This window comes from Polynucleobacter sp. SHI8 (assembly GCF_027944005.1).
GTDB lineage: Bacteria > Pseudomonadota > Gammaproteobacteria > Burkholderiales > Burkholderiaceae > Polynucleobacter.
In genome coordinates this window covers 1672477-1728539 of the sequence record NZ_AP027204.1, presented here as the reverse complement: position 1 = coordinate 1728539, position 56063 = coordinate 1672477, and the positions used below count along the sequence as shown (strand labels likewise).

General features: G+C 41.3%; 62 protein-coding genes, 1 tRNA gene and 1 pseudogene (2 of these 64 only partly in view). 47 read left to right on the top strand and 17 right to left on the bottom strand.

Translation table 11 applies throughout. From position 1 onward, the window contains the following. The 9 genes in view from QMN06_RS08680 to QMN06_RS08640 are tightly spaced (at most 25 nt apart) and all read left to right on the top strand, a layout consistent with a single transcriptional unit that may run on beyond the window. Positions 1-352 carry the 3' end of a tripartite tricarboxylate transporter substrate binding protein gene (locus QMN06_RS08680; RefSeq protein WP_281969727.1) on the top strand. It extends 608 nt beyond the left edge of the window, so the window shows 352 of its 960 coding nt (coding positions 609-960); the start codon falls outside the window, past its left edge; its stop codon occupies positions 350-352. 25 nt (positions 353-377) lie between these two features. Beyond that, on the top strand, positions 378-1175 hold the full coding sequence (locus tag QMN06_RS08675; protein WP_281969726.1) for an aspartate/glutamate racemase family protein: 798 nt from the start codon (positions 378-380) through the stop codon (positions 1173-1175). A gap of 2 nt (positions 1176-1177) precedes the next feature. Then, positions 1178-2056 carry a CoA ester lyase gene (locus QMN06_RS08670; RefSeq protein ID WP_281969725.1) on the top strand — a complete coding sequence of 293 codons (879 nt, stop codon included), beginning with the start codon at positions 1178-1180 and terminating at the stop codon, positions 2054-2056. A gap of 11 nt (positions 2057-2067) precedes the next feature. Beyond that, a complete protein-coding gene (locus tag QMN06_RS08665; RefSeq protein WP_281969724.1) occupies positions 2068-3210 on the top strand; it encodes an acyl-CoA dehydrogenase family protein in 1143 nt (380 codons plus the stop codon). Between the two features lie 5 nt (positions 3211-3215). After that, entirely contained in the window at positions 3216-4415 is a 1200-nt protein-coding gene (locus QMN06_RS08660) for a CoA transferase (RefSeq protein ID WP_281969723.1), read from the top strand. Positions 4416-4426: 11 nt separating this feature from the next. Continuing rightward, complete coding sequence (locus QMN06_RS08655; protein ID WP_281969722.1) at positions 4427-4876, top strand: MaoC/PaaZ C-terminal domain-containing protein; 450 nt, start codon at positions 4427-4429, stop codon at positions 4874-4876. 4 nt (positions 4877-4880) lie between these two features. After that, on the top strand, positions 4881-5762 hold the full coding sequence (locus QMN06_RS08650; RefSeq protein WP_281969721.1) for an NAD(P)-dependent oxidoreductase: 882 nt from the start codon (positions 4881-4883) through the stop codon (positions 5760-5762). Further along, a complete protein-coding gene (locus QMN06_RS08645) occupies positions 5762-6526 on the top strand; it encodes an SDR family oxidoreductase (protein WP_281969720.1) in 765 nt (254 codons plus the stop codon). The genes QMN06_RS08650 and QMN06_RS08645 overlap by 1 nt, the downstream gene beginning before the upstream one ends. A 25-nt stretch (positions 6527-6551) precedes the next feature. Then, on the top strand, positions 6552-7016 hold the full coding sequence (locus QMN06_RS08640; RefSeq protein ID WP_281969719.1) for a cupin domain-containing protein: 465 nt from the start codon (positions 6552-6554) through the stop codon (positions 7014-7016). Between the two features lie 98 nt (positions 7017-7114). Here QMN06_RS08640 and QMN06_RS08635 read toward each other — a convergent pair whose 3' ends face one another. The 3 genes from QMN06_RS08635 to QMN06_RS08625 all read right to left on the bottom strand — a co-directional run bounded on the left by QMN06_RS08635 (position 7115) and on the right by QMN06_RS08625 (position 9356). Beyond that, positions 7115-8092 (bottom strand): tripartite tricarboxylate transporter substrate binding protein, encoded by a 978-nt coding sequence (locus QMN06_RS08635; RefSeq protein ID WP_281969718.1) that lies wholly within the window; start codon positions 8090-8092, stop codon positions 7115-7117. A gap of 112 nt (positions 8093-8204) precedes the next feature. Next, positions 8205-8765, bottom strand: a complete 561-nt coding sequence (locus tag QMN06_RS08630; RefSeq protein ID WP_281969717.1) for a lipid-binding SYLF domain-containing protein — start codon at positions 8763-8765, stop codon at positions 8205-8207. Between the two features lie 105 nt (positions 8766-8870). Further along, on the bottom strand, positions 8871-9356 hold the full coding sequence (locus tag QMN06_RS08625) for a MarR family transcriptional regulator (protein WP_281969716.1): 486 nt from the start codon (positions 9354-9356) through the stop codon (positions 8871-8873). 85 nt (positions 9357-9441) lie between these two features. Between QMN06_RS08625 and QMN06_RS08620 the strand changes: the two genes are divergently transcribed. The 3 genes from QMN06_RS08620 to maiA are packed head-to-tail and all read left to right on the top strand — an operon-like array spanning position 9442 to position 12372. Next, on the top strand, positions 9442-10653 hold the full coding sequence (locus QMN06_RS08620) for a 3-hydroxybenzoate 6-monooxygenase (protein ID WP_281969715.1): 1212 nt from the start codon (positions 9442-9444) through the stop codon (positions 10651-10653). Between the two features lie 19 nt (positions 10654-10672). Continuing rightward, positions 10673-11713, top strand: a complete 1041-nt coding sequence (locus QMN06_RS08615; RefSeq protein ID WP_281969714.1) for a cupin domain-containing protein — start codon at positions 10673-10675, stop codon at positions 11711-11713. Positions 11714-11733: 20 nt separating this feature from the next. Next, entirely contained in the window at positions 11734-12372 is a 639-nt protein-coding gene (gene maiA, locus QMN06_RS08610; RefSeq protein WP_281971757.1) for a maleylacetoacetate isomerase, read from the top strand. 4 nt (positions 12373-12376) lie between these two features. On the opposite strand, the gene QMN06_RS08605 is transcribed toward maiA, so the two are convergent. Further along, positions 12377-13159 carry a 3-hydroxybutyrate dehydrogenase gene (locus QMN06_RS08605; RefSeq protein ID WP_281969713.1) on the bottom strand — a complete coding sequence of 261 codons (783 nt, stop codon included), beginning with the start codon at positions 13157-13159 and terminating at the stop codon, positions 12377-12379. Between the two features lie 156 nt (positions 13160-13315). On the opposite strand from QMN06_RS08605, the gene ppk2 reads away from it, so the two are divergent. The 24 genes and pseudogenes from ppk2 to rarD all read left to right on the top strand — a co-directional run bounded on the left by ppk2 (position 13316) and on the right by rarD (position 36753). Then, positions 13316-14218, top strand: a complete 903-nt coding sequence (gene ppk2 / locus QMN06_RS08600) for a polyphosphate kinase 2 (RefSeq protein WP_281969712.1) — start codon at positions 13316-13318, stop codon at positions 14216-14218. 149 nt (positions 14219-14367) lie between these two features. Continuing rightward, a complete protein-coding gene (locus tag QMN06_RS08595; RefSeq protein ID WP_281969711.1) occupies positions 14368-15357 on the top strand; it encodes a VOC family protein in 990 nt (329 codons plus the stop codon). A gap of 25 nt (positions 15358-15382) precedes the next feature. Beyond that, entirely contained in the window at positions 15383-16597 is a 1215-nt protein-coding gene (locus QMN06_RS08590; protein WP_281969710.1) for an amino acid ABC transporter substrate-binding protein, read from the top strand. 13 nt (positions 16598-16610) lie between these two features. Next, entirely contained in the window at positions 16611-17462 is an 852-nt protein-coding gene (locus QMN06_RS08585; protein ID WP_281969709.1) for a branched-chain amino acid ABC transporter permease, read from the top strand. Further along, positions 17462-19201 carry a branched-chain amino acid ABC transporter ATP-binding protein/permease gene (locus tag QMN06_RS08580; protein WP_281969708.1) on the top strand — a complete coding sequence of 580 codons (1740 nt, stop codon included), beginning with the start codon at positions 17462-17464 and terminating at the stop codon, positions 19199-19201. The genes QMN06_RS08585 and QMN06_RS08580 overlap by 1 nt, the downstream gene beginning before the upstream one ends. Then, positions 19201-19911 (top strand): ABC transporter ATP-binding protein, encoded by a 711-nt coding sequence (locus QMN06_RS08575; RefSeq protein WP_281969707.1) that lies wholly within the window; start codon positions 19201-19203, stop codon positions 19909-19911. Before QMN06_RS08580 ends, QMN06_RS08575 begins: the two co-directional genes overlap by 1 nt. A 23-nt stretch (positions 19912-19934) precedes the next feature. After that, positions 19935-20237, top strand: a complete 303-nt coding sequence (locus tag QMN06_RS08570; RefSeq protein ID WP_281969706.1) for a YciI family protein — start codon at positions 19935-19937, stop codon at positions 20235-20237. Positions 20238-20294: 57 nt separating this feature from the next. Then, positions 20295-21413, top strand: coding sequence for an amidohydrolase family protein (locus QMN06_RS08565; RefSeq protein WP_281969705.1), 1119 nt, complete (start codon positions 20295-20297; stop codon positions 21411-21413). A 36-nt stretch (positions 21414-21449) separates the two neighbouring features. Next, on the top strand, positions 21450-22307 hold the full coding sequence (locus QMN06_RS08560) for a fumarylacetoacetate hydrolase family protein (protein ID WP_281969704.1): 858 nt from the start codon (positions 21450-21452) through the stop codon (positions 22305-22307). A gap of 46 nt (positions 22308-22353) precedes the next feature. Further along, positions 22354-23223 (top strand): fumarylacetoacetate hydrolase family protein, encoded by an 870-nt coding sequence (locus QMN06_RS08555; RefSeq protein ID WP_281969703.1) that lies wholly within the window; start codon positions 22354-22356, stop codon positions 23221-23223. A 69-nt stretch (positions 23224-23292) separates the two neighbouring features. After that, a complete protein-coding gene (locus QMN06_RS08550) occupies positions 23293-23976 on the top strand; it encodes a haloacid dehalogenase type II (protein WP_281969702.1) in 684 nt (227 codons plus the stop codon). Between the two features lie 22 nt (positions 23977-23998). Continuing rightward, a complete protein-coding gene (locus QMN06_RS08545; RefSeq protein WP_281969701.1) occupies positions 23999-24685 on the top strand; it encodes a glutathione S-transferase family protein in 687 nt (228 codons plus the stop codon). 37 nt (positions 24686-24722) lie between these two features. After that, positions 24723-25454, top strand: a complete 732-nt coding sequence (locus tag QMN06_RS08540; RefSeq protein ID WP_281969700.1) for a glutathione binding-like protein — start codon at positions 24723-24725, stop codon at positions 25452-25454. Positions 25455-25503: 49 nt separating this feature from the next. Continuing rightward, entirely contained in the window at positions 25504-26640 is a 1137-nt protein-coding gene (locus QMN06_RS08535) for a PatB family C-S lyase (protein WP_281969699.1), read from the top strand. A 17-nt stretch (positions 26641-26657) separates the two neighbouring features. Then, positions 26658-27554: an alpha/beta hydrolase gene (locus QMN06_RS08530; protein ID WP_281969698.1), complete on the top strand. Its 897-nt coding sequence runs from the start codon at positions 26658-26660 to the stop codon at positions 27552-27554. Positions 27555-27638: 84 nt separating this feature from the next. Beyond that, positions 27639-28271, top strand: a pseudogene (locus QMN06_RS08525) (SDR family oxidoreductase); the annotation flags it as partial. Between the two features lie 13 nt (positions 28272-28284). Then, entirely contained in the window at positions 28285-28398 is a 114-nt protein-coding gene (locus QMN06_RS12510; RefSeq protein ID WP_348649146.1) for an SDR family oxidoreductase, read from the top strand. A gap of 108 nt (positions 28399-28506) precedes the next feature. After that, a complete protein-coding gene (locus QMN06_RS08520) occupies positions 28507-30861 on the top strand; it encodes a DUF3141 domain-containing protein (RefSeq protein WP_281969697.1) in 2355 nt (784 codons plus the stop codon). Positions 30862-30878: 17 nt separating this feature from the next. Beyond that, complete coding sequence (locus tag QMN06_RS08515; RefSeq protein ID WP_281969696.1) at positions 30879-32294, top strand: bifunctional enoyl-CoA hydratase/phosphate acetyltransferase; 1416 nt, start codon at positions 30879-30881, stop codon at positions 32292-32294. Positions 32295-32319: 25 nt separating this feature from the next. After that, the gene (locus tag QMN06_RS08510) at positions 32320-33528 is read left to right on the top strand and encodes an acetate/propionate family kinase (RefSeq protein WP_281969695.1); all 1209 of its coding nucleotides are present in this window, start codon (positions 32320-32322) and stop codon (positions 33526-33528) included. Then, on the top strand, positions 33528-34187 hold the full coding sequence (locus tag QMN06_RS08505; RefSeq protein ID WP_281969694.1) for a 3-oxoacid CoA-transferase subunit A: 660 nt from the start codon (positions 33528-33530) through the stop codon (positions 34185-34187). The genes QMN06_RS08510 and QMN06_RS08505 overlap by 1 nt, the downstream gene beginning before the upstream one ends. 15 nt (positions 34188-34202) lie before the next feature. After that, on the top strand, positions 34203-34868 hold the full coding sequence (locus tag QMN06_RS08500) for a 3-oxoacid CoA-transferase subunit B (RefSeq protein WP_281969693.1): 666 nt from the start codon (positions 34203-34205) through the stop codon (positions 34866-34868). Positions 34869-34877: 9 nt separating this feature from the next. Further along, entirely contained in the window at positions 34878-35726 is an 849-nt protein-coding gene (locus QMN06_RS08495; protein ID WP_281971756.1) for a 3-hydroxybutyryl-CoA dehydrogenase, read from the top strand. A gap of 118 nt (positions 35727-35844) precedes the next feature. After that, positions 35845-36753, top strand: coding sequence for an EamA family transporter RarD (rarD, locus tag QMN06_RS08490; protein WP_281969692.1), 909 nt, complete (start codon positions 35845-35847; stop codon positions 36751-36753). On the opposite strand, the gene QMN06_RS08485 is transcribed toward rarD, so the two are convergent. From QMN06_RS08485 to rph, 4 genes are read right to left on the bottom strand one after another with little or no spacing between them, the layout of a single operon-like run. After that, complete coding sequence (locus tag QMN06_RS08485) at positions 36722-37684, bottom strand: 2-dehydropantoate 2-reductase (protein ID WP_281969691.1); 963 nt, start codon at positions 37682-37684, stop codon at positions 36722-36724. The genes rarD and QMN06_RS08485 overlap by 32 nt on opposite strands. Further along, positions 37685-38917 (bottom strand): radical SAM family heme chaperone HemW, encoded by a 1233-nt coding sequence (hemW, locus tag QMN06_RS08480; protein ID WP_281969690.1) that lies wholly within the window; start codon positions 38915-38917, stop codon positions 37685-37687. Then, entirely contained in the window at positions 38910-39509 is a 600-nt protein-coding gene (gene rdgB, locus QMN06_RS08475; protein ID WP_281969689.1) for an RdgB/HAM1 family non-canonical purine NTP pyrophosphatase, read from the bottom strand. Before rdgB ends, hemW begins: the two co-directional genes overlap by 8 nt. Continuing rightward, entirely contained in the window at positions 39506-40234 is a 729-nt protein-coding gene (gene rph, locus QMN06_RS08470; protein WP_281969688.1) for a ribonuclease PH, read from the bottom strand. The genes rdgB and rph overlap by 4 nt, the downstream gene beginning before the upstream one ends. 90 nt (positions 40235-40324) lie before the next feature. Between rph and QMN06_RS08465 the strand changes: the two genes are divergently transcribed. From QMN06_RS08465 to QMN06_RS08450, 4 genes are all read left to right on the top strand, one after another. Beyond that, positions 40325-41257, top strand: a complete 933-nt coding sequence (locus tag QMN06_RS08465; protein WP_281969687.1) for a YicC/YloC family endoribonuclease — start codon at positions 40325-40327, stop codon at positions 41255-41257. A 15-nt stretch (positions 41258-41272) separates the two neighbouring features. Beyond that, the gene (gene gmk / locus QMN06_RS08460) at positions 41273-41899 is read left to right on the top strand and encodes a guanylate kinase (RefSeq protein WP_281969686.1); all 627 of its coding nucleotides are present in this window, start codon (positions 41273-41275) and stop codon (positions 41897-41899) included. A 75-nt stretch (positions 41900-41974) separates the two neighbouring features. Further along, positions 41975-42178, top strand: a complete 204-nt coding sequence (rpoZ, locus tag QMN06_RS08455) for a DNA-directed RNA polymerase subunit omega (protein ID WP_281969685.1) — start codon at positions 41975-41977, stop codon at positions 42176-42178. A gap of 86 nt (positions 42179-42264) precedes the next feature. Further along, positions 42265-44514 (top strand): bifunctional (p)ppGpp synthetase/guanosine-3',5'-bis(diphosphate) 3'-pyrophosphohydrolase, encoded by a 2250-nt coding sequence (locus tag QMN06_RS08450; protein WP_281971755.1) that lies wholly within the window; start codon positions 42265-42267, stop codon positions 44512-44514. 1 nt (position 44515) lies between these two features. On the opposite strand, the gene greB is transcribed toward QMN06_RS08450, so the two are convergent. Then, the gene (gene greB / locus QMN06_RS08445) at positions 44516-44998 is read right to left on the bottom strand and encodes a transcription elongation factor GreB (RefSeq protein ID WP_281969684.1); all 483 of its coding nucleotides are present in this window, start codon (positions 44996-44998) and stop codon (positions 44516-44518) included. A gap of 22 nt (positions 44999-45020) precedes the next feature. On the opposite strand from greB, the gene QMN06_RS08440 reads away from it, so the two are divergent. The 4 genes from QMN06_RS08440 (at position 45021) to QMN06_RS08425 (ending at position 47362) form a co-directional block, all read left to right on the top strand. After that, positions 45021-45097: transfer RNA gene (locus tag QMN06_RS08440), tRNA-Arg, on the top strand. Positions 45098-45246: 149 nt separating this feature from the next. Further along, a complete protein-coding gene (locus QMN06_RS08435; protein WP_281969683.1) occupies positions 45247-46221 on the top strand; it encodes a tripartite tricarboxylate transporter substrate binding protein in 975 nt (324 codons plus the stop codon). Then, positions 46179-46979 (top strand): hypothetical protein, encoded by an 801-nt coding sequence (locus QMN06_RS08430; RefSeq protein WP_281969682.1) that lies wholly within the window; start codon positions 46179-46181, stop codon positions 46977-46979. Before QMN06_RS08435 ends, QMN06_RS08430 begins: the two co-directional genes overlap by 43 nt. Before the next feature lie 107 nt (positions 46980-47086). After that, positions 47087-47362 (top strand): hypothetical protein, encoded by a 276-nt coding sequence (locus tag QMN06_RS08425; protein ID WP_281969681.1) that lies wholly within the window; start codon positions 47087-47089, stop codon positions 47360-47362. 5 nt (positions 47363-47367) lie between these two features. Here the strand turns inward: QMN06_RS08425 and QMN06_RS08420 are convergent, their stop codons facing one another. Further along, a complete protein-coding gene (locus QMN06_RS08420) occupies positions 47368-48633 on the bottom strand; it encodes an MFS transporter (protein ID WP_281969680.1) in 1266 nt (421 codons plus the stop codon). Positions 48634-48747: 114 nt separating this feature from the next. On the opposite strand from QMN06_RS08420, the gene QMN06_RS08415 reads away from it, so the two are divergent. Further along, positions 48748-49779, top strand: a complete 1032-nt coding sequence (locus tag QMN06_RS08415) for a DUF3298 domain-containing protein (RefSeq protein ID WP_281969679.1) — start codon at positions 48748-48750, stop codon at positions 49777-49779. On the opposite strand, the gene QMN06_RS08410 is transcribed toward QMN06_RS08415, so the two are convergent. The 4 genes from QMN06_RS08410 to QMN06_RS08395 are packed head-to-tail and all read right to left on the bottom strand — an operon-like array spanning position 49776 to position 53080. Next, entirely contained in the window at positions 49776-50996 is a 1221-nt protein-coding gene (locus tag QMN06_RS08410) for an MFS transporter (RefSeq protein ID WP_281969678.1), read from the bottom strand. The two genes, QMN06_RS08415 and QMN06_RS08410, sit on opposite strands and share 4 nt — an antisense overlap. 5 nt (positions 50997-51001) lie before the next feature. Next, a complete protein-coding gene (locus QMN06_RS08405) occupies positions 51002-51961 on the bottom strand; it encodes a tripartite tricarboxylate transporter substrate binding protein (protein ID WP_281969677.1) in 960 nt (319 codons plus the stop codon). A gap of 55 nt (positions 51962-52016) precedes the next feature. After that, positions 52017-52520, bottom strand: a complete 504-nt coding sequence (locus QMN06_RS08400) for a DUF2878 domain-containing protein (protein ID WP_281969676.1) — start codon at positions 52518-52520, stop codon at positions 52017-52019. Beyond that, positions 52520-53080, bottom strand: a complete 561-nt coding sequence (locus QMN06_RS08395) for a DUF3833 domain-containing protein (RefSeq protein ID WP_281969675.1) — start codon at positions 53078-53080, stop codon at positions 52520-52522. Before QMN06_RS08395 ends, QMN06_RS08400 begins: the two co-directional genes overlap by 1 nt. Positions 53081-53223: 143 nt before the next feature. On the opposite strand from QMN06_RS08395, the gene QMN06_RS08390 reads away from it, so the two are divergent. Then, complete coding sequence (locus tag QMN06_RS08390) at positions 53224-53502, top strand: HigA family addiction module antitoxin (protein WP_281969674.1); 279 nt, start codon at positions 53224-53226, stop codon at positions 53500-53502. Here the strand turns inward: QMN06_RS08390 and yegQ are convergent. Continuing rightward, a complete protein-coding gene (gene yegQ / locus QMN06_RS08385; RefSeq protein ID WP_281969673.1) occupies positions 53479-54777 on the bottom strand; it encodes a tRNA 5-hydroxyuridine modification protein YegQ in 1299 nt (432 codons plus the stop codon). The two genes, QMN06_RS08390 and yegQ, sit on opposite strands and share 24 nt — an antisense overlap. Positions 54778-54822: 45 nt before the next feature. After that, on the bottom strand, positions 54823-55116 hold the full coding sequence (locus tag QMN06_RS08380) for a non-heme iron oxygenase ferredoxin subunit (protein ID WP_281971754.1): 294 nt from the start codon (positions 55114-55116) through the stop codon (positions 54823-54825). 159 nt (positions 55117-55275) lie between these two features. Between QMN06_RS08380 and QMN06_RS08375 the strand changes: the two genes are divergently transcribed. Beyond that, positions 55276-55836, top strand: coding sequence for a YaeQ family protein (locus QMN06_RS08375; RefSeq protein ID WP_281969672.1), 561 nt, complete (start codon positions 55276-55278; stop codon positions 55834-55836). Here QMN06_RS08375 and QMN06_RS08370 read toward each other — a convergent pair. Next, on the bottom strand, positions 55814-56063 hold the 3' portion of the coding sequence (locus tag QMN06_RS08370) for a SemiSWEET transporter (protein ID WP_281969671.1). Its footprint extends 20 nt past the window's final position; the window shows 250 of its 270 coding nt (coding positions 21-270); its start codon lies beyond the right edge, outside the window; it ends in the stop codon at positions 55814-55816. The two genes, QMN06_RS08375 and QMN06_RS08370, sit on opposite strands and share 23 nt — an antisense overlap.

Here is a 56063-nt window from a genome sequence, read left to right as displayed (position 1 = left end):
ATCTGTAATTGCGCAAATTCAGGGAGGTCAAGTTCGTGCCCTTGCTCAAACTGGAGAAAAGAAATGGCCAGAATTGCAACAAGTGCCAACACTCGCAGAACTTGGTATTAAGGATGCTGTGTCAAATACCTTCCAAGCGATATTTGCGCCAGCGGGCACACCCCCAGATATCATTTCATTCCTATCCAATCAATGTGTACAAGCACTAAAAGAGCCGGATGTCATTGAAAAATTAAAACAAGCTGGACTTGCTACAACCGCACTAGATTCTGCAGGGCTTCGTGCAAGAGTTGCAAAAGAGGTACCTTATTGGAAAGAGGTGATAGATAAGGGCGGCATAAAGGGCGATTAAATTTCAAAAAATAAGAGGAGATATCATGAAAATATGGTGGCAGAGTAGTACAGCAATTCATCGATTAGATGATTACAGAAATACCTTAACGAAAAATTTAAATGAACTAAAGCGTCCAGATGTTGAGGTACACGTCAATGGTGTGGATGATGGTTCGATGGATTTGCACTACAACTCGATTGTAGCTATGAATAGTTATGGCGTTGGCGGTGTTCTCAATAAATTAATGCAAGCGGATGAACAAGGTTACGATGCTATTGCGATTGGTTGCTTTTTAGATCCCGCCATGCAAGAGGCTCGTGAAATCGTCAAAATTCCGGTACTTGGTTTAGGTGAATGCACCATGTTGATGGCATGCATGTATGGATATAAGTTTTCAGGAATTGCTTTTCATAAAAAGCAATCGCAATATTATGATCGTAAAGCCTTTGAATATGGACTTTCTTCAAGACATATCCCATTTGGCGACTTAGGAATTGACTTTACAGAAGTACAAAAAGCATTTACTAATCCTGGTCAAATGACAGAAAATTTCTTAAAAGAATCAAGGCGCTTGGCTGCAGAGGGGGCCGAAGTCATCTTAGCAGCATGTGCCACCGTGAATGCGATTATTCGTCGGGAAAACATTACAGAGGTAGATGGTGCATTGATTATGGATTGCAATGCCGTTTTATTGAAAACAACAGAAGCAATGGCTGATTTAAGTAAAACTGTTGGCCTGAATTCAAGTCGTCGTTTAATGTATCAATCACCTGATCAATCCGCTCTTGAAAAGTGGAAGCAGATTTATGGCTTCCGTTCCGCTCCTCAATTAAAGAAATAAATATGCGACTGATTCGAACTGCATTATTTGCACCAGGTATTAATGCCAAAGTCATGGCAAAAGCCCTTGCATCAAAAGTTGATGCGGTGATTCTTGATTTAGAAGATTCAGTACCACTTGCTTCGAAGGGTGAAGCGCGCAAGATGGTGCGAGAAACGATTGAGCAAGCGTATCAATCCAAGAATGACGATCAACCTTATATTATGGTGCGGGTTAATGCAGCAGATACAGGGTTACTGGCAGATGATATTGCGCAAATTTGTGTCAATGGCTTAGGTATGGTCTTTATTCCTAAAGCTGAATATGTAAAAGATATTCAGCAAGCGGCAGCGCAGATTGAGGCAATTGAAAAAGCCAATGGTATTGATCCGATTGCGATTGGTTTGCAAATTGAATCTGCTTTGGGTGTTTACCATTGTTATGACTTAATTAAAGCATCTCCAAAAGTACAGTTAAGTAGTTTAGGGACAGCGCAAGATGGTGACTTACAAAATAGTTTAGGATGTGGTTGGTCAGTTGACGGCCCAGAAATGCTCTATGCAAGATCTAAAGTATTACTAGATTCTAAAGCTGCTGGCAATGTCACTCCCATAGATGGGGTATTTGCGGACTTAAATGATGAGGCAGGATTACTTGCCGAGTCGAGCCTTTCAGCCAAGTTGGGATATGTTGGAAGAACCATCATTCATCCTAAGCAAATTGATATTGTTGAGCAAGCATATGGTTTATCTCCCGCATTAAAAGCGTATTACCAAAAACTTGTTCATGAATTTGAGCAGGCTGAAAAAAGTGGAGTTGCTGCGATAACTATTGAAGGTAAGTTAGTCGATTATGCGATGTACCGCCAAGCGAAACGAATTTTAGATAACGTAAAACAGTAAAGACTTTTCTTATGAACTTTGAACTCTCCCAAGATCAAATTAATATTCGTGATCATTTAAATGAATTATTAAAAGACGTATGTACCCCAAAATATGCTGCAGAGTGTGATGAGCAACAAAGACCACCGAGAGAAGCATTTGATGCCTTGGCGAAAAATGGTTGGTTAGGTCTCATTGGTCCAGAGGAATATGGTGGTGCTGGCGGAAGTCCACTGGATTTGGCAGTGATGTTAGATGTGCTTGGGTATCATTTTGAAGAATTAGGTTTATGGGTTTTTAGAAACCTGACCTATGGTTGTCATGCCATCATGAAGCATGGCACACAAGCCCAGAAAGATTTGATCGTGCCAAAAGTCATTAAAGGTGAGCTGTCAGTTTGCTTTGGACTTACAGAGCCTGACTCCGGGTCAGATGCAAGTGCGCTTACTACAAAGGCAATTCAAGATGGGGATGACTACATCATTAATGGTCGAAAGGTTTATACCTCTGGGATGGATATCAGTGATTACTGTATCTTAGTGACGAGAACGAAAAACCTAGAAAAAAAACAGCAAGGGATTACTAATTTTTTCATTGATACAAAATTACCTGGCATTAAAGTGAAGAAACTCGCCACTTTAGGGCAACGGGCGATTGGTACAACAGAAGTGTTTTATAACGAAGTAAGAACGCCCGCAAGCTCCATTCTTGGAGAGCTTGATCAAGGTTGGAGGGGGGCAGATAATTATCTTTGCTACGAGCGTCTATGTTTGTCAGCTGCAAGAACTGGAGCAGCCAGGGCCGCTTATGAATTTGCACTAGAGCATGCTAAAACTCGCATTCAGTTTGGCAAACCCATTGGTAAGTTTCAGGCAGTTTCTCATAAATTAGCGGAGATGCGCATGATGTTAGATATTGCGCAAACTATGGTTTATCGGTACGCATGGTTAGTTGAAAACGGTAAAGATACGCGACAAGATGCAGCAGTACTTAAGTTATATACCAGTGAGTCGTATAAATCGATAGCGGATATGAGTCTACAAATTTTAGGTGGATATGGATATTGTATGGAGTATCCACTGCAACGTTTCTTCAGAGATTCAAGGTTAGCAACAATTGGCGGTGGAACTTCTGAAATTCAAAAAAACATCATTGCGTCCAGTCTAGGTTTATAGGATTTATGGTCAGAAATTCCCTCAGTGACATACGTATTATTGAATTAGGTCAAATTATTGCTGGGACCTACGGTGGTCAGATTTTGTCGGATATGGGGGCGCAGGTGATTAAAGTTGAGTCCCCAAAAGGTGATTTAGGCCGTAACCCATCCGTTGCACCCTATAAAGGAGAAAGTGGCTTATTTCTGACCTTTAATCGTAACAAAAAAAGTATGGTGATTGATCTTAAAAACCCTGAAGGTCGACAACTTTTTTTAGATCTTGTCAAAGAGTCTGACGTCGTGGTAGATAATTTTCGGTCAGGGGTGATGAAGCGCTTAGGGATTGATTATCCTGAGTTACAAAAAGTCAATCCTAAGATTATTCACTGCTCTATCACAGGCTTTGGTTCTGAAGGTGAATACAAAGACTACCCAGCATTAGATATTATTATTCAAGCGATTAGTGGACATATGGCCATTACTGGGGAAAAGGGGCGTCCACCCGCGAGATTGGGTATTCCACTGGCTGATTTAAGTGGTGGACTATTTTCCAGTCAGGGGATTTTGGCCGCCTTATATGAACGAGAAAAAACCGGTAAAGGTCAGCATATAGAACTTGCGATGTTTGATGCTATGTTGAGCCTGTTGACCTATTTAGGGACGATGTGGTTAAACAATGCAGAACTTCCAAGTCCACCAGGATCATCCCATGAGTACACCGTACCATGGCAAGCATTTCAGACAAAAGATTCCTATGTGGTAGTTGCTGCGAGAGAAGAGGTACATTGGAAAAGTTTTTGTCGGGCCATAGGTTTAGAAGAAATCTCAGCTGATCCGCGTTTTGCGAATAATTTTTTACGCGTAGAAAATCGTCAGATCTTAGTACCGATACTTGAGAGCCGTATGCTCGAAAATGAAACTCATCATTGGATGGAAATCTTTCGCAGAGAAGACGTTCCAGCAAGTCCTGTGAATCATTTTGATACTGCATTTGCTGAGCCGCCTGTATTGCAAAATCAAGCTATTGTTGAATACGATCATCCTAAAGTTGGGACAGTTCGTTTTCCAGCTTATCCAGTGAAGATGGGGAATGGCGCAGAAATAATTTCAACACCTGCGCCTGACTTAGGGGAACATACCCAAGAGGTTTTGAAAGATATTTTGTTATGTAGTAAAGAGCGTATCGATCACTTGGTTCAATCCGGTGTCGTGGTTTGTAAATAAGGAGATAAAAAATGGTTGGATTGTATTGGGAAGAGTGGGAAGTTGGTAAGAGTTATGAGACTGCGGCGCGCACAGTCACTGAAACCGACGTGGTGAACTTTGCAGGGATTTCAGGGGATTACAACCCACTTCATATCAATGAAGAGTATTGTAAGAAAACACAGTTTGGTACACGCATTGCCCATGGTCCGCTTGTGTATGCCATTGCTGCAGGTTTGTTGTTTCAATTACATTTGTATGACGATACCTTGATTGCATTTTTAGGCTTTGAGAGTCTTAAATTTACTAAGCCCGTCAAAATTGGTGACACCATTTATGCCAAAGTGACTGTTACTGAGGTGACTGAAACGTCTAAGCCTGATCGAGGCGTGATGAAGCGTCAACTACAAGTGATTAATCAGCATGGTGAAATCGTTCAAGACGCTATTCAAGCATTCCTAATGAAGCGCAAGCCTGTTTAAATCAATGAAACATACGATTGGGTTTGTTGGTTTAGGTTTAATGGGTGGGTGGCTAGTAAAGCATCTACTCAAAGATGGCTATAGTGTTCATGTATATGATGTAGAACCAAAAAAAATAGAAGGGCTTGTGCCACATGGAGCGATTGCGGTCTCAGAATTAAAGCAGTTACCACAATTAGTTGATGTCATTATTTTGTCTTTACCGAATTCGAATATCGTCGCGCAGGTCATTCAGGACATGAACTTATATGATGCCCCAGTTCCTGGACTTGTGATACTGGATACATCCACCGCTGATCCAAGTATGTCGACAGAGTTAGCGGCATCCCTTGATACATTAGGTATGTATTTCATGGATGCTACAGTCAGTGGGACAAGTGAGATGTGTGCGGCAAAAGATACCATTTTCATGGTTGGTGGACCTGAAGAGGTTTATCAGCGCTGTGCCCCCATTTTTTTAGGGATGGGACGTGAGTCAGTTTATATGGGTAAGAGTGGCACAGGCGCAGCCATTAAACTCGTTGTAAACCTAGTACTTGCGGTCAATCGGGTAGGGCTTGCAGAAGGGTTAACGCTTGCCAAAAAAGCAGGGATTGATCAGTTGTTAGCTCTAGAAGTATTGAAAAAATCAGCGGCATTTTCTAAGGCTATGGACCAAAAAGGTTATCGCATGGTGCATCGTGATTTTTATCCACCGATTGGTCATATGACAACTCACTATAAAGATGTTCAACTCATGGTGTCCTATGCAAGCAAGTTGCAATGTCCCGTGCCTGTGATCAGTTTTACAGCGCAGGCATTAGCCTCAGAGATGGCCAAGCGCCCTGGGGATCGAGATAGTTCCGCCATCATTTGTTTTTATGACGATCTCATTAAAAAAGAGTAATGATGTCTTTAGAAAAAAGCCTCTTAGGAAAACTTGCTATTGTCGTAGGAGGTAGTCAAGGCATCGGTTCAAATGTTGCAATGCAATTAGCCGAACAAGGAGCTCATGTTTGTGTCTTAGCCAGAAATAAAGACGCATTAGACCATCTTGTACAAGCCATCCAACAAATAGGAAGTCAAGCAACTGCTTACGCTGTAGATGCGACATCAAGTGCAGCTCTAGAAAGCACATTTACAAATATCCATGAGAAATTTGGCAAGGTAGATATTTTTGTACATTTAGTTGGAGGGTTTACGGAGTTTATTCCTTTTGAAAAAATCACTGAAGAAGAATGGAATCAAGTCTTACAACTTAATTTAACCTCAGCCATGCTCGCCACTCAAAAAATAGAGCCATTTCTCAATGATGGCGCCAGAATCGTCTATACCGGATCGATCGCAGGCCTGGGACCAAGTCCTTCGGCAAAATCATATATGCCTTATGGGGTAGCAAAAGCAGGCCTCATGACCATGGTGAAGTATGTGGCAAAAGAGTTTGGTCCTCGAAAAATTACGGTTAACAGTGTGTCTCCGGGTTCAACTGCCACTGAGCGAGTTAGAAAAATTAGAGGAGATGCTGGCTTGCTAGAGGTGGCAAAAGGTAATCCTTTAAATCATGTACTGCAACCAGAAGATTCAGCAGCAGTAATTTTGTTTTTGGTATCACCCCAAGCAAAAGGTATCACGGGCACTAATTTAAATGTTAACGCCGGCAGTGTGATGTAATTTCCACTAAAAAGAAAGGATGTATATGGAACTGAAAGCGACACTACAAGTCCTCAATCAAGCAGATTATCCAGGTAAAAGAGGGGTCACAGATGGACAGACATATCAACGACTCATTGGTTGGCCTGAGGTCAATACAACTGACCGAGTCCGCTTAGGGCGTGCTACTTATGCACCTGGAACGTATGAACAACTGCATTGGCATCCTATCGAGGCTTGTTACTATGTTATTGCAGGAAGTGCGACCGTCCGCAATGTTGAGGGTAAAGAATTTGAAGTGGGGCCTGGATCAATGATCTACGCTCCTCCAGGAATCGCCGGTGCGCATGAATGGGAAGTAAAAGAACATTTAGAGATTTTGGATATTCGTGCATGTAATGAAACGAATCGCAAAATGCAATATACCGTTGATAAAACGACGATGCGCTCTTATATTGATTTAGAGGACATTCATTATCGTGATGCGATTAGCTTTAAATCGCATTATTAATGGTTGGTAGGATGCACTGTGAGAGCTATAAACAATAGTGCTGTTTTGCTCTCACAGCTTGCGCCGCCATGCCGCTGTAAAAAATCATTCAGTACAGATTAATCTGCTTTGATTTTATTTTCAGTAACTAATTTGGAATACTTGGTATTTTCAGCGCTTATAAAAGATTTGAATTCCTCCATACTTGTTGCTTGCGCTTGAACGCCTAAACTCGCAAATCTTTCTTTGATTTCTGGATCACCCATGATCTTCACCAAAGCGGCATGATATTTATCTTGAATATCCTTTGGTGTACCCGTTGGTAGATAAATTCCCCACCAAGACAAAGCAGCAAATCCAGGTAAACCTGCCTCAGAAAAAGTCGGCACCCCAGGAACTAGAGGTGTTCTAGCGGTACTTGTTATGGCTAAAGGGCGAATTTTTCCTGATTTAATATGTTCTGCTGCAGGAAGTGCATCAGATACGATAAAGTCAATTTGTCCTGCCATTAAATCAATCAAGGCTAAACCACCGCCCTTATAAGGCACATGCGTCATCTTAATATTAGCTTCACGCATGATCATCTCTGTGGCGATATGCGACATACTGCCAGATCCACTAGTGCCAAAATTTAAAGTATTTGGTTTGGCTTTGGCCGCATTGAGTAAATCTTGAACTGTTTTATATGGTGAATTAGCAGGAACAACCAGAACATTTGGTCCCGAGGATACTAGCGCAATCGGAATAAAATCTTTTTCCATATTGTAGGTAACTTTACTAATTAATGGATTAATTAATGCAGGTCCAATATTGCCCAACACAAAAGCATAACCATCAGCAGGTTGACGAGCAGCGAATTCCATACCAATAGAGCCAGCTGCCCCGCCCTTATTTTCAACAATAATTGGTTGACCCCAAAGATCATTTAATTTCTTAGCCATTAGGCGTCCCATTAAATCGGAGCTGCCGCCAGCTGGGTAAGTAACAATGAAGCGGATTGGTTTAGTTGGAAAAGTTTGCGCAAAAACATTGAAAGAACAACACGCAAAAAGAACGCAAAAGAATTTAATAAAATTGAGTTGATACTTTTTCGTCATGCGAAATCTCCTAATATAATTTTTTTATTATTGAACTAACTTGAATAAATATCAAGTTTTTTCATATTTTGATTATATATCGCACTCAGAACTCATTTTCGCATGAAAAAAATCAGTTCTTGAGCCTAGTGATTTTATTCCCTTGGATTCCAAGTCCTGCCATTAGACCTTTTTGATTAAAGATAAAAGCATAAATATCTTCTTGTAGATTAATTGAACTATTTGTTTTAGCAAACCCTTCATCAACAACAACTACGCTAGGACCAACTCCTACCTCAAATCCATCGGTTGAGTCGAGAGCTGTAATCGCACTTTGCTTCATAAAAAACATGGCGTAGCCATACTCTTGAGCACCAATTTGCATGCCATAAGAAACACCCGTGGTGTTGTAATACGCAATTGCTTTACCTTTACTGAGTAGAACGCCATCCCCGTATTGACCACCAATCATGATGCCTGCTTTAGTAATCGATGGAAAGACAAGAACTGCAACCGCTTTATTATTTAATACTCGGGCATCAGCATTTGATTTGAGCAATTGATTTAAAGCATTTTGAGCTTGTTGTGTAATGGTGGTTCTATTTTGAGCATGAATTGGTGAGCTGTTTAGGATACCTAACGCTAAAAAAAATACACAGCTTACTTTTAACAAAGAAAAAATAATTTTATTCATACTTTTCAAAGCCTTTAAATATTTAAATTAAAAAACAGTTTAAAGCAGTTTTACTACATTCGAAAAACCCCTTCACCACAAATTTTCTTGAAGTGTTTACGTGAGTCAATTTTCTAGCGGTTTCATGAAACTAGGCGCTCGACTCGCATCATTGTTACCATTTACCAAAATATCTAGCATTTGGATCAATTCCCCATGTTGAGATTTTTTTAGTGGCGATAAAATGCGATCTTGGGCTTGCAAAACATGAGGATTAATTTTTTCTAGTAAGTTTTTTCCCTCAGATGTCAGAGTTAACACATGAACACGGCGATCTTTATTTGAGGGGTTTCTTAAAACGAAACCGCGTGATTCTAAGCGATCAATCACGCCACCTATCGTGGATGTGTCTAAACCAATCGTATTTGCTAGTGTTTTTTGATCAATTTGCGGAAATTCTTCTAAGGCAGATAGAGCAGCAAATTGCACAGGGGTAATACCAAATCCTTCGGTCTCTTGTAAAAATATGGCTACCGAAATTTGTTGAAGTCTTCTGATGTAGTGTCCAGGTAAAGCATCAAATGAAATAAGTTTAGATCGTTTATTTGGCATGTTGGGTTGTTGCTAATCAAAGATTTTTACTTTAGCATATAATTTAATAAGTATACTTACTATTAGTGAAATTAAGGAAATTCTCATGAATCAACCCAAGCACTCTTTCCCCATTATTGTTGCAGGTGGTGGTATCGGTGGTTTAGCTGCTGCTTTGGCTTTAACTCGTCAAGGATTTCGAGTCAAGGTATTAGAAAAATCTCCAGAGCTCGGAGAAATTGGAGCGGGAGTGCAATTTGGTCCCAACGCCTTTGCTGCTCTCGATGCTTTAGGTGTAGGAGAAAAGGGCCGCGCTCGAGCCGTATATACCGATGATATGGTGATGCATGACTGTATTGATGAAAGTATCGTGGGTAAGATCGAAACGGGCCAAGAATTTTTAGAGTACTTTGGCAATCCTTATGCAGTGTGTCATCGTGCTGATGTGCACATGTCATTGCTTGAGGGGGCAAGAGAAACTGATCGAATTGAAGTTCTGACAGCAACCGAAGTGGTGCGAGTAGAGCAGGATGATAAGGGTGTGACAGTTTTTGATCAGCATGGTCAGGGGCATATGGGTTTAGCTCTTATTGGCGCAGATGGAGTGAAGTCTTCTGTTCGAGAGCAATATGTGGGAGATGAGGCTCGTATTTCAGGGCATGTGGTCTACCGTGCTGTGGTCGATAAAGAAGACTTTCCACAAAATCTAGCATGGAATTCTGCAAGTATTTGGGTTGGTCCGAATCATCACTTAGTTCATTATCCTCTTCGAGGTGGGAAGCAATTTAACGTCGTTGTGACTTTTCATAGTCGTGAAAAAGAGGCGTGGAGTGTTACCGAAGGAAGCAAGTCTGAAGTGGAGACCTATTTCCAAGGTATATCGCCCAAAGCCCGACAACTCATAGATTTACCAAAAAGTTGGAAGCGTTGGGCTACAGTGGACCGTGAGCCTATTGGACAGTGGAGCTTTGGTCGTGTGACACTCTTGGGAGATGCAGCCCATGTGACCTTACAGTATTTGGCGCAAGGTGCTTGTATGGCGATTGAGGATGCGGTGACATTGGGTGAAGCAATTAAAAAATGTGGCACCATAGATAATCTAGATTTTGAAAAAGCATTTGATTTATATCAACGCTCTAGAATTACAAGAACCGCTAGAATTGTTTTGTCATCTAGAGAGATGGGCAGAATTTATCATGCACAAGGTGTTGAGCGTTTGGTGCGAAATGATTTATGGAAAAACAAAACCCAAGCAGAATTCTATCGCTCGATTGAGTGGTTATATGGTTGGAAAGTAGATAATTGCCTCGCAGAATAAAGGAATATAGGAGATCAATATGAGTGAACTCGGAAAATTAGAAGATTTGCCACAAGAATATCGAGATGCTTTAACCAAACTCAATCTGGTCCCCTTGTGGCCAAGTTTGCGCGGTGTGATGCCAGCCAATAAACCTCGTCCCCATACAGTCCCAACGCTTTGGAAATATCAAGATATCAAACCCCTGCTGTTGCAAGCTGGAGAATTAACACCGATTGAAAAAGCAGAGCGTCGTGTCTTGGTCTTAGCTAATCCAGGCCATACTTTAGAGAAAATGCAAGCAAGTCCTGCCATGTATTTGGGTATGCAATTGTTATTGCCAGGTGAATGGGCAGCCTCACATCGACACACCCCAAACGCTATTCGGATGATTGTAGAGGGTGAGGGTGCTTATACCACCGTTGAAGGTGAAAAGTGTTACATGAGTCGTGGTGATTTGATATTGACACCAACCGGATTATGGCATGAGCATGGTCACGACGGTAAAGATCCGGTTGTTTGGTTAGATGTACTGGATTTACCCCTTGCATATTACCTAGAAGTCTCTTATCACAACGATGGCGTGAAGCAAGACAATGTCAACGAATCCACAGAAACTTTTTATACAACGGGCGGTGTTGTACCTTCACCGATGTTTGAGCGTTCTAAAAAACAATATCCGATGTATCGTTATCCATGGACGCATGTGCGTAAAACATTAGAAAATATGGCTCAAGTTCAGCCCCAAGTTGAAATGGTTTCGGTCACGTATGTCAATCCAGAGACTGGTGATGATGCGGAAAATATTTTAGGCTTTTACGCCATGATGTTACGTCCTAACCAAACGATTCAATTACCAGTCAGATCACCCTCGATTGTGTTTCATGTGATTGAAGGAGCATGTGATATTCAAGTAGAAGCAACAAACTATCCTCTGCAACAAGCTGATACATGCTGTGCGCCGGGTTATACCCCTGTGACATTAAAAAACACTTTAAATCAGCCAACATTTTTATTTATGACTGACGAAACGCCACTGCATCGTAAATTAGGTGTTTTTGAGAATCGCTCTAAAAAATAACACAAGAGATTTTGAACATGATGAAACTTTATAGTTTTTTTCGCAGTGGTACATCTCATCGACTGCGTATTGCCCTTAATTTAAAAGGCGTTCAGGCAGAATATATTCCAGTTGATCTGCGTACGGAAGAGCATTTAGGTGAAGTCTTTAAGGCAATTAATCCACAGGGCTTTGTGCCCGCATTAGTTGATGATCAGCTTGTACTTACCCAATCACCAGCAATCATAGAGTGGTTAGAGGAAGCTTATCCTGAGCCAGCCTTACTGCCGGCAGATCTTAACCATCGAGCATATGTTCGTGCTTTAGCGGCTATCGTTGGTTGTGATATGCACCCTCTCAATAATCGCCGGGTTCTTGAACGACTACGTCTCGAGATGGGGCAGGATCAAGAGGCAATTCAAACATGGTGTACGACTTGGCTCAAAGATGGTTTTGATGCCTTTGAAGCGCTTTTAAAAGGTCGTCAACTGTCCGGAACTTTCTGTTACGGTGATCAGCCTTCAATTGCTGATGTTTATCTGGTTGCCCAAATAGAAGGTGCCAGACGATTTAAGGTTGATATTTCAGCTTGGCCAATCATTGCCAAGATTGAGCAGAGCTGTATGGCTCTCGAAGCCTTTAAAAAAGCAGCACCGATGCAACAAATCGATGCTGCTTAATTAATTACTGCGCTGTCCAACCACCATCGATAGGAATGATAGCTCCTGTAATGGATGCCGCATCTTCTGAGGCTAAGAAATGAGCTAAAGCTGCGACTTGTTCGATCGTCACAAATTTCTTAGTGGGTTGCGATTGCAGTAATACATCATTAATCACTTGTTCTTCAGTAATACCACGGGCTTTTGCAGTGTCAGGGATTTGTTTTTCGACGAGCGGAGTCCAAACATAGCCTGGGCAAATCGCATTCATCGTGATACCACATGTTGCCGTCTCTAAAGCAACCGTTTTTGTTAAACCGGCGATTCCATGCTTGGCAGCAACATAGGCTGACTTAAAAGGAGATGCTACTAAAGCGTGGGCAGAAGCTATATTAATGATGCGACCCCAGCCTTTTTCTTTCATCTTTGGCAAAGCAGCACGTATGGTGTGGAAACTGCCAGATAGGTTAATGGCAAGAATAGCATTCCATTTTTCAATCGGGAATTCTTCAATTGGAGTTACGTGCTGAATACCGGCGTTATTGACCAAGATATCAATCGCACCAAACTCGCTTTCAATACTTTGAATCATGGCAGATATTTCATCTGCTTTTGACATGTCAGCACCGTTATAGCGGACTTCAACACCATGTTCTTTCGCCATTGTTGCACGAATTTCTTCAATGGCTGCAGCGTCGCCGAAGCCATTCAAAACGATATTCATGCCTTTAGAGGCAAAATTCTTGGCAATTCCAAGACCAATTCCACTGGTAGAGCCAGTGACTAAAGCTACTTTGTTTGCTGACATAAGGACTCCCTTTTTAAAAAATATGTGTTTTTCTAATGTATCTAGTTATTAAGTAAAGTTCATGAAATTCCTAATTAAGAATTAATATGAATATTCATTTAAATGTAACAAATTACTGAGAAACTACAAATCCGATTCTTTTAAAGGTTATTTCCCATGGAAAATTCAGATTACAGTTACCGTATTCATCAAGAAATGCTTGATAGTTTTGATGAAGAACTCGAGTTAGAGATTGATGATGATCGTCTAGATGGATCTCCAGAAAGTGACGAGAAAAAAGCCGCGCGTCAGAAATACTTTAAAGAACTCTTAAGACTCCAGGGGGAACTTGTTAAATTACAAGACTGGGTTGTCGAGAAAAAGCTCAAAGTCCTCGTCATTTTCGAAGGTCGCGATTCAGCAGGTAAGGGTGGTGCTATTAAACGTATCATGCAACGTTTAAACCCACGTGTTTGCAGAACTGTTGCTTTGCCAGCACCTAATGAGCGTGAAAGAACACAATGGTATTTCCAACGTTATATTAATCACTTGCCAGCGGGTGGAGAGATTGTCTTATTTGACCGCAGTTGGTATAACCGTGCCGGCGTCGAAAAAGTCATGGGATTTTGTACAGATGATCAGTATGAACAGTTCTTTGAGGACGTTCCAGAATTTGAAAATATGATTATCCGTTCAGGCATTATTTTGGTGAAATACTGGTTCTCCATTACGGATGATGAGCAACATTTACGTTTTATGATGCGTATCAACGATCCTTTAAAGCAATGGAAGCTATCCCCTATGGACCTTCAGTCTCGTGCAAGATGGGAAATGTACACCAAAGCTAAAGAGTATATGCTTGAAAAAACCCATACAAAGACATCACCATGGTGGATTATTGATGGTAATGACAAGAAAAAAGCCCGTATTAACTGTATTTCTCACTTTTTATCTCAAATTCCTTATCAAGAAGTTGAGCATGCTCATATCGAATTACCTGAGCGTGTCCACAACCCTGACTACATTCGTGGCCCAATTCCGGCGGAAATGTACGTACCAAACGTCTTTGATAAGTCTTAAAAAAAACCGCTTCGGCGGTTTTTTTATTTCCTTAGCCTTATCTACTTTACTTTGTTCAATCAATTGAACAAAGTTCCGATATTAATGTACTAAAATATAAAAACAAAATTATTTATTAATTAATTTAAGAAGAAATATAAGGAGATTCAATGAATAAACCCTTAACCATGGCGCAAACAAAACGTCAGGGCACATTAGCCGTTCATTCGATTGATGAATTTGTCTTTACTGTTCCTGATTTAGCCGTTGCTGAAGAGTTCTATACTTTGTTTGGTTTAGAAGTGAAACATGCCGGTGATGAGCTAGAAATTTATGCCTTTGGAAATCCACACCGTTACTTTAGAGTTCAAAAAGGTCCTAAAAAGCGTTTGCAGTGGATGACTTACGGGATTTATGCTGAGGATTTTGATGCGTTTAAAGCTCATCTTGCGACTTTAGCCATTCCAACGATTGCCTCACCTGATCCAACAGCGAAAGATGGTGTTTGGATTATGAGCCCAGACGGCTTTCCGATTCAAGTTCGCGTTGCCGAAAAAACCTCACCTTCCGCACCACCTCCAAGAGTATTTACTCCTGAATCAAATGGAGCTGGGAGATCGCCAAATAAATCTAAAGTGCATAAAGTGCATCCTCAATATTTGTCACATGTTTTGATCTTTACCAAAAATGTAGATCGTTCATTAGAGTTTTATGAAAAAGTCCTAGGCCTTCGATTATCTGATTCTGCAGGTGAGGACTTAATTGCCTTTGTTCATAGCCCTCATGGTAGTGACCACCATTTACTCGCTATGCTGAAATCAGATGATTATGGTTATCACCATACAAGTTGGGCAGTCGAATCGATCGATGATGTCGGTTTTGGTTCAATGCAAATGCGTGATGCCGGTTATACAGAAGGATGGGGTGTTGGACGTCACGTTTTAGGATCGAATTATTTCCGGTATGTGCAAGACCCTTGGGGTGGTTTTGCTGAGTACTCTTATGACATTGATTTTGTGCCACACGATTTAGATTGGCCAGCCAAAAACCATCCACCAGATGATTCTTTATATGCATGGGGTCCTGATGTGAAACCTGACTTTGGCCATAACTATGAAGCGGCTGGTGAGGCATTTGTTTCACCTCGTAAAAAACCTTAATTAATTATTTTAAAGAGAGAAAAAAATGAGACAAACAAAACGCGTATGGTTAAAGAATTCGCTAATGATGGGGCTTATGACCATCGCAGCGATTGGAATCAATGTTCAAGCACAACAAACAAAAGCGCCTATCAAAATTGGTAGTACCTTAGCTTTGACTGGCCCTCTAGCCGCTACAGGTATTGTGCATAAGATTGTTGGCGAAATCGCGATTGAAGATATAAATAGTCGTGGTGGTTTGCTTGGTAGAAAGGTCGAATGGATTTTAAAAGACGATCAGTCCAAGCCTGATGTTGCTAGAACTTTGTATGAGCAGCTCATTACAAGCGATAAGGTCGATATGTTGATGGGGCCTTATGCAACTGGGGCTATTTTATCCGCGATGGGCGTTGCCCAGCGCAATGACAAAGTATTGATTCATCATACCTTTGGTATTCCGAATCAAGCGAAGTATGACAAACAGTTCCCAACCTGGGCTCTTGGACCTCGCCCAGAAAAAACTTCCCCATCGATTGTCTTTGATGCTGTTGCTACACTGCCTAATCCGCCTAAGACCATTGCGATTGTTACCTCAAAGTTTCCATCGATTTATTTTATGTCGGTTGGGGCGCGTGAAGTCGCAAAAACTAAAGGCTTGAAAGAGATTTTGTATTTGGAGTGGGATTTCGGCAACAAAGATTTTGGAACCATAGCAGCTCGTGTAAAAGATGCTAAGCCTGATATGGTTTGGATTGGGGATATTGGGGCTGAAGGCGTACAACTTTTAGAAGCGATGAAAAAGATTGATTACTCGCCACGAATTCATACCCATATTTACCCTTCACCAGGATTAATGGCTCAGTCTCCAGAGGCTGATGGGGCAATTGCGATTTCTTTGTTCCAAGAGCATCCACCATTTACTGCCAATAAGGGTGCTGCAGAGTTCGTTAGAAAGTTCCATGAAAAAGCACAAGCAGCTGGATTGCCATATCCGTTAGTTGAAGTTCAAGCAGCTACATCATATAGTGCTTGGCAGACTCTAGAGGCAGCTGTGATCGCCACGAAGAGCTTTGATGATGCTACGATTGCCAAGTGGTTAAAAGCCAATAAAGTAGATACTGTTTCAGGCAAGTTGCGCTGGGATGGTGAAAACAATTACGGCGATGACTTAATGCGGGTTGCTCAATTACAAAATCGTAAATGGGTCATGGTATATCCAAAAAATGTTGCAGCCCCTGGGGTAAAAATCGAAGTTAAGTGATTAGGACGAAGTTTTGCCAAGTTTAAATTTGCTGATCCAGTCAGCTGTTTCTGGAGTATTGCTCGGAGGTTTGTACGGATTGATTGGCCTAGGTTTAGGCCTTTCATGGGGCTTTTTGGGACAAATTAATTTGTCTCATTTTGCTTTTGTATTCTTATCTGCTTATCTAAGTTTTGACCTAGTCAATAAATTGGTAATAGACCCCCTAATTTGCTTAGTGATTTTCCCTCCGATATTTTTCGTCATTGGGGTTGCTTTACATTGGTTGATTCGTAGATTCCAAATCACTCCTTTTAATTCTTTACTATTGACGTTTGGCTTAACGGTCATTATTGAAGCATTTATTCAATGGGTTTGGACAGCTGATTTTGTTAAGTTACAAACCTCTTATGGCGATAAAAAAGCAGAAGTTTTTGGGATTTATCTGCCCTTCGCCGAAACGATGGGTTTTTTGATTGCCGTATTAGTTGCTGTGATGGTCCATATCGTCATGAAATATACCGATTTAGGTAAAGCTGTCAGAGCAATTGTTCAAGATCCAAAAATGGCTACTGCCTTTGGTATTCCCCAAAAAAGAATCAGTTTAGGCATTGCAGGGGTATGTACAGCACTCGCTGCATTAGCAGGTGTTTGCGTGGCGATGATTTATACCTTAAATCCATCACAAATGTATACGTGGATAGGTGTTATTTTTGCGGTAGTTATGTTGGGTGGTTTAGGCAGTTCTTTTGGCCCCTTAATTGCGGGCATCGTGATTGGAGTTTCTGAAGCACTTACCATGGTATTTGTGAACCCGTCATGGGCGCCGATCGTCTCTTTTTCCTTGTTAATTGCCTTATTGTTGTTTAGGCCAGGTAAGCTCTAATGAAACAATCAAGTTATGGTTTAGTTGTTCTTGCTGGTGCATTATTTGCCATGTTGCCTTGGCTCAATATGCCAGCTTTTTGGCAATCGTTTTTGTACATTGTTTTTTACTGGGGTGTATTGGCAGTTTCATGGAATTTATTTTCTGGAGTATCAGGATATTTTTCATTTGGCCATGGCGCTTTCTTTGGTATTGGAATGTATACCGTGGCTTATTTTTGTGGTCATTTGGAAATACCATTTTTACCGATACTCATTGTGGCGGGATTTCTTGCAGGATTATTTGGCTTAGGCATCGGTGCTTTAGTCTTTAGAGTTCACAATGTACGTGGCGAACTGTTTGCCCTTTTGACATTGGCAGTCACTTTTGTGATTGCTACGATTGTTCTCAATACTCCCATAGACGGTGGACCGGGAGTTTATCTAAATTCAGTAGCAATTCCTAAGTTTGGCCCAAATGCCGCTGGGACTTTTTATCTGATGATGCTGGCTTTGTTGATCATAACGTTGTTAGCCGCCATTTGGATTTATTCATCTAAGTTAGGCTTAGGACTCAGCGCGATTCATGATGATGAAGACGCAGCTGAAGTGATGGGTGTGCCGACCTATCGATCTAAATTAGTAGGATTATTTATTTCTACTTATTTAGCTGGAATGGCAGGGGCCATTCAAGCCTTATTTGTGTCTTATGTAACGGCGAATGAGACCTTTTCGATTACCGTGCCTTTATTTGTGGTTTTAATGAGTGTCTTAGGTGGTACACGCCATTGGGCCGGACCTCTATTAGGCGCTATTGTGATCACAGGAATTCAGTACTTTTTTACCGTTGGTGATAGTGCTTTAATGGGTAAGATGATTTTGGGATTGATTTTAATTGCAGTTATTTTATTTATACCGAATGGGTTGTTAGGCAACTTTGCACGATTGCGAGCAAAGAAAAACTCACAGAAAATTGTAGAAACCTTAAAAAATACCTATATACAGTCATCTACTAATGAGCATCATCGCCCCACATCTCAGGTGTTATTACAAACCCACGCCTTGAGTAAATCATTCAGTGGAGTGAAGGCATTACAAAATTTAGATCTGGAAATTTATCAGGGAGAGATTTTAGGTTTACTTGGCCCCAATGGTTCTGGAAAATCCACCTTTATTAATGTCATCAGTGGACATTTTGCGGCTACTGGTGGTCAAAAAATATTTCAAGGTGAGGATATTACTGGTCTTAGTGCACATGAGATCGCCGTCAAAGGAATTACAAGAACCTATCAAACACCTCGACCCTTTAATGAATTAACTGTCTTGGATAACACACGACTGGTTGCTTCATACGCTGGCAATACCTCATTAGAAGAGGCTGGTGAATTAGCCTATGCGGCCTTAACGCAAGTAGGACTTGAGCATAAAGCTGATGCATTACCTTCAGACTTAAATCTGCATCAAAGAAAGTTTTTAGAGTTTGCACGCGCATTAGCGGCAAAGCCAAAGTTATTGATGTTGGATGAGGTGCTTTCTGGGCTCACGCCTAGTGAAATTCAAAGTTCTGTGGAGCTTATTCAAAAGATTCGAAGTCAAGGCACGACTATTTTATTTGTAGAACATGTGATGTCAGCCGTCATGGCATTAGCTGACCGCATTGCCGTGCTCAATCATGGGCAACTCATTGCTAAGGGACTACCAACTGAAGTGATGCGAAACCCAGAAGTGATGGCCGCATATTTAGGGAAAAAGGCAGAATAATGTTGGAGCTAAAAAACATTCAAGTAGCTTATGGCCCTGCAACGGCTTTGTGGGATGTTTCTCTTAACGTTCAATCAGGTGAATTGGTTTGTGTTGTTGGACCCAACGCGGCAGGCAAAACGACCTTAATTAACGCGATTGCGGGACTCAACCCATTAGTGAGTGGCATGATGCAGTTTAATGGCCAAGATATGGCTAAATTACCAGCCCATCAATTTTGTGATGCCGGTATTGCACTTGTTCCTGAAAGCCGCCGACTATTTGTTGAAATGAGTGTCTTAGAAAATTTAGAATTAGGTAGTTATATTGCTCGAGCAAAAGCACAGCGTGCGCAAACTTTAGAAATGGTTCTTGAGTTATTTCCGATACTCAAAGAAAAAATTAATCAAGTCTCTGGCGCTTTATCTGGGGGCCAACAACAAATGGTAGCGATTGGACGGGCTCTCATGGCAAAGCCTAAACTTCTATTGTTAGATGAGCCATCATTAGGATTGGCACCTTCGATTGTGATTGATATGTTTGCTGCAATTAAAAAAGTCAATCAAGAAGGAATTTCGGTATTATTAGTTGAGCAAAATGTAAGTATGGCATTAGAAATTGCGAGTAGGGGGTATGTGTTGGAAGAGGGGCGAGTAGTTGCAGAAGGGGTTGCTAATGAATTACTCAATAGTCCACAAATTCAGAAAGCTTATTTAGGAATCCATAGTTAATTATTATTTTCAAGGAGATAAAAATGATTTTTATGTTTCAGATGTTAGACAAACCAGATGCGTATGCTTTACGTGATGAATTGAGACCAATTCACAAAGCCTATTTAGCTACCAAAGCTGATGATATGGCATTTGCAGGCCCTTTGAAGAATGACGATAATACAAAAATGGTTGGAACTTTATTAGCCATTGATTTTCCAAATCGCGAAGCTGCTGCCGCTTGGATTAAAGAGGAGCCATTCACAAAAAATGGAGTTTATGCCAGCATGCAAATTTACCCCTTTGAAAACCTTTGGGCCCAGAAAAAAGGATTTCCCGGCAATTAAGAGAAGTATGGTTCAATCAAAACAACATGAATAACTTGATCATCAAGGAGACCAAAAATGAAGCACCAATTTAAATGTAGCAATCAGCTTTGTAATTGTTCAACTTTGCAAATTGCGCAGGATGATCAAGTTGATCAATCCTCACGCCGTTCTTTTTTAAAGACGACAGGTGCTATGACGGCACTTGGACTTGCTGGCGGAATGTCAATGACGAATGCGAATGCGATTGGCTCTGGGATTATTGATACGCATCACCATTTTTATTCGCCTAGTTATATGAAGGCTTGGGTTGATTACGAAGTTTCCAAGGGATTACCTCATTTTCCAACGCAACTTGCTTGGACACCTGAAGGTGCAGTGGCGGCGATGGATCAGGCTGGTGTGCAAAAAGCTATTTTGTCCTTAGCTTCAACACCCGGGGTGTGGTTTGATTTTGATTTGCCAAAAATTCAAGGCATTGTGCGCGAAGTGAATGATTTTGGCGCACAAATGATGAAAAAGTTCCCTGGTCGATTTGGCTTATTTGCAGCAGTCAATATGATTGATGTAGAAAGTTCCTTGAAAGAAATTGCATATGCCTTTGATGTATTGGGAGCTGACGGCGTTGGAATACAAACAAATTATGGCGATAAATGGCCCGGACATCCTTCATTTGCACCGATTTTTGAGGAATTAAATCGCCGTAACGCTGTCGTGTATTTCCATCCATTGGTGGCGACTTGTTGTGCGAGGTTAAATACTGGTACTTATGGCTCAGTCATTGAAGTGCCGCACGATACAACTCGCGCTGTGACAAACTTATTGCTCACCGGATCATTTTTAAAGTTTAGAAATATTCGCTGGTTGTTCTCGCATGCGGGGGGAACAATCCCGATGCTTGCTGGACGCATTAATTATTTCCATGGAAATAAACCCAACACAGCAACATTTGCGCCGAACGGTATCGAAGCTGAATTACAGCGCTTGTATTACGACACGGCCAATGCAACGCATCCCTCAAGTATGGCAGCATTATTGAAATTAGTACCCCCTACACAAGTGACTTATGGTAGCGACTATCCTTATGTGCCCATGAATACTCAGGTGAAGTCCCTTGAAAATCAAGGTCTTAGCGTAGATGTGGTGGAGCGTATTGAATATCTTAATGCGCAAGCATTATTATCTAAAGTTCGTTAATTCAATTCAGTAGTTTATTTTTTTAAAGGAAATGCAATGAGATTGTTACGTTTTAAAACACCAGATGGACATCCTGCTCTTGGCGCTCGTATCGGCGACGAGGTGATTAACTTAACTGAACTAGGATGCCCTGGTACTTTAGATGAGTTATTACGTCACGGTGCTGCTGGTATGGCATCTGCAAAAGCTGCGATTGAAAAAGCAACTAAGCGTATTCCTTTATCTAGCGTGCAACTCATGCCGCCACTGCATCATCCGCATAAAGCATTTGCGATTGGTCTTAACTATGTTGATCACGCTCATGAAGGAAACTTCACACCACCAACACAACCTGTTTTGTTTCATCGTTTTCCAACCTCTTGGGTTGCTCATGGCGTAGCGATTGAGCGTCCAAAGGTCTCTCCTGAGTTCGACTATGAAGGTGAAATTGTCGCCATTATTGGTAAACCAGGTAAATACATCACTAAAGAAAAAGCATTGGATCACGTTGCTGGTTATAGTATTTTTAATGATGGCTCTATTCGTGACTATCAATTTAAGTCAAGTCAATGGATGTGGGGTAAGAACTTTGATCGCAGCGGCGGTTTCGGGCCTGAGTTTGTTACAGCAGATGAAGTTCCTGCTGGAATGGTTGGTATGAATATTGAAACCCGTTTAAATGGTCAAGTGATGCAAAAAGCCAATACGAAAGATATGATTTTTGATGTTGCAACTTTAGTTGTTGCTTGTTCAGAAGGCATGGAATTACACCCAGGCGATATGATTATCACTGGAACACCATCTGGTGTTGGATTTGCCCGTAAGCCTCCAGTATTTATGAAGGCTGGCGATGTTTGTGAGGTAGTTGTTGAAGGATTGGGTACTTTAAGTAACCCAATTATCGACGAGGCTTAATATATTAACCCTGGCCCCATTTTGGGGCTTTTTTTTGTAGAAGATTATGAGAATATTTACGTTTGAAAAAGCTGGAAAGCCTTGTATTGGACTTTTAAGAACACCTGAGGCGCAAGAGTTTATTGATTTAGAAATTGCTGGATACGAGCATAGCCATGATATGGTTGCTTTACTTGGACAATCTGACTGGAAAGATGTTTTAGATGCCATTTTGGAAGAAGAGCCATTAAATGCAATTAAGCCAATGGCAGGTGTGAAATTTTTACCACTGGTATCTAATCCAGGCAAAATTATTTGCGTAGGCCTGAACTATGCTGATCATGCCAAGGAAGGTGGTCATGCGATTCCTGAGCATCCAAGTTTCTTTTTAAGAGTGAATTCTTCTCAAGTGGCGCATCAGCAACCGATGCGTGTTCCAAAAGCATCGGCAAAATTAGATTATGAAGCAGAGCTTGCGGTTGTGATTGGACAAAAAGCGCGTCATTTAACTTTAGATAATGCCTTGGATTGTGTTGCTGGATATTCTTGTTACAACGATGGTTCTGTGCGAGATTATCAACGTAAAGGTACCCAGTGGACACTAGGTAAAAACTTTGACGATACAGGCAGTTTTGGTCCTTGGTTAGTCACAAAAGATGAACTTCCACCGGGCGGAGATGGCCTACGTATTCAGGCACGCTTAAACGGTACAGTGTTGCAAGATGGCAATACATCGAATTTTTTATTCGATGTGAAGACTGTTCTAAAAATCGTTTCTGAGTGTATGACTTTAGAGCCTGGCGATGTGATTATTACGGGTACTCCTGCAGGAGTAGGTTACGCAAGAACGCCACCAATCTTTATGAAAGCTGGCGATATTTGTGAAATTGAAATTGAAAAGATTGGTGTGTTGCTTAACACCATGGCAAATGAATAACTGTGTTGCTGATACAAGTAAAAGCCCCATCGTAAGATGTGGCTTTTTTTAACTCTGGAGTTTTAAGCTATGTATAAAGTTGTAGCATTTGACGCCTTTGGAACCATCTTTGATGTGTATTCCATGTCTCAATTAGCGGAAGAGATTTATCCAGGAAATGGTCAAGCAATTTCGATGATGTGGCGTGACCGACAAATTGAATATACAAGATTAGTGAGCATGGCGGATCCAGGTCAAGAGGGATCAAGCTACTACACATCCTTCTGGGACTTAACAATCAAGGCATTACACTATACTTGTGCTCGGCTTAATCTTCCGATGACTGAAGCGATTCAAGAGCGCCTCATGGACCAGTATGCGCAATTAGACATTTTTCCTGACGTGGTTCCTGTTTTAAAAGAATTACAAGGCAAAGGGATTCAAACCTCGATCCTCTCGAATGGCAGTCAAGAGATGTTAAGAACGGTGGTCGCTAATAATCAACTAGATACATATTTTGATAAGTTGATCTCAGTGGATGATGTTCGCCATTTTAAAGTCATGCCACAAACCTATCAATTAATTTTAGATAAATTTGCTTGTCAAAAAAAAGATGTATTGTTTATTTCATGTAATGCTTGGGATATTGTTGGGGCTGCTTGGTTTGGTTTACCAACCTATTGGGTAAACCGCTTCAGTTTACCCTTTGAAACTATTGGATTGCCACCTACTTATCAAGCATCTAGCCTGATTGATTTACCTACTTACTTATGAATTTAATTTTAGAAAGGTTCTTATGATTAAGTTTTTCTATCACCCATCGCCTAACCCATTAAAAGTGGCACTTTTTTTAGAAGAGTCGCAATTACCTTATGAGTTGGTTCCTGTAGATACCCGTAAAGGTGAACAGCACGATCCAGGATTTCTGACAGTGAATCCAAACGGTAAAACACCGGCTATTCTAGATGGTACGATTCCTGTATTTGATAGTAATGCAATCTTGCTATATTTGGCGGCCAAGCATCATTTGTTTTTGCCCGTTGAGAATGATTCCCATAAAGCACAAATTGCCTCTTGGCTCATGTTTGTTGCATCTGGTATTGGCCCATATTGTGGTCAAGCGGTACATTTTAAGAAATTTGCTCCAGAGCCTAAAGAGTATGCAGTCAACCGCTATGAATTTGAAGCATGGCGTCACTGGAATATCATTGAAGCGCATTTGACCGACAAACAATGGATGATTGCCGACGAGTATAGTATTGTTGATATGTCAGTTTGGGGTTGGGCGCGGATGATTCCGTTTATATTAGGTGATGATGCTTGGGAGAAGTTGCCCAACATCAAGCGTTGGCTTGATGTCATTAATGCACGTCCAGCAGCACAACGCGCTGAGGCTTTAAAAGCTCAGTTTGATTTTAAAATGACAGTAGATGCAGATGCGTTGAGACACCTGTTTCCGGCGAATGCTAAATTAGGCTTATAGTTTTTTGATTCAATTGAATATGAAATGGAAAAAATAAATGAACAATAAAAAAACCGAATCACCAGCAATACAAGTTTATTCTTGGGCTACGCCTAACGGCCATAAGGTTCACATCATGTTAGAAGAGTGTGGCTTCAAATTAGGTAGAGACTGGGAAGCACACCCTGTCGATATAGGTAACGGTGATCAGTTTAAACCCGAGTTTTTAAGTATTAGCCCGAATAACCGAATTCCAGCTTTGGTAGATATGAATGGACCAGATGGTAAGCCTATCAGTGTTTTTGAATCAGGCGCTATTCTTTTGTACTTGGCATCCAAGACGGGCAAGTTCTTACCAAAAAGTACTACCGATAAATTTAAGGTTATGGAATGGCTAATGTTCCAAATGGGTGGAGTGGGCCCGATGCTCGGACAGACCCATCATTTTCGTATTTATGCTCCTGAGAAAGTTGAATATGCCGTGAATCGCTATACCAAAGAAGCAAACCGCTTATATGGTGTGATGGATCGTCAGTTAGCGAAAAATAAATATATTGCGGGGAAGACTTATTCCATTGCTGATATAGCTATTTTCCCATGGTTACGGAGTTGGAAAAATCAAGGTGTTGAAATGTCTGAGTATCCTCATGTACAGGCTTGGTTCCAAGAGATAGAACAACGTCCAGCAGTCAAGCGTGGAGTAGAGGTTTTAACCCACCTGCGTAAACCCAAGCATGATGACAAAGCCAATGAGATTCTTTTTGGCTTTAAAGCAGAAGACAAGAAGTAACTCAATAAGTCCCCGACCTGAACTACCGGTTGGGGATTAAAATTTCTAGATGAAACATTTATTTGATCAAGTTATTGATCGAACACATTCAGACTCTATTCGTTGGGATAAATATGGTCCTGATGTAATCCCTTTATGGGTTGCTGATATGGATTTCCAGTCTCCCGAGTGTGTGGTGCAGGCATTGCGCAAACGTATTGATCAGGGAGTTTACGGTTATACCTACGCTAGTCAATCTTTAAAAGAAAGCATACAAGAGTACGTCAATAGAAGGTACGGGTGGCGTATTGAAACTACGTGGATTCATTTTTTACCCAGTGTCGTGACTGCTCTGCACTTATCTGTGCGGATGCTGACTCAGCCTGGAGATCATGTGTTGATTCCTGGACCTGTCTATCATCATTTTCTGGATGCAGTGATAGGGGCTGGGCGAGATTACTCGATCTATGACATACGATTACAAGAGGGGCGAGCTACTTTTTCTACGGCGCAATTAGAATCGCTAGTCAAGCCGAACACACGTTTATTGATGCTCTGTAACCCACATAATCCTGGGGGTACAGTATTTACCAAAGAAGAATTATCCACGCTTGCCCAATTTGCGAAAGAGCATCAACTCATTATTTGTTCAGATGAAATTCATGCAGATTTAATCTTGGATGAAGGGTTACAACATATCCCCATGGGAAGTATTGGTGAGGGGATTGAAGAGCAAAGTTTTTCCCTGATGTCTCTAAATAAAACATTTAATTTCCCAGGCCTTGGGTTGGCTTGGGTAATTTGCCCAAATCCACAATTGAGTCAACAACTGCTTAAAGATCTGCACACCCTGATTCCGAATCCTAATTTACTGTCTTATGTTGCTACCCAAGCGGCCATTGAGCACGGTCAAGAATGGCATCAAGCGTTGATTCAATATTTAAGGGCGAACCGAGATTACATCGAGCAGCGTATTCACTCGATTACTGGATTGTCGATGCATCACTTGCAAGCAACCTATTTGGCTTGGATTGATGCCTCTGAACTCAATTGGAATAGCCCATATGAGCAATTTTTAAAGGGTGGAGTAGCATTGTCCCCTGGCTCGCAGTTTGGCGATAATCAATTTTTTCGCCTCAATTTCGGGACACAACGTTCATTGCTTGAAAAAGCCCTTGATCGCATCGAACTTGCGTGTCATCCATAATTCGTTAAGATAGCTCTATGCCAAGTCACTTATCCTCTTATTATTATCAAATTACCAAGGACCAGCTCGTTCTTTGGAATGCCATGACTTTAGAGGAGCGCAGACGTTCTTACGAAGAGATTTCGGTTAAAAGAGCTAACTTCTCACCTGAAGTAGAAGTAGAAATAACTAAAATCGGCAGAGTGACAGGAGAGTGGTTAATCCCTCACGAGCTAAGAAGTGATGGCATCATTATTCATTTACATGGTGGTGCTTTTGCAGTTGGTAATGCCCTAACTCACCGTGCCATTGGAACTCATCTGGCGATGCATGCTGGCTGTAAAGTATTAATGCTCAATTATCGATTATGTCCAGAGCATCCTTATCCAGCTGCGTTAACGGACGTAGTTGAAACTTTTCGGATACTCAAAGACCGTAATCCAAATCAAGCTATTGCATTGAGTGGGGATTCTGCTGGAGGTAATCTAGCGATTACGGCGACCTTGCAACTACAACAACAGCAGCAAGTATTGCCAAATGCATTAGGTTTAATGTGTCCTTGGACTGATTTAAAAATGTCGAATGCATCTCATCAAACGAAGGCTACAGTTGATCCATACTTTCCGAATAGTGAACGTTTAATTGCCTCTGCTAAAACCTATGGAGGGCAGGAGAATTTAACTGAGCCTTTGATATCACCTCAGTATGCCAAAATAAATGCTTTTCCACCGGCGATGACGCATGTAGGTGAATTTGAAGCATTGCATGATGATGGCGCTCTATTTCATCAAAAATTAATTGATGCTCAACTAGAGTCACATTTTGAGGTTTTCCCTTCGATGTGGCATGTATGGCAGCATTTTGCGGGTTTATTGCCAGAGGCTACAGATTCCGTTGAGAAAATCGCTTTATTTTTAAAATCCAAGCTACCTTAAAAATTCTTATATTTCACATACGATTTTCATAATTAACTACTATTGTTACCTCAGGTTCAGTTTCATTTACCGAGGAGAAATGGGATGTTACGAGGAAAAAAAGGTATCATTCTTGGATTGGCTAATGATCATAGTATTGCTTATGCATGTGCCAAACATTTTTCAGATGAGGGTGCACAGATTGTCGCTAGTTGTCTCAATGATAAAGCGAGATCCTATGTTGAGCCAGTCATCAAAGATATCCCCCATATTGACTTACAGACCTGTAATGTAGAAAACGCAGGGGAGCTTGAGACTTTTGTTCAGCATGCAGCAGATCAGTTGGGTAGCATTGATTTTGTGATTCACTCGATTGCTTGGGCACCTTTAGAAGACCTTCATGGGCGGGTAGTTGACTCATCTGGTGAAGGATTTAAGCGTTCGGTTGATATATCTTGTCATTCATTTGCAAGGGTGGCCCGTCTAGTTGAGCCCTTAATGAATAATGGTGGTGCCATGTTAACCATGACCTATGGGGGCTCTGATGCTGTGATAGGCCACTACGGAATGATGGGGCCCGTTAAAGCTGCTTTAGAGTCCTTAGTGCGCTATTTAGCTGCTGAGTTAGGCCCCAAAAAGATACGCGTGCATGCTGTTTCTCCAGGACCAATTAGAACAAGAGCAGCTTCTGGAATCGACAGTTTTGATGAACTCATTAATGATGCGATTGAGACTTCCCCATTAAGAAGAATTGTCACGATTGAAGAAAGTTGCTCATCTAGCAGCATTTTTATGTGCAGACATCTCTTCTGGAATGACTGGGCAGACTATTTATGTGGATGCAGGACACCATATCGTGAAATAACTTCATGACATGTCACCATAATTTCATCAAAAAAGACTTTATCTGTAACTCAGGGTAATTACTATGCTTTAAAAGCATTAATTTTTTCATTTTTTATTGGGAAACATCATGAGTGATTCATCAAAAAAAGCTAGCCTTATGGATGCCATCAAGGGAACTTTAGAAAAAACATTAAAAAATACAGAAAAGGTAGTTAGGGAGACAAAAGCAGCAAATGAGAAAATCGCTGGATTATCAAAAGTACATTCTCAAAAATTACAAAAATCTATTTCTCAAGAAAGAGAAAAGATTCAAAAAATGTTAGAGGATATTCAAAAGAATATTCAAGGTACAGAACTAAAGAGCCCAACAGATTTTTTCACATTGTATGCAGAGTATTTACGTGATGCAGGTGAAAGACAGGCACTATTTTTTGACGCGTTGCGCCAAAGAGGCAATATTTATGTTGAGCATTCCAAAGCTGGTATGCCCCCCGTATTGGATTTTGACTATGAAGTCGTTGTTGATGGAATGGATTTAGTACCTCAGGTGAATTACATGTTGCTCAAAATCACACCGCCAGCAGGCAAAGTGATTGATGAGAATCGTGCTCCGATCATTATTGTTGATCCACGTGCAGGACACGGTGCTGGTATTGGTGGGTTTAAACCAGAGAGTCAAGTTGGCGATGGTTTTGATGATGGACATCAAGTTTACTTTGTGGCTTTTCGACAAATGCCTGTTCCAGAGCAAACATTAGCCGATGTAAGAGATGCTGAAATCGAGTTTGTTCAAGAGGTTATCCGACGTCATCCAAATGCACCAAAACCGATCATGATTGGTAATTGTCAGGGGGGGTGGGCGACGATGTTAGTTGCTGCTAAAGCACCTCAGTTATTAGGGCCGATCGTTCTTAACGGCTCGCCTATGTCGTATTGGGCGGGTAAGCGTGGTGAAAATCCAATGCGTTATACCGGTGGCGTTAAGGGTGGTGCAATGCCCGCCATTCTTGCGGCGGATTTAGGAAACGGTATTTTTGACGGCGCTGCTTTAGTACAAAACTTTGAATCACTTAATCCAGCAAACTCTATGTTTGCTAAGTATTACAACCTTTATGCCAATGTGGATACCGAAACGCCAAGATTTTTGGAGTTCGAGCGTTGGTGGGGAGGTTATGCGTTGATGACAGAAGCCGAAATTCGCTGGATTGTAGAAAATTTATTTATTGGTAATAAATTAACTGCTGGTGAAGCAGTTCTTGGATACGACCGTGTTGATTTGAAGAAAATTGAATCACCGATTATTGTTTTCGCCTCCCATGGCGACAACATTACACCGCCTCAGCAAGCACTTCATTGGATTCCAGATTTATACGCAAGCGTGGATGAATTAAAGGCTAAAGGTCAGCGCATTGTTTATATGGTGCATGGCTCTATTGGTCACTTAGGTATATTCGTATCCGCTAAAATTGCTGGTCGTGAGCATGAAGCAATTACTGACACTTTTAGAGCGATTGAAGCGTTGTCACCTGGTTTATATGAGATGGTTCTTGAAGATGGAAAAGATCGCATGCATATACGTTTTGAGCCAAGAACGATGGAAGATGTTATTTCGATTGCGAATGATCCAGATGATGATGAGGAATTATTTGCAGAAGTCTCAAAGATGTCCCAGATGGTCACTGAGATTTACGAAAGAATGTTCCGTCCAGTTGTGAAAAACTTAGTGACAGAGCATTCAGCAGAGATGCTCAGAAACATGAACTCACTCCGCACACAACGCTTGTCATTCTCGGACGCTAATCCACTTATGCCGATGTTTGATGCAATGACTGCAAAGACAAAAGAAAAGCGCAAAGCCATAGCAAAGAATAATCCGTTTTTGCAGTTAGAGAAAATGTTTGCTGAGTCGATTGAGTCACAGTTAAATCTGTATCGTGATACACGTGATGCAATGACTGAACTGATGTTCTTTCAGATGTATTCTTCACCGATTGTGAAATCTATTACAAAGCCATTAGATAAACATCATGGAAAATCAAAAGATGTTGATGCCCGTCAATATCCAGAGATTCAATTGGCCTTGTCACTGATGGAAGTTGGTAGTGTTCCAGAAGCGACTGTACGTATGTTGCACTTAATTACAAAGGCTCGTGGGTATGTTAGAAGAACAAGACTTGAGCGCGAATTACAAACATTGCAAAGAGCGCATTTTCCAAACTTGCATGATGAAAGTGCGTTATCTCACTTGATTCATCAACAATCTTTGATTGTTGATTTTGAGCCAAAGTTAGCGAAAGACAGTCTAGTAGTTTTGTTAAATACCGAAGAAAAAATACAAGAAGCGTTAGATCTCGTTATGGAAATTGCTGGACCGCGTGACACGATGCATCCAAATGCGCTTAAGCAATATGAAGAGTTTGAAAAAATGTTTGCTAAAAAAGCAGTGAAGACAGCAAAGAAAAGAACAGCTAAATCTGAATAAATGTGATTGGAAATAATATGAATGCACCTATTGATGGATTAAGAAATCGAATTTGGGAAGAGTTAAAAGTTGGAGATGAAGCCTCTATTGAAAAAACAGTAGGCTCTAGAGATTTATATCTATTTGCGCATGCATCGGGTAATTTAAACCCCCTGCATATGCCAACATTTGATGTGGACCATGACGGTGTGAGTGATGCGGTAGCGCCATCGATGTGGGTTGGATCATTAATCTCTAGTGTTTTAGGTAATGTTTTGCCTGGTCCTGGCACACTCTACCGTCAACAGTCTTTTGATTTTGTTGGCCGAGCTCATGTTGGCGATGTGATCAATATTCATGTGCGTTTACTCGAAAAATTAGAATCTCCCAATGTTGTTTTTGAAACGATTGTTTCCAAAGTGGGTGGCCCGATAATTGCGGCAGGTAAAGCAATCGTTAGTGCCCCAACGGAGCATGTGACCTTATCGCATCATGATTTACCTCCTTTACTTCTCGAGGAGCACGATCATTTTGCACGATTGATTGAAGCTGCGAAGAAATTAGAGCCAATGCCTACTGCGGTTGTTTGCCCTGATGACGCCAACTCATTAAAAGGTACATTGCTTGCAATGCGTGCAGGTTTGATTATTCCAATATTGATTGGCTCTAAAGTCAAGATTGAAGAAGCTGCAAAATCTGCGCACGAGGATTTAACATTAATCCAAATCATCGATATTCCTGATCATGTTGCTGCGGCGGCAAAAGCCGTTGAGTTGGTCCATAGCAATCAAGTCCGCGCGATTATGAAAGGTAACTTACACTCAGATGAGCTATTAGCACAAGTTGTTAAAAAAGAAGGTGGCTTACGAGCCTCACGCAGGATTTCACACGTCTTTGCGATGAATGTTCCTACGCTCGATCATCCTTTATTTATTAGTGATGCAGCAATTAATATTGCCCCAGATTTAATGACTAAGGTAGATATCACACAAAATGCTATTGATTTGGCACAGGCTTGTGGAATTTCTAATCCACTCGTTGCGATTATGTCGGCAGTTGAAACGATTAACGTCAATATTCCTTCCTCGATGGAAGCAGCGATTCTAGCCAAAATGGCAGATCGTGGACAAATTACGGGTGGAATTGTTGACGGCCCACTAGCCATGGACAATGCGATCGATATGGGCGCTGCAAAAACGAAAAAATTAGAGTCTCCAGTCGCAGGTCGAGCTCAAGTACTCATTGTGCCAAATCTTGAGTCTGGAAATATGTTGGCAAAGCAGTTAACATTCGTTTCTCATGCTCAGCCTGCCGGCTTAGTATTAGGCGCAAAGATTCCAGTCATGTTAACTAGCAGAGCTGATAATGAAATGGCTCGTTTAGCTTCATGTGCTTTAGCCCAGCTCTATGACTATTTTAGAAGAAATAAAAAATCAGCGATTACAGAAGAGTAATCACTAGTTCAAAATGGAGAATGCTATGTCCAATCAACGACAGGGATTATTGACACTCAATGCGGGGTCTTCATCCATTAAATTTGCTTTATATACCGTTCCAGCACTTGAGCAATTAATTATTGGTCAAATTGATGGGATTGGTTCTACTGCCGCATTTAAAGCGAAAAGTAGTGATCAATCGATTCATGAGAAATATGAATGGCCGGAGAATCAAGCGCCACAAAATCATAGTGCTGCTTTACATTGGTTAATTCAGTGGTTAGGTAAGCATATGGCCGATATGCAGATTAAGGCAGTTGGACATCGTGTTGTACATGGTGGTCAATACTATAGTGAACCTGTCTTGATTAATGACAACGTTCTCCAAAAGTTTGAGACTTTACTCTCATTGGCGCCATTACATGAGCCGCACAATATCGCAGGTATTAAAGCTGCTCGTGAGTCCTTTGGCGATATTCCACAAGTTGCTTGTTTTGATACTGCATTCCATCGCAATCAGCCATTTATTAATGATACCTTTGCTATTCCTCGCCATTTTTATGATGAGGGAATTCGTCGTTATGGATTTCATGGCTTATCTTACGAATTTATTGCTAAGAAATTGCCTGAACTCTATCCTGAGCATGCAAGTGGCCGAGTGATTGTATTGCACTTAGGTAATGGGGCTTCCATGGCAGCTCTCAAAGAAGGTAAATCAATTGCCTCCACTATGGCATTTTCTGCATTAGATGGTTTGCCGATGGGAACAAGATGTGGCGACATTGATCCAGGTGTATTGCTCTATTTGATGGATCATAAAAAGATGTCTGCTAAAGAAATTTCTGACTTACTTTATAAAGAGTCTGGACTAAAAGGTCTATCAGGAATTTCTAACGATATGCGAACTCTTGAAAGCTCTGATGCAACATCTGCTAAAGAGGCTATTGAATACTTTATTAGTCGAGTCAAGAGAGAAATTGGAAGTTTAGCAATGGCATTAGGTGGTCTTGATGCCATGGTATTTACGGGTGGTATTGGTGAGAATTCTGTGCACATTCGTCAAGAAGTATTAAAAGGTTGTGAGTGGCTTGGTGTGGAATTAGATGAAGCCAAGAATGCTACTGGACAGACTGTTATTTCAACTGAGTATTCGAGTGTTTTATGTTTACGCATTCCGACGGATGAAGAAGGAATGATTGCAGCACATACCTTAGCCTTATCCAATTTAACCATTCCAACGATGAGTTCATAATGAGAAAAGCACAACAACCAGAAGAGTTAGTCAAGTTAATCCCGGATGGCGCCGTCTTGATGATAGGTGGCTTTATGGGAGTAGGGTCACCACACCGAGTGATTGATGCCCTTGTTGAGAGTGGTCAGAAAAATTTAACAATCATTGCCAATGATACTGCCTTACCAGGTGTTGCGATTGGTAAATTGATACGAAGTGGTCAAGTATCCCATGTGATTACGAGCCACATTGGCCTCAATCCTGAAACACAACAAAAGATGATTAGCGGTGAGATTAAAGTTGATTTATGCCCACAAGGTTCTTTAGTTGAAAGAATCCGTTGTGCAGGATATGGTTTAGGTGGCGTATTAGTAAAGACTGGTTTTGGTACCTTAGCTGAGGAAGGTAAGCAGATTGTTGAAGTCAACGGTGATGCATGGTTACTAGAGACCCCACTACACGCAGATTTTGCTTTAATCCATGCGCATCAAGCAGATTATTTAGGTAATTTAGCGTATCAATTAACTTCAACCAACTTTAATCCAGCGATGGCGATGGCAGGTCAGTGTGTGATTGCAGAGTCTAATGAAATATTGCCGGTTGGGATGATATCCCCAGATCATGTTGATACACCGGGTGTGGTTGTAGACCATTTAGTTGCTATTAAACTTTCACATTAAAAGTCGGATACAGATATGATGAAACCACAAGAAGTTATTGCGCGCCGAGTTGCTCAAGAATTAAGAGATGGCATGTTGGTCAACTTAGGTATTGGTATGCCAACGATGGTGGCTAATTTTTTACCAGAAAACTTAACCGTCTTTTTGCAATCTGAGAATGGCTTAATTGGGCTTGATCAGCGTCCTCCAGAGGGGATGGAAGATGAGGACTTGACGGATGCTGGTGGCGGATATGTAACAGCGATTCCAGGAGCGGCCAGAATTGACAGTAATATGTCTTTTGGGCTGATTCGTGGCGGTCATTTAGATATGACTGTGTTAGGCGGTTTACAGGTTGACTCGAAAGGTTTATTGGCCAACTGGATGATTCCTGGCAAGATGGTACCTGGTATGGGCGGTGCAATGGATTTGGTGACAGGTGCGAAAAAAGTTGTGGTGGCGATGGTTCATACGGCAAAGGGCGCACATAAAATTATTCCAAAATGTGAGTGGCCTTTAACCTCGACTCGACCGGTTGATATGATAGTGACGGAAATGGCTGTGATTATTAACACTCCTGAAGGATTAGTATTAACAGAGACGGGCCCTGGGGTAACTGTTGAGGATGTTGTTGCTGCGACGGGAACACCGCTTATCATTGCAAATGATGTTAAAAAGATGAATATTGAAGCGACTTCTTAAGGAAAAATGATGGAAATTCAATCTGTAGGAATTATTGGTGCGGGCATTATGGGGAATGGTATTGCTCAAGTTTGTGCTGCATCAGGATTAGATGTAGTGATGGTAGATATTAATCAACCAGCAATTGATAAAGGGATGGAAAGTATTAGCTCAAGTCTTGAGCGTTTAGTTAAAAAAGAAAAACTGACCGCTGAGCAAAAAGCTGCGACATTAGCAAAAATTAAGCCTTCACTTGATTATGCTGATTTAAAAGATTTACATTTAGTGATTGAAGCTGCTACAGAAAATCAACCGATTAAAGAAAAGATTTTGAAGCAATTAGATGAGACATGTTCACCAACAACGATTATTGCTACAAATACTTCTTCTTTATCAGTCACTCAGATTGCATCAAAAATTTCCAATCCGGCGCGTGTGATTGGAATGCACTTTTTTAACCCCGTACCAATGATGGCTTTAGTTGAAATCATTCGTGGCTTACAAACAAGTGATGAAACACATCAAGCCATTTATGAGATGTCGAAAAGACTTGGTAAAGAGCCCATAACAGTTAAAAACGCACCAGGATTTGTTGTTAACCGTATTTTGGTACCGATGATTAATGAAGCATTTTTCGTATTAGCTGAAGGTATTGCAACGGCAGAAGATATCGATGCTGGAATGAAACTCGGTTGTAATCAACCGATTGGCCCTTTAGCTCTTGCCGACCTTATTGGTTTAGATACGATCCTAGCGATTATGGAAGTTTATTTCAATAACTTCAGTGATTCCAAGTATCGCCCATGTCCATTACTCCGCGAAATGGTAGCTGCTGGTCACTTAGGTCGTAAGACTGGTAAAGGCGTTTATCAATATTGATATCCTTATTCTTTTATTTTTAGGTCGACTATGTCGGCCTTTTTTTTACTTCAAATTACTGAATTAGATCAGTTCGATATAAAAGGCATAAAATGATTTCTCTATGAAGAAATCATTTATGTCTCCCACACAATTGGGATATTGGAGCGTGATTACCAGCTACATATGTTGGGGCTTTATGCCTTTATATACACGGGAATTTACAGACGTTTCGATGCTGGAATTTTTTGTACATCGGATTGTTTGGTCTGTAGTTATTCTGGTTTTCATTATGTTAATTCAAGGTAAATTTTTTGATTTACTTAAAGATGTAACTCTTAAAACTATCGGTTACTACTTCATTAGTGCTATTTTGTTAGCGGCCAACTTTTATATCTTTGTTTGGGGAATTTTGCGCGGAGATATTACTGAGGCAAGTTTGGGCTATTTTATTAACCCATTAGTGAGTGTGGTTTTAGGTTTAGTTATCTTAGGTGAGAGGCTTCGTAAATTACAAGTTTTGGCAATTGTATTTGTGGTAACAGGAGTCGCAATTTTAGGTTTTGCATATGGCAAATTTCCTTGGTTAGCATTGGCTCTTGGGGGCTGTTTTGGCTTATATGGACTGGTTCGTAAGTTAGGGACTTTAAGAGCCCTAGAGGGATTAACTTTGGAGATGATTCTGTTACTGCCTTTTGTACTCATCTTGTTTTATTACCTTCACGCGCAGGATCAATTAATTTTTGGAACCCAGGGTTGGTTGATTGACATCAAGTTAATGACAATCGGTATTGTTACGGCTGTACCAATGTTGATTTTTATTTTTGGCGTACAACGAATATCGATGACCAGTTTAGGGTTTATTCAATATTTAGGACCCACTTTACAGTTTTTAAGTGGCGTATTTATTTTTCATGAAATCATCGATCAACATCGGTTTTTAGGCTACGCAACCGTATGGATTGGCCTCATTATTTTTGCGGTAGAGGGACTATATTCAGCGAAAAAAAATCAATCTAAACCAGCTGAACCGGTGATGATGGATTGAAAGTACCCTGTTGGTATTCACGCATTTTGATGAGTGAATAAATCATTTCGTTGATGGGGACGCTTGTGGCATGTCTCTTCGCTTTAGCGACGATTGCACCATTTAAGTAATCGATTTCTGTTGCTTTTGATTTACTTAAGTCTTGAGCTGTTGAGGAAAGCTGCAAAGGCCACAGATTTGGTACTTTATTTACTAGATCTTTGATATGCTCTCGATCTAAATGAACACCTTCTAATAATGCAATCTGACAACATTCCTCTTGGATGAGATCAATGACTTCTTTGATTCCTGGACTTTTCAAGAGTTCGGAGTAATTGATTTGTGCAATGGCTGATAAACCGTTTAAGACACAATTGATGATGAGTTTATGCCACATTTCAACGATGATAGTTTTGGAAACTTTAGTTGGAATTTCAGCTAATTGAAGTAATTGCGATAAAAATTCAAGACGTTGTTCACTTTGCTCAGGAATGGTATTGCCAATAATTAAATTTCCACCACCTAAGTGTTTCACCAGATTGAGATCCGTCATGGCAATGGCTGCATAAATGAGTGCGGAGTAGCAAGGTTGCTGTATATGTTTTTTGAGTAACTCCGCATTATCCAGCCCATTTTGTAGACTAAGGACAACAGCGTTTGATTTGAGGTGAGGAGCTATTTGAGAGGCCGTTAGGAGAGTTGCTTGCGTCTTCACGGCAATCAACACATAAGAGGAATCTGCAAGTGTTTCATAGTTAATTGAGGCAGTTACTGGATAATATTCGATACGATCTCCCCATTGGATCCCTACACCGTGATTGGTTAACGATTCAATTTGATTATCTCTGGCAATCAAAGTTACAGGAAAACCTGCTTTGGCTAATAGTCCGCCAAAATAACAACCAACAGCACCAGCACCTACAATCGCAATTTTAGGTAAAGTGGGATTCATTTATAGTTCAGTCAACACCGGTAAAAATAATTCTTGAAGATCATTTAAAAACTCAAAACCATGGGGTGTAGCTATTAACTGAGTAAAGTCAGTTTCAAGTAAGCCTTTTTCGATCGCAAGTTGCAGCTCAGATTGGATATCGATTTGTAAAAGCCCAGTACGTTGTTCAAACATACTCATTGATACACCATTTTTTAATCGCAATGCACCAAGCATAAATTCAAAAGCAAGTTCATCTTTAGCGATGGTTCTTTGCTCAATGACTGCTTTACTAGACGAATGAATCGACTCCATATAGGTTTGAGGATGGCGCTCTTTGACTGTACGAATGATTTTGTCCGGGAAGGAAATTTTGCCGTGAGCACCTGCACCAATACCGAGATAATCGCCAAAAGTCCAATAATTTAGATTGTGAAAACATTCCGATTTATTTTTTGCATAAGCAGAAATTTCATAGCGGTAAAGCCCTGCTGATGCCAATTGAGCAATCAATGAAGATTGCATATCAGCGATCAGATCATCATTTGGCAATGGTGGTGGAAATTTTGCAAACAAGGTATTCGGTTCAAGCGTGAGTTGATATAAAGATACATGGTCTGTTTGAAAGCTTAATGCCGTTTGAAGGTCAGAACTTGCCTCTTCTAGAGATTGCATCGGTAGGCCATACATTAGATCTAGATTGACTCTTTTGAAAAATTGTTTGGCAATCGCAATTGCTTGATGAGCTTCACTCGCAGAATGAACTCGTCCTAAGTCTTTCAAATGACGTTCATTAAAGCTTTGGATGCCTAAAGAAATTCGATTGACACCACTCTTGGCATACGCCGAAAATTTCTCTGCCTCAACGGATCCGGGGTTGGCTTCAAGGGTAATTTCAATATCACTATCCATGCCAATACGTGCACGCACATCTGCCAAGAGTCGATCTAAGCCCTTAGGGGACAATAAGCTTGGTGTGCCACCACCGATAAAAATCGAATGAATTCTTCTACCCCATATGAGAGGTAAAGATTCTTCTAGATCTTTACAAAGAGCATCTAAATAAAGGTTTTCATCAAACCCAAGCCCTTGATCACTGATTGCATGTGAATTGAAATCACAGTAAGGACATTTTTTTACACACCAAGGAAAGTGAATGTATAGAGATAGTGGAGGTAAGGATTCCAAGACGATGTGATTCGTTGGGCGAGGAGTATTTGCTGCTTGAATCGGAATAATTGGGTGATTACTCATGGCGTAATTTTTGTAGAAGTTCATGCATCGCAAGGGCGCGATGGCTGATAGTATTTTTTAGTTGAGGGTCTAATTCAGCAGCCGTTTGTTGATATTTTGCTAAATAAAAATAGGGATCATATCCAAACCCATGAATACCTTTTGGCGTGTCAATCACCTCCCCATGCCATGTTCCTGTCGCAATCAAAGGTTCTGGGTCAGTTGGATGTTGAATAAAAACCAGAGCGCAGACGTATTTTGCCCGACGGTTTGATTCATTTTTTAATAAATTTATTAAATGATGATTATTTTGATCGTCATCGGCATGAGGTCCAGCAAATCTCGCTGAATGAATGCCTGGAGCGCCTTGCAGAGCATCAACACAAATTCCGGAGTCATCAGCAAGACTAGGAAGACCGCTCAGAGCACTTGCTTGTCTTGCCTTAGAGAGGGCATTTTCGATAAAGGTCGGATGTGGTTCAGGAGCTGCTGGAATTTGTAAATCTTGTTGGCTGATGACCTCAATACCAAGTGGAGCAAAAATGGCATTGAATTCCCGAAGTTTTCCAGGATTCAGAGATGCTAAAACAATTTGTCTTGCCATAGACGTCATTGAGCAAGAGCTTCTTTTTGCAAATGAACCAGTTGCTGGATGGAAGCTTGTCCTAGATTAAGAAGTTGGTTGAGTTCATCCTTAGAAAAACTGGCACCTTCAGCGGTTCCCTGAATCTCAACGATCCCACCTTTACCTGTCATGACAATATTCATATCCGTATCGCAAGAAGAGTCCTCGTCGTAATCTAGGTCAGCCACTACTTGGCCTCGATAAATACCTACGGAAATTGCTGCCACATGATCCAAAATAGGGTCTTGTTTGATGGTGCCATTTTTTAGCAATAGATTAATTGCATCACGAGCTGCAACAAAAGCCCCAGTAATTGCTGCCGTGCGCGTTCCACCATCGGCTTGAATAACATCACAATCGAGATGAATCGTGCGCTCACCTAAAAGATGGAGATCGAACACGTTGCGTAACGAACGTCCAATGAGACGCTGGATTTCTTGAGTGCGTCCTGATTGTTTGCCCTTGGCAGCTTCTCGGTCACTGCGCGTATGGGTTGATCTTGGAAGCATGCCGTATTCAGCGGTGACCCAGCCTTGACCGCTGCCCTTTTGATGAGGGGGGACACGCTCCAAAATACTGGCATTGCAGAGCACTTTAGTACCCCCAAAGGCAATCAAAACAGAACCTTCCGCATGTTTTGTGTAGCCGCGAGTAATAATTACCTCACGGATTTGAGAAAAAGCACGCTGACTGGGGCGAACGACTGTATTCATGGATCAAGACCTTTCAATTAATTTCTAGTATTTTGCCTTTTATTTGGCACAAGCACATCAACACTTTACAATGTAAGCATGATATATAGCATGACGGGGTTTGGGGCACATCGTCAGCCCTTGAAAATTGACCAGCAAACCATTGCATTAGTTTATGTAGAGCTAAGGTCAATTAATTCGCGTTTTTTGGATTTGGTCTTTAGGACCCCTGATGAAGCTCGTATGGCGGAATCACAAATCAGAGAACATATCGCCAAACGCATTGCACGTGGGAAAATCGAGTGCCGGATTCATATTCAACGAGGTGGTGAGGCGGATCAACCTCAAGAAACGCATATTGACCACGACATCACCAAGCACTTTCATTTACCTGTATTGCAACAATTACAGCATTTGCAGGGCTATGTTAAACAAGATTTTCCCTTGGCAAGTCCTCTAACTGTCAAAGATATATTAACTTGGCCTGGAGTTATTCGGCAGGATGAAATTGGTTCCGAAGAGTTACAAGAAGTGATCTTAATGGCCACAAACCAGGCATTAGATTCTTTAATTACTAGTCGCATGACCGAAGGTGAGGCCTTAAAGCAGGTGATATTTGGTTGCCTAGAAAAAATGACGGCGATTGTTGCCGCCATTGAAATCAAGTTACCAGAGATTATTCAAGCTTATCAAGGTAAGCTGGAAGAGAAATTACTCGCGGTATTAGATGGCGTTGATCAACAAGGTCGATTAGTCTCAAAAGAAGAGTTGATTGAACGCATCAAACAAGAAGTCGTGATGTATGGAGTAAGAATTGATGTTGCAGAGGAGATTAATCGCTTAAAGACACATTTTGATGCCGTAAGGTCCGCTTTGGTAAAGGGTGGTCCTGTAGGAAAGCGCCTTGATTTTTTAATGCAAGAACTTCAACGCGAAAGTAATACATTAGGTGCAAAATCAGTTTCACAAGAAACAAGTGATGCTTCGATGGAGTTGAAGTTACTCGTAGAGCAGATTCGCGAACAGGTTCAAAATTTAGAGTAGTGGAAGGGGATTTAGATGATTTATAGTGGCAGTATGATTCTCGTAGTGGCACCATCCGGTGCTGGTAAATCATCTTTGGTATCTGCTTTGTTGACGACCGACCCAACCCTTTCCTTATCAGTATCCTTTACAACGCGTAGTCCACGACCTGGTGAAGTTGAGGGTGTTAATTATCACTTTATCTCAGAAAACGATTTTCTATCCCGAAAAGAACAGGGTGATTTTTTGGAGTGGGCTTATGTTCATGGTAATTATTACGGAACCTCACGCTCATGGATTATGGAAAAGATGGAACAAGGTCAAGATGTTATTCTTGAAATTGATTGGCAAGGAGCCCAGCAGATTCAAAAAATTGTGCCACAAGCGATTTGGGTTTTTATTTTGCCCCCATCGCTTAATACGCTTCAAGAGCGTCTTCGTAATCGTGGGCAAGATGATGAAGCAACCATTCAAAGACGCATCCAAGCAGCGCATGACGAGCTCAGTCATTTATCAGAAGCGAACTATTTAGTTGTGAATGATTTATTCCAGGCTGCTTTATTTGAGTTACGTCAAATTATTTCCGCTAGTCGTTTAAGAACGATTCCACAACTTCTCAGACACTCAAGTTTGATTGAAAATTTAACTAGTTCAGGGAAATAAGCACATTTTTGGGTTAGAATGGGGCATATGCGATTACATCCTTTGTAATCGAAACTAGAATTGAAAGTTCAAACTATGGCACGTATTACAGTAGAAGATTGTTTAAAGACTATTCCGAACCGTTTTGAAATGGTTCTCGCCGCCACTTATCGTGCGCGTCAATTGGTTCAAGGTCATACACCTCGTGTTGAGTCAAAAGATAAACCGACAGTTACCGCTTTGCGTGAAATTGCTGAAGGTATGACTGACAGAGATATGTTATCTAAAGTACCCTTATAAGGTAAGCTATGGTGGCCCGATCACCATCAACGTCTAGTAGCGACCTCATTCCTAGCAAATCTGATGCTAAGGTTATTATTGCTGCGATGCTAGAAAAGACCAGTAGGCATTTATTTGGTCCAACCTCAGCACCGGCTTCACCACCAAAACTGCAAGTAGTGAGTTTGTCTGTTCTAACAGACAAACTCAGTTATTTAAAATCTTCAGAACTTAAGTTAGTTAAAAAAGCGTTTCATTTTGCTGATGAGGCACACCTTGGTCAGTACCGTCAAAGTGGTGAGCCATACATTACGCACCCCTTAGCGGTCGCCGAACTTTGTGCTGAATGGCGTTTGGATGTGAATTCCATTATGTCGGCCTTACTGCATGATGTGATTGAAGATGCTGGGCATACCCATGCTGAACTCATTGAAGCTTTTGGCCCTAAGGTAGGAGAGCTTGTCGATGGCTTAACGAAGTTAGATAAGCTCGAGTTTCAGAGTCACGCACAAGCCCAAGCGGAGAGTTTTCGGAAGATGTTTATGGCAATGGCACGAGATATTCGGGTCATACTCGTGAAGTTAGCTGACCGAACGCACAACATGCGAACTTTAGATGGTGTGCGGCAAGATAAGCGTAAAAGGATTGCTATTGAGACCAATGAGATATATGCGCCGATTGCGCATCGTCTTGGTTTAAATATGATTTATCGTGAATTAGAGGACCTGAGTTTTAAAAATACTTGGCCTATGCGTTATCGTGCTTTAGATAAATCGGTCAAAAAAGTACGAGGTAACCGAAAAGAAATCGTTGGCAAAATTTTGGAAGATGTGCGGCGTCATTTTGCCAAAGTTGGGCTAGAAATTGATATTCGAGGTCGAGAAAAAAGTTTGGCTAGTATTTATCACAAAATGCGTACCAAGCATTTAAGCTTTAATGAGGTCCTTGATGTATATGGCTTTCGTGTTTTGGTAAAGACGAATGATGAATGTTATCGTGCCTTAGGTGTGTTGCACTCGATGTACAAACCCATGCCAGGAAAAGTAAAAGACTACATTGCGATTCCTAAATTAAATGGTTACCAGTCACTTCACTCAACCATGGTTGGACCTGTTGGGATGCCGATTGAGTTTCAAATCAGAACTATTTTGATGGATCAAGTTGCTGATGCAGGAGTGGCTGCACACTGGGTATATAAAGACGGCAAAGAAGAAATGAGTGATGTGCAAAAACGTGCTCATCAATGGTTGCAGTCATTAATTGATTTAGAAGACGCCAGTCATGATCCACAGGAATTTTTAGAGCACGTCAAAATTGATTTATTCCCTGACTCGGTGTATATCTTTACGCCCAAAGGACATATTCGTGCATTACCACGGGGTGCAACAGCACTAGATTTTGCTTATTCGGTGCATAGTGACTTAGGCAATAGTTGTGTAGCGGTTCGAGTGAATGGCAATCAGTTGCCGCTGCGTACAGAAATTAAAAATGGCGATATTGTCGAGGTGATTACCTCTCCCAACTCCAACCCCAATCCTACTTGGTTGACATTTATTAAAACAGGTCGGGCACGAGCAGCTATTCGTCACGCATTAAAGACTAAAGGTTTAGATGAGTCCTTACAGCTTGGAGAGCGCCTCTTATTGCAGGCAATCCGTCAAGAAGATGTTGATGTTGGTTTAGTAAGTGATTTAGTTTGGGATAAGATTTTGCATTGGACAGGAGCAAAATCCCGTCAAGAAATCATGACAGATATTGCCCTTGGGCGAAGATCAGCAGCTGTACTAGCCAAGCGGATAGAAATCTTTGTCAGTGAAACACATGGCCATGAGCAGTTGCGGTTAGATGATCAGGTATGGCAGGATAAATCGGAAAAAGTGTTACCAGTAAAACATTCTAGGCAGACTTTAGTGGTGGACGGATCAGAGGGAATGTCGGTGATTTATTCAACATGTTGCCATCCTATTCCTGGCGACACTATCATTGGTTATTTAGGTAAAAGTGAAGGTTTGCAAATCCATATTCATGATTGTGCCCATGTCGTTCGGATTCACAGAAAAGATCCAGAAAACTGGGTCGAAGTCAATTGGGCTGCAGAAATTCATAAAGAATTCGAGATCCCACTCAAAGTTGATATTAAAAATTCGAAGGGTGTATTAGCCAAGGTTGCCAGTAGCATTACTGCCGCGGATGCCAATATCACTCACGTAGGTATGGAAAATACCAATTCAGAATTAGCGGCGACGATTCGCTTTGGAGTTCAAGTCAAAGATCGTGATCACTTAGCTCGCGTGATGCGAAGTTTACGCGCTAATATTGATGTTGTTCGTGCCGTAAGAACAAAAACACACCATTAATTCACAAAGCCTTATACGCCACATTTAGTATTTCAATGACCTCTATGCCATTGGGCGTGAGCAATTCTATTTCGTCACCAATACGCTTTTTTATCATGGCAGTAGCGATTGGCGAGATCCAGCTCACAAAGCCATCGCCATCACCAATTTCATCGACCCCAACAATACTTAATTGTTGTTCAATACCAGCACCATCGAGATAGGTGACCGTAGCACCAAAAAAGATTTGATCCGTACTTTCTCGCGTCGCAGGATCGACTACTTCGGCAAATTCTAGACGTTTATTTAAAAAACGGATTCGACGATCGATTTCACGGAGTCTTTTTTTACCGTAAATATAGTCTCCGTTCTCAGAGCGATCGCCATTACTAGCCGCCCAATGGACTATTTTTACAATTTCTGGACGTTCAATATCTAGTAGATGGAGTAATTCATCTTTTAATCTTTGGTGTCCAGTTGGAGTAATGTAGTTTTTTGTATTCATTTATGGCATAATACTATGCTGCGCGGCTGTAGCTCAGCTGGATAGAGTACTTGGCTACGAACCAAGGGGTCGTGGGTTCAATTCCTGCCAGCCGCACCATTATTTGATTGAAAGCCAAGGGGTTACAAATATCTTTGTAACCCCTTTTCTTCACATATTTTAATTACCTATGGCGCAATAAATCTGCGATTACTCGTGGTTATAATCAATTAATTAAAAATTAAAAATGATTATTCCGTAAAGGAGACATGGTGAATGCCTTTAAGCGTCTTTCTTTGACACTTCTCATGATGTGTTTGATAGGGCCTACAAATGCTGCAGATATTTACCCCAGTAAGCTCATTAAATTGGTCGTTCCTTACCCAGCTGGTGGTGGTGCAGACGCTTTTTCTAGACCTCTTGCACAACAACTTTCAACCCGCCTCGGCCAATCAGTGGTTGTCGAAAATCGAGGGGGCGCAGGCGGTAACATTAGCATGGAGTCTGTGGCGAGGGCGCCAAGCGATGGATATACCTTGATGTTGGCGTTAACGCCTCAGCTAGCCATTAACGGCGCTTTATATGAAAAAATTCCATTTGATCCGATTAAAAGTTTTACCCCAATTTCTTTGATTGCAGAAGGACCTTATTTATTATTAGTTAATCCGAGTTTACCGGTTAATAATTTAAAAGAGTTTTTAGCATTAGCAAAATCTGAGAATGGTAATTTAACGTACGCAACCTCGGGCAGTGGCAGTGGCGGTCATATGGCTGCAGAGTTACTCATTAACATGACAAATATCCCCATGACACATGTCCCATACAAAGGAGGCGGTCCAGCGATATCGGATGTTTTAGGCGGACATGTGAAAGTTATCTTTGCGCCAGCGGCAAGTACGATTCAGTATATACAAGCAGGGCGACTGCGCGCTATTGCCATAACCGGTGAAAAGCGTTTATCCAGCATACCCAATGTGCCAACCATGGCTGAGGCCGGAGTACCCGGTTATGAATCAACTGTTTGGTATGCTCTACTGGCACCAGTCAATACACCCAAAGATATCGTGAACCGACTCAATGCTGAGTTATTACAAATTTTAAAAGACCCATCTTTTAAAACGATGATGACTAACAATGGAATGGAGCCTATTGGAAGCACACCTGAAGCATTAACTATTTATATTCAAAAGGAGATTGTCAAATGGACCAAAGTCGTCAAGAGCGCAGGACTCAAAGCGGAATGAATCCAATTGCTCCGTGGTATCAATTAGGTTACATCATTCCTCACCGCTACACAGATTTAGACTCTTATCAATTTTATCGAGTAGCACCAGAAGGTATGATGTTGGTAACAACGGGCCTTAATTTAGGTGAGTATACCTTGGAGTCTGTAGAGTCTCAAATGCCTGCTTTTTATTCTGCTTTAGATTTATTGGCGCATAAACCCGTCGACAGAATTTCTTTAAGTGGCGTACCTGTTGCTGCTGCATTAGGGCGTAAACGTATGTTGGCCTTATTAGAAGAAGCTCGGACTAGAACAGGGATGGAATGTGATACTGATGCCGAGGCCCATATTGCCACGTTAAAACATCTCGGGGCTAGTAAGATTGCAATTGCGTCTCGATGGTCTGAATCTGTAAATGCTGGATTAACGACCTATTTAGCAGATGCAGGTATTGAAGTCTTGACTTGTAAATCACGCGGTAGAAACTTATCACAGAATAAATCAGCCAATCCATTGGCGGATCATGAACTTGCACTCGAGCTCGGGAGAGAAGCTTTAAGAGCAGCACCGCAAGCACAAGCACTTTTAATGCCAGGTGGATTATGGTTTGCAATCCATGCAGTGCCAATTTTGGAAGCTGAGTTTGGCATACCTGTTCTTTTAAATATTTTAAGCACGACTTGTAGCGCATTACGTGCTTATGCCCAAAATACTCATGTAATACCTCCCAAAGCTGATACTCATTGGGGAATGGTTTTAGCTAGCGCCAAAGACTAAAGAAAACGATTTGGAGTACAGCATTTTCTGAAATATCTGACAGTGTGTGAACTTGTCTTCGAGGGCCCCCCAATTGAAAATACATGATTATTTTCAATTGGCCTTTTATGAAAACTAGTTCTGCACTTAGATCAACTAAACCTCTGATTGAGTTGGACGATTTAGCTTGGCAGGTCCATTCCTTTGAGAAAAAAAAGCGGCGCTTATATCGTAAGATGATGCAGGTTCAGCATCAAACGCAACTTGAGCAAATTAAACTTAAAAGTCGACAATCCACCAGACGCGATTGGATGATTTTTTGTATTTCTTGTATCTTCACTACGGCAAGTATTGCTTGGATTGTGTTTCAGAGTTGGTTGGAGCTTTGCATTTTGCAGAGTTGAAGATTTTAGGCTGCCACAGGAACTTTAGCAGTAACTGATGTGGCTGGTGGTTTTGCATTTCGCACGCGCAATAAGAGGAATACCACGATGGCGATATTCATCAGATTCCAGGCAATCCCATTGATAAATGCAGCGTGATAAGAGCCAGTTAAGTCAAATACTTTTCCGGATAGCCAACCACCTAGAGCCATACCAATCATCGTGGACATAATGCAAAGGCCAACGCGCTTACTTAAATCTTGAATCGGAAAATACTCCCGCACAATAATGGCATAGGCAGGAATGATACCCCCTTGAAATAAGCCAAACAAAGCAGCGATGATGTAAAGAGAGATGAGACTTTCAAATGGCAAAAATAATAAGAGGGCAATACCTTGTAAAACAGATCCGAGTAATAGGGTTTTAAGACCCCCAATGCGGTCACAAATCAACCCAGAAATTAATCGACTCGCCACACCACAGGCGAGCATTAACGAGAGCATTTCAGCGCCCCTAGCGGCATTAAAGCCAAGGTCAGTGCAGTAAGCAACGATATGGACTTGAGGCATTGACATCGCTACGCAGCAACCAACACCAGCGACACATAAAAGCGCTTGTGCGAAAGGAATCGGCAAGTTAAATGGTTTGTCGCGATTAGGGGCTGTCATATTGATTACGGTTGAAGCTTGGCCCACTGGTGGGCGTTGGCGTAATAGAAGAGCTAATAAGAACATACCAATTCCGCAAATCAGACCCATCGCAATATAGGTATTTCTCCAACCATAATGTTCAATGCCATATTGGACAATGGGTGGCCAAATCGTGCCAGCTAAGTAATTACCACTGGAACATACACCAACAGCAATTCCGCGGTATTTACTCCACCACATGGACGTGTCAGCCATTAGAGGGGCAAAGGTTGCCGATGCGCCAAAAAAACCCAATAAAAAGCCATGACACATACCAAAAATGATGATGTTTGGCGCGAGTCCAGAGAGCACATAGCCTAACCCGACAGAAACGGCACCAACAAGAAGGGCGCTCGACACCCCAAAACGGTCAGTTACCTTACCCATGAGGATACTGCCTAGCCCGAGGCCCATCATCATGGCCGTATATGGCAATGAAACGGCTGACCGACTGACGCCGAATTCAGCTTGCACAGCAGGCAAAAAAACAGCGACCGCGTACATGGAGCTTGTACCAAGAGTCATGAGTAAAACGGCAATACAAAGTCGTTTTGCCGCAGTTCTGGAATCTATGAGGTCATGATGGGCAGCAGCTGAAGTCATAAGAGTATTTTTAAAAGATGTTAGAAGATTAGCACAACTCGAGGTAAGCTTTATATTGTTTAAGACTGACCTAGAAAACAGATACAATTTTGACACTTAGTAACAAAGCCAAACATGTTCAAAAAATATCAAATATATTTATGTCTCCTTGCCGTGATTCTGCTGCCACAAGTAGGGTGGTGTGCAAGTTTTGACTGCAATTCCAAGTCTTTAACTGCAATTGATCAATTCATTTGTCGCAATGCCAATATATCGACGTTAGATGAGCGTATGGCGAAGGTGTATGCAGAAAACTATAAAAAACTTTCGCCTGCCAATCGTGTGAGTTATTTAAATAGTCAGCGTGATTGGCTCAAATATTGGCCTCAGGCATGTTTGAAGAGAAAAGAAGACAAAATGGATTCTGAGCAATTTCTGGAATGTGCAGAAATGATGTATGACAAACGGTTGGATATTCTTGCAATCAATCAGATGAAAAATCAATGGCCAGTATTTAATGTGGCTAAATACAGCGTTGTCAAAGCAGATAAGAATCAGGTTCCAGATTGGGTCAAAATGGTCGATCATTCATTGATTTACCCGCAAATTGAGATCTCTGAACTGCAAGCAGCCGATGCGGTGCTCGCCAATAAAATCAACACTTGGATTGTGTCAACTAGCAAAAAATTAGGCTTAAAAAACCGTATGAGCTTAAATGAAAACTTTATGGATAGCTTTTTGGATATGGCGTTGGAGGAAGTTAGTCCAGATATCCTTCGACTAAGAACCTTATATTACTTCAATGGTTTTGGAGCGCACGGCAATAGTGTGATGAACCATGAACACTTCATCTTATCTCAGTCAAGAGAGTTGCTTGCGGGGGATTTACTCAAAGGGGAATGGCAAAGTATGGTTGCCGAGGATGTGTATCAAAAAATTCTAATCCAAGAAGCTGGAATGGTTTTAGTGGAGTCACCGAAGCAAGTCGTGGGAAGTGTTTCAAGAGTTCAGACCTGGGATATGAATAAAGAGGGATTTGGTTTTCAGTTTAGCCCTTATGAGCTCACCGCTTATGCTGCCGGAGCGCCACAAGTAATTGTCGAGTGGGAAAAAATGCGACCCTATTTAACGGACTACGCGAAATCCCAGCTACCTCTCCTGTACTAAGATGCTATTTGAGAGTTACCGACTTGAACCAGTTTTTCTTGAATCGGCAAATGAATCAAGGCTGCAAAAACTGCCAGCATGATATCCATATACCAAACGAGGTTATAGTTTCCAAAGTTTTGGAAGACTTGACCACCTAAATAGGCTCCCAAGAAACCACCAATTTGGTGAGTAAATAAAACAATCCCAAACAACGTACCCATAAAGCTGCGACCAAACATCTTAGCGACCAAGCCTGCCGTCGGGGGAACGGTAGATAAATAGGTTAAACCCAAAGTGGCGGCAAAGAGTAAGACCGTAAGTTCAGTCTTAGGTCCCAAAATAAAAAGAATGACAATGATTCCACGCGCCGCATAAATATAACTAAGAAGATGTTTCATCGGCATTTTGGTAGTCAGCCATCCAGCCGCTAAGCTGCCCACAATATTAAATAGCCCAATGGTTGCCAATGCCCATCCTGTGAATGTGGGTGGCAGCCCACATAAATCAATCACACCAGGCATATGCGTAGCAATAAAAGCAACGTGAAAGCCACATACAAAAAAGCCAGCATTGAGCATCAAATAGCTCGGCGTTCTAAAAGCCAGAGCGATACTTTGTTGAAGATTGAGCGGTGGGGGACTGTTTACGTCAACGATAGGAGTGGATTTTTTACCCCGCAAGAGCAGTGATAATGGGACTGTCACTAAACAAAAAAGTGCCAGATAGGTTAGGCCATTTTCCCATCCAGTATGAACAATGAGCCAGCCTGCTAGCGGTGCCATGATGAATTGACCGATGGAGCCACCTGCATTGACTAAACCAGCATATAGACCCCCAGTCCCCGGTGGGACGAAGCGATTAACTGCTGACATGAGAACAGAATTACCAGCAAAGCCAGCACCACCTGCAGATAAAATACCAATTGTTACAATGAGCTCAAATTGAGTTGAAGCATATGGTATGAGAAGAGTGCCTGTGACACACATCGCGATACCAATCAGTAGTGCTTTTTCTATACCATATTTATCGGAAATTGCACCAGCAAATGGCTGAAAAGCTCCCCAGGCTAATTGACCGCAGGCAAACGCCAGACTGACTGCGACAATACCAAGACCCGAATGATTATTGATGGAACTAAAAAACATTGGGACTGATTGACGTATCCCAAAAATAAGAGCAAAGATTGCCACCGCAGCGGCAACCTGAATCAGGTAAGGCTTTCTTGTTAATAGCAAAAGACTTACTCTTCTTTAATTTTATTTTGTACTATAAACTGACCCCAAGTATTCATTTGCTTACGCAAAAATGGATTAAATACATCAGGTCCACCAGCGACGATATTAATCCCTTGATCATCTAATTTTTTAGCAATCTCAGGTTGGTTAAGAACCGCAATAACTGCTTGGTTCATTTTGGCAATAATTTCTGGAGGTGTTTTTACTGGGGCAATCACACCCCACCAAGCTGGCGCATCAAACCCTGGAAAACCACTCTCAGCAATAGTTGGCACATTTGGTAAATCTTTACTGCGCTTAGGACTAGTGACAACCAAAGGAACTACACGACCAGAGTCGATATGCTGCTTCATTAAATAGATTGAGCCAACCGCTAATTGGACATGACCTGCAAGTGCGTCAGCCATCAGAGGACCACCACCACGATAAGGGATGTGGGTCCATTCAAGCTTAGATTTTTTAGCCAATGAAGCCATTGCTAAATGTCCTAAACTCCCTGTGCCAATTGTGCCGTAGTTATAAGGAGTTGCTTTTTTGGAGTCATCTGTTAGTTGTTTAAAGCTAGTGATACCTGATTTATTACTTGCGGCCAAAACCATAGGAGACGTGTCGATCAATGTCACATTAGCGATATCTTTTAAGGTGTCATAAGGCATTTTATCTTTCAGCGATTGATTGACACCGTGGGTATCAAAGACAACTGCGAAGGTATAGCCGTCTGCATCTGAACGAACGAGGGCACTTGTACCAATCACACCAGAAGCACCACCCACATTTTCGACAACTACGGATTGTTTTAGTTGGTTTTGTAAGGCTGGAGCGAGAACTCTAGCAACAGCATCGACTGAACCACCAGGCGGAAAAACAGAGATGAGGCGAATCGGCTTACGATTAGGCCAATCATCTGCAGCGAAGGTTACATTTAAGCTCAAAGCTAAAAGGAATACAAAGAAATTTTTTTTCATGATTTTTAATCCTTAACGAATAAGTGGAGTAAATTTATATCTATTGTAGGGGAGTCTATTGTTTTTGGAGAGTTTTCATCATCAGATACATGATGATTGCGAACCCGATGCTCAAAAGAACATAGCCTGCTATATCAACTGAAATAAAAGCCCCCATTTTTTGCCCAGAAAAATAAGCGATCGGACCTGAAATAGCTCCGAGCAAAGCCGCCACGAGAAGACGTTTTTCTAGCCAAAAAAATGACGCTTTTGCTGAGGCTGCAAAAGATAGCCATAACAAAGACATCCACCAAGGTTGTAACCACTGCAGCGGAGTTGGATAGGCAGATTCATAAACAATGAAACCCAGTAAGCCAAGGGCGCTGTCTAGCAAAAAACCATAGAGTAAGATTCGTAGTAAAAATAAGTAAGCTGGTTTTTGGGGAGATTGTTTAGAGATGTATGAATTTAAATAGACCAGACTAACAATGAGTGGCAACAAGGGATAGTGATGACTAATACCCCAAGCACAGGAGAACCATACTGCTTGAAAACCCAGGATCATCCACCAAAAATACATTAGTCTTCTTTCGAAAATGAAAGAGTAACTTCACCTAGATAAATTCCAAATTTTGACATTTCAGCGCGATTTAGCATCACTTTGCCTGTTACTAAATACATCCAATCATTAAACTGTACTTCAATATTTTTACCATCTACTGTGAGCAGTAGCGTGTAGCGCCAGTTGAGAGCATTACCTGAAGCCTTACCAATTGCTTTTCCGACCACATCATCAGCGGTACCTTCATAGTTATTGGGTGAGATTTCTTTGATGGTCCAAATCCTTTTTTGAGTGGTTCCATCTGAATACGTGAATGATTCATCTAGAGTGCCCGTATGGATGCCATCCACCATTTTCCAAGTCGAAACCATATTGACTGTAAACCGCTTCACTACTTTGCCACCACGATCAGTGAAGATCCCATAAGCTTGTGTTTTGCCATTGAAGTATTCCGATAGCTTTAAGACAGGCGTTTCTTTTGCATAATCTTCAACTTTTGTACTTGAGCAAGAACTAAGAAAAAAAACAACTACAAACAAACAGATACTCTTGAGATAATTCGTGTGAAAAAGTGACATAAGATTCCCCTTTATGAATAACTCCATTATGGCAAATGATTCAAGTCTGTGCGGAAAGATCTTTTGATTTGAATTCAAAAAACAATGATACGAATGTGGATTTGATTCTTGGGGGCAATCAAACTATTAATAAAATACCTCTTATGAAAACATCAAAATCTCTATTCTCTGCAGAATTTCACCCAGGAGAATTTATACGTGAGGAATTCCTCCAAGCGGGTGGCCAAAGTATCTTTCAATTTGCCATGGCAATGGAAATTTCAGAAAAAATGGCCTGTGAAATCATCGTTGGACAACAAACTATTACCCCATTGATTGCTGAAAGACTTGCAAGAGTGTATGGTATCAACTGTCAGTATTGGCTTGATATGCAAGCCACCTACGATACAAGAAAGAAGTTAGAGGGCTTGCACTGCAATTAGATCAAGGGCTGAGGTCTTATTGGCTTGAATGTATCTTGCCAAGAAGGCTGCGCTAGAGGCACATGGAATTTTGGCATAGACGATATGACCAGAACCAGGAGCTACTTGAATAGGCTTGCCATCTTCACTCCAAAGTTCTTCAATCACCACATCTGTGTTGCCGTGAGGTTCAATGATTTCTATTCTATCGCCCACAGCAAAACGATTCTTCACATCAATTTTGACACCTTTGACGGAATCTATTTCAATGACACTGCCAACGTACATACTTCTTCCAGAAATCGAGAAGCCCTTAAGATAATTTTGATAATCTGCATCATGGTGGCGTTGATAAAAGCCATCGGTGTAACCACGATTGGCAAGACCCTCTAAATGACCTAATAGTTTAGGTTGGAATGCTTTACCGGCAAACGCATCATCAATTGCGGTTCGGTAGGATTGGCAAGTGCGCGCAACATAGTAGGGTGATTTAGTCCGACCTTCAATTTTGAAAGAGTCGATACCCATTTCAGTTAAGCGTTCGATATGCTCAATCGCTCGTAAATCTTTAGAGTTCAGAATATAAGTACCATGCATATCCTCCTCAATGGGCATTAAGGCATCGGTTTTGCCACCTTCTTCAAGAAGATAAATATCGCCAGTCGCATCTTCTGATCCGGGATAGATTTTATAATCCCAACGGCATGAGTTCGTACAAGCACCCTGGTTCGGGTCGCGATGACTGAAGTAACCAGATAAAAGACAACGTCCAGAATACGCGATGCACAAAGCACCGTGAACAAAAACTTCGAGCTCCATTTCCGGACAGTCTTGACGAACAGCGGCGATTTCATCAAGCGATAATTCGCGTGACAGAATGATTCGACTAATACCTACTTTTTGCCAAAAACGAGCAGCAGCACCATTCACCGTATTTGCTTGAACAGATAAGTGGATCGGCATATCCGGCCATTGCTCACGAACCATCATGATTAAACCAGGATCAGACATGATAAGTGCGTCTGGTTGAAGGGCGATGACTGGAGTCATATCCTGTACAAAAGTTCTTGTCTTACTGCCATGCGGCAATATATTGGAGACTAGGTAAAACTTCTTACCAAGCGAGTGGGCGTGGTTAATTCCACCTGCTAACACATCTAAATCGCCAAAATCATTGTTTCTGACGCGTAAAGAATATCGAGGTTGGCCTGCATAGATCGCATCAGCGCCAAAATTAAAAGCGGTATCAAGCATTGCTCGACTACCAGCTGGGGCAAGAAGTTCAGGTTTTTTCATGGGCTTATTTTATAAGGGATTGCCCAGAAAAGCGAGCAAAGGATTTTAAACAGTCAAATCAACAAAAACTCTTCCATCAGCTACTTTGATGGGGTAGGTTTTTATGGCTTTATCTGCAGGTTCACAAGTCACGCGTCCGTCCCTTACATCAAACCGTCCTTGATGAAAAGGGCATTCGATTTCATGACCTTCCAGAAATCCATCCGATAAAAGGGCATTGCCATGGGTGCAGACATTGTCCGTGCAATAGACAGTGCCGTTTACGTTGTATACGGCTAAATTTTTATTGCCAGTATCTAAGCGTGTAACTTCGCCTTCGAAGGTGTCATCAATTGACATGACATCAGTCCAAACGTTATTCATGTGGAGCCTTTACTAAAAGACGCTATTTTAACAAAAAAAATCGTATTTTCAGGCCTTTGAACATCAATCTTAAGTATCAGAATTCTAACTAGGAGGCTACATTTCAGTGCATAATGCATTCTTTTTAGGTATTTCATGGCACTTAAGTCCACCATTTATAAGGCAAATTTATCGATTGCGAATATCGATCAGGGATACTACGCCGAGCATTCTTTGACACTGGCGCGACATCCTAGTGAAACGGATGAGCGGATGATGGTGCGTTTGGTGGCATTGGCAATGCAAGCTCACCAATTACAGTTGTTATGCAATGGTGATGGAGTTTTAGCATTTGGAGCAGGCTTATCAGATGCCAATGAGCCAGACGTTTGGTTGAAGGACTTTACCGATCAAATTCAAATGTGGATTGAAATTGGGCAGCCTGAAGAGCGCCCAATTTTGAAAGCGAGCGGAAAGGCGACCAAAGTATTTATTTATGCCTATCATCATTCATCTGGAATTTGGTTTAAAGGAATAGAAAATAAAATCTCACGACTGAAAAATCTTGAAATTTATCAAATTCCGTCTGAGCAATCCTTGGAGCTAGCATTGATGGCACAGCGATCGATGCAACTGCAAGCAACCATTCAAGAAAATACCTGTTTGATGAGTGATGGTCAGAAAAGCGTTGAAATTATATTTGAGCGTCTTTTTTGAGTGATTGTATTTTCAGAAAGAGAATCGAACTCGAAGTTCCTAAAGTAATCACATTGGCAATGAGCACAGGCCAACTGTGAATCAGAACGGCATAAATAATCCAAAGAGCAACTCCTAAGGTAAATAAGGAATACATCGTGAGTGAAATTCCGGACAAATCACGAGATCTCCATGACTGAATTGTTTGAGGTATAAAAGCTGCAGTCGTTAGGGCAGCTGCAATAAAG

What these genes read in the sequence shown, in the direction of transcription:
- QMN06_RS08570 (WP_281969706.1), top strand. Translation starts at nt 19,935, where the DNA reads ATGATTTTTATGTTTCAGATGTTAGACAAACCAGATGCGTATGCTTTA.
- QMN06_RS08485 (WP_281969691.1), bottom strand. Translation starts at nt 37,684, where the DNA reads ATGAATCCCACTTTACCTAAAATTGCGATTGTAGGTGCTGGTGCTGTT.
- QMN06_RS08375 (WP_281969672.1), top strand. Translation starts at nt 55,276, where the DNA reads ATGGCACTTAAGTCCACCATTTATAAGGCAAATTTATCGATTGCGAAT.
- rpoZ (WP_281969685.1), top strand. Translation starts at nt 41,975, where the DNA reads ATGGCACGTATTACAGTAGAAGATTGTTTAAAGACTATTCCGAACCGT.
- QMN06_RS08390 (WP_281969674.1), top strand. Translation starts at nt 53,224, where the DNA reads ATGAAAACATCAAAATCTCTATTCTCTGCAGAATTTCACCCAGGAGAA.
- QMN06_RS08665 (WP_281969724.1), top strand. Translation starts at nt 2,068, where the DNA reads ATGAACTTTGAACTCTCCCAAGATCAAATTAATATTCGTGATCATTTA.
- greB (WP_281969684.1), bottom strand. Translation starts at nt 44,998, where the DNA reads ATGAATACAAAAAACTACATTACTCCAACTGGACACCAAAGATTAAAA.
- QMN06_RS08625 (WP_281969716.1), bottom strand. Translation starts at nt 9,356, where the DNA reads ATGCCAAATAAACGATCTAAACTTATTTCATTTGATGCTTTACCTGGA.
- QMN06_RS08575 (WP_281969707.1), top strand. Translation starts at nt 19,201, where the DNA reads ATGTTGGAGCTAAAAAACATTCAAGTAGCTTATGGCCCTGCAACGGCT.
- QMN06_RS08405 (WP_281969677.1), bottom strand. Translation starts at nt 51,961, where the DNA reads ATGAAAAAAAATTTCTTTGTATTCCTTTTAGCTTTGAGCTTAAATGTA.
- rarD (WP_281969692.1), top strand. Translation starts at nt 35,845, where the DNA reads ATGTCTCCCACACAATTGGGATATTGGAGCGTGATTACCAGCTACATA.
- QMN06_RS08530 (WP_281969698.1), top strand. Translation starts at nt 26,658, where the DNA reads ATGCCAAGTCACTTATCCTCTTATTATTATCAAATTACCAAGGACCAG.
- QMN06_RS08550 (WP_281969702.1), top strand. Translation starts at nt 23,293, where the DNA reads ATGTATAAAGTTGTAGCATTTGACGCCTTTGGAACCATCTTTGATGTG.
- QMN06_RS08465 (WP_281969687.1), top strand. Translation starts at nt 40,325, where the DNA reads ATGACGGGGTTTGGGGCACATCGTCAGCCCTTGAAAATTGACCAGCAA.
- QMN06_RS08450 (WP_281971755.1), top strand. Translation starts at nt 42,265, where the DNA reads ATGCTAGAAAAGACCAGTAGGCATTTATTTGGTCCAACCTCAGCACCG.
- QMN06_RS08640 (WP_281969719.1), top strand. Translation starts at nt 6,552, where the DNA reads ATGGAACTGAAAGCGACACTACAAGTCCTCAATCAAGCAGATTATCCA.
- gmk (WP_281969686.1), top strand. Translation starts at nt 41,273, where the DNA reads ATGATTTATAGTGGCAGTATGATTCTCGTAGTGGCACCATCCGGTGCT.
- QMN06_RS08425 (WP_281969681.1), top strand. Translation starts at nt 47,087, where the DNA reads ATGAAAACTAGTTCTGCACTTAGATCAACTAAACCTCTGATTGAGTTG.
- QMN06_RS08595 (WP_281969711.1), top strand. Translation starts at nt 14,368, where the DNA reads ATGAATAAACCCTTAACCATGGCGCAAACAAAACGTCAGGGCACATTA.
- yegQ (WP_281969673.1), bottom strand. Translation starts at nt 54,777, where the DNA reads ATGAAAAAACCTGAACTTCTTGCCCCAGCTGGTAGTCGAGCAATGCTT.
- QMN06_RS08400 (WP_281969676.1), bottom strand. Translation starts at nt 52,520, where the DNA reads ATGTATTTTTGGTGGATGATCCTGGGTTTTCAAGCAGTATGGTTCTCC.
- QMN06_RS08545 (WP_281969701.1), top strand. Translation starts at nt 23,999, where the DNA reads ATGATTAAGTTTTTCTATCACCCATCGCCTAACCCATTAAAAGTGGCA.
- ppk2 (WP_281969712.1), top strand. Translation starts at nt 13,316, where the DNA reads ATGGAAAATTCAGATTACAGTTACCGTATTCATCAAGAAATGCTTGAT.
- QMN06_RS08540 (WP_281969700.1), top strand. Translation starts at nt 24,723, where the DNA reads ATGAACAATAAAAAAACCGAATCACCAGCAATACAAGTTTATTCTTGG.
- QMN06_RS08535 (WP_281969699.1), top strand. Translation starts at nt 25,504, where the DNA reads ATGAAACATTTATTTGATCAAGTTATTGATCGAACACATTCAGACTCT.
- hemW (WP_281969690.1), bottom strand. Translation starts at nt 38,917, where the DNA reads ATGAGTAATCACCCAATTATTCCGATTCAAGCAGCAAATACTCCTCGC.
- QMN06_RS08510 (WP_281969695.1), top strand. Translation starts at nt 32,320, where the DNA reads ATGTCCAATCAACGACAGGGATTATTGACACTCAATGCGGGGTCTTCA.
- QMN06_RS08605 (WP_281969713.1), bottom strand. Translation starts at nt 13,159, where the DNA reads ATGTCAGCAAACAAAGTAGCTTTAGTCACTGGCTCTACCAGTGGAATT.
- QMN06_RS08555 (WP_281969703.1), top strand. Translation starts at nt 22,354, where the DNA reads ATGAGAATATTTACGTTTGAAAAAGCTGGAAAGCCTTGTATTGGACTT.
- QMN06_RS08645 (WP_281969720.1), top strand. Translation starts at nt 5,762, where the DNA reads ATGATGTCTTTAGAAAAAAGCCTCTTAGGAAAACTTGCTATTGTCGTA.
- QMN06_RS08670 (WP_281969725.1), top strand. Translation starts at nt 1,178, where the DNA reads ATGCGACTGATTCGAACTGCATTATTTGCACCAGGTATTAATGCCAAA.
- QMN06_RS08395 (WP_281969675.1), bottom strand. Translation starts at nt 53,080, where the DNA reads ATGTCACTTTTTCACACGAATTATCTCAAGAGTATCTGTTTGTTTGTA.
- QMN06_RS08430 (WP_281969682.1), top strand. Translation starts at nt 46,179, where the DNA reads ATGGACCAAAGTCGTCAAGAGCGCAGGACTCAAAGCGGAATGAATCCA.
- QMN06_RS08620 (WP_281969715.1), top strand. Translation starts at nt 9,442, where the DNA reads ATGAATCAACCCAAGCACTCTTTCCCCATTATTGTTGCAGGTGGTGGT.
- QMN06_RS08520 (WP_281969697.1), top strand. Translation starts at nt 28,507, where the DNA reads ATGAGTGATTCATCAAAAAAAGCTAGCCTTATGGATGCCATCAAGGGA.
- QMN06_RS08415 (WP_281969679.1), top strand. Translation starts at nt 48,748, where the DNA reads ATGTTCAAAAAATATCAAATATATTTATGTCTCCTTGCCGTGATTCTG.
- QMN06_RS08500 (WP_281969693.1), top strand. Translation starts at nt 34,203, where the DNA reads ATGATGAAACCACAAGAAGTTATTGCGCGCCGAGTTGCTCAAGAATTA.
- QMN06_RS08515 (WP_281969696.1), top strand. Translation starts at nt 30,879, where the DNA reads ATGAATGCACCTATTGATGGATTAAGAAATCGAATTTGGGAAGAGTTA.
- QMN06_RS08380 (WP_281971754.1), bottom strand. Translation starts at nt 55,116, where the DNA reads ATGTCAATTGATGACACCTTCGAAGGCGAAGTTACACGCTTAGATACT.
- QMN06_RS08650 (WP_281969721.1), top strand. Translation starts at nt 4,881, where the DNA reads ATGAAACATACGATTGGGTTTGTTGGTTTAGGTTTAATGGGTGGGTGG.
- QMN06_RS08495 (WP_281971756.1), top strand. Translation starts at nt 34,878, where the DNA reads ATGGAAATTCAATCTGTAGGAATTATTGGTGCGGGCATTATGGGGAAT.
- QMN06_RS08655 (WP_281969722.1), top strand. Translation starts at nt 4,427, where the DNA reads ATGGTTGGATTGTATTGGGAAGAGTGGGAAGTTGGTAAGAGTTATGAG.
- QMN06_RS08580 (WP_281969708.1), top strand. Translation starts at nt 17,462, where the DNA reads ATGAAACAATCAAGTTATGGTTTAGTTGTTCTTGCTGGTGCATTATTT.
- rdgB (WP_281969689.1), bottom strand. Translation starts at nt 39,509, where the DNA reads ATGACGTCTATGGCAAGACAAATTGTTTTAGCATCTCTGAATCCTGGA.
- QMN06_RS08560 (WP_281969704.1), top strand. Translation starts at nt 21,450, where the DNA reads ATGAGATTGTTACGTTTTAAAACACCAGATGGACATCCTGCTCTTGGC.
- QMN06_RS08505 (WP_281969694.1), top strand. Translation starts at nt 33,528, where the DNA reads ATGAGAAAAGCACAACAACCAGAAGAGTTAGTCAAGTTAATCCCGGAT.
- QMN06_RS08420 (WP_281969680.1), bottom strand. Translation starts at nt 48,633, where the DNA reads ATGACTTCAGCTGCTGCCCATCATGACCTCATAGATTCCAGAACTGCG.
- QMN06_RS08565 (WP_281969705.1), top strand. Translation starts at nt 20,295, where the DNA reads ATGAAGCACCAATTTAAATGTAGCAATCAGCTTTGTAATTGTTCAACT.
- QMN06_RS08630 (WP_281969717.1), bottom strand. Translation starts at nt 8,765, where the DNA reads ATGAATAAAATTATTTTTTCTTTGTTAAAAGTAAGCTGTGTATTTTTT.
- QMN06_RS08590 (WP_281969710.1), top strand. Translation starts at nt 15,383, where the DNA reads ATGAGACAAACAAAACGCGTATGGTTAAAGAATTCGCTAATGATGGGG.
- QMN06_RS08660 (WP_281969723.1), top strand. Translation starts at nt 3,216, where the DNA reads ATGGTCAGAAATTCCCTCAGTGACATACGTATTATTGAATTAGGTCAA.
- QMN06_RS08675 (WP_281969726.1), top strand. Translation starts at nt 378, where the DNA reads ATGAAAATATGGTGGCAGAGTAGTACAGCAATTCATCGATTAGATGAT.
- maiA (WP_281971757.1), top strand. Translation starts at nt 11,734, where the DNA reads ATGAAACTTTATAGTTTTTTTCGCAGTGGTACATCTCATCGACTGCGT.
- QMN06_RS08635 (WP_281969718.1), bottom strand. Translation starts at nt 8,092, where the DNA reads ATGACGAAAAAGTATCAACTCAATTTTATTAAATTCTTTTGCGTTCTT.
- QMN06_RS08615 (WP_281969714.1), top strand. Translation starts at nt 10,673, where the DNA reads ATGAGTGAACTCGGAAAATTAGAAGATTTGCCACAAGAATATCGAGAT.
- QMN06_RS08435 (WP_281969683.1), top strand. Translation starts at nt 45,247, where the DNA reads ATGGTGAATGCCTTTAAGCGTCTTTCTTTGACACTTCTCATGATGTGT.
- rph (WP_281969688.1), bottom strand. Translation starts at nt 40,234, where the DNA reads ATGAATACAGTCGTTCGCCCCAGTCAGCGTGCTTTTTCTCAAATCCGT.